Consider the following 57,671-nt stretch of genomic DNA (forward strand, 5'->3'; position numbering starts at 1 on the left):
CGTGGCAGTAAAACAAAATCTAATGTTATGATTATGGCAGAAAGTACAATTCTTGAAAATATAGAATCAGGGAAAGCAGAAAGACAATGTCGTTATTTTAAGGCTAAAGTTTTAGAAGACCATAAAGCGGGTGCAACGGATATAACCTTTCAAAATGCAATTGATAAAGAACAAACCATAGTATTTACTGATAAAAGCACATCTTATGTGAATATTGCTGATTATGTGGAGCTGCATATCAGTGAAAAATCTGATGAAACAACTACTACAGAAACCTTGAAATGGGTACATATTACCATTAGTAATGTAAAACGAAACTTTGTAGGAACTAACCATAAAATAAAGAAGAAATATTTGCAATTATATCTAAATGAATTTTTGTACAAACTGAATCGCAGATACTTTGGTGATAAAATATTTGATAGGCTTGTAATTGCTAATATTACTGGATTATGATGTTTTACGGATATACAGTACTTTTTTATATCATGCACAACGCAACAAATTTACAACTCAAAACTCAAAACTTTGCATCTTTACAACTTCACAACACACCTCTTCACAGCATCCCAAACACTTTTAAAATACTCTTAGCACCTAAAAACAGGGCTATTCCGAAGATAAGAACTCCAAAAATATTTTGAATTGCAGAGTTTTTATAAATCCCAAGAATAGATGTTTTATTCATTATCCAAAGTAAGAATCCAGCAATTAACGGTAATAATAGCCCATTTGCTATCTGAGCAAATTTGATAATCTCAATCGATTTAAAACCAATTGATGAAAATAAAACACCCAAACCTAAAATAAGCATCCAAACCAATCTAAAATTTAAAGATTTCATATTTGAACTCCAGCCTAGGCAACCTGTAGCCACATATGCTGCGGCCAAAGGTGCTGTAATAGCGCTTGTAATTCCTGCAGCGAATAGACCAATGGATAGAAAGTATTTAGCATAGTTACCAAATAAAGGCTCTAATCCTCTCGCCAAATCTGCGGCATTACTCACTTGACCATCTTTAATTGCAGCTGCCGAAATAATGATACACATAGACACAATACCTCCTAAAACAACAGCAATAATGGTATCTTTTCTCGCGTGTTTCAAATCTGATGTGTCTTTCCATTTTTCTTTCACCAAAGACGCATGCAAAAATAAATTATAAGGCACAACCGTAGTTCCTACTAATGCAATCACTGTTAGTATAGTATTATTAGAGAAATCTGGAGTAAACAAACCTTTAAATACTAATACTAGATCTGGCTTTGTCAATATCGCTGTAATTAGGAATGCCAAACTCATCAAAATAACCAATATGATCAATGCTTTTTCCAACACTTTGTAATTCCCTATAAACAACAAAACAAAGGCAACAAAACCTATTACAAGACTCCATAGGGAACTAGAACCACTTGCGTTTCCAGCTAAGCTCTCCAAACCCAAGACACCTCCACTAATGTTTCCTGCTTCATAGGCAGCATTGCCAATAACAATAGCAGACAGAATCAGTATAATAGACAAGGCTTTAAAAAACGGATTAGAAATTTCCGTTCTAATCACTTCAGATAACCCCTTTTGAGACACAATCCCTAGTCGCGCAGACATTTCTTGCAATACAGCGGTTGCCACAATAGACAATAACATAGCCCAAAGCAACGTAAAGCCATGAGTCACACCAGCAATAGTACACACCGTAACAGTTCCTGGACCTATAAAAGCTGCAGCAACAAGAGGACCTGGACCTATATTTTTAAACCCGTTTTTAATCAAAAAATTATAATTGTTTTAGTAAGGTCTCAACTGCTTTTTTCAATTGCGTATCATGACCTTTAGATTTATCATCTGGATTATTATTTACTAAGACATCTGGAACAGCAGGACCAAACTCCATATTCTTTTTATTCTCCTTAACATACCACCCTCTAAAAGGCATTCTCACAAACGAACCATCAATAAGCCTTACTCCTCCTGTAGAAATGACCGCTCCAAATGTTGGCTCACCAACTAATGTTCCTATTCCCAAAGCCTTGTAAGCGTGTGAAAATATTTCAGCATTAGAATAACTTGTGCTATTACAAAGTGCAACCGATGGCTTTGTCCAAGACGCCAGGGGTAAACGCTCGCTAAACGGATAATTATTTACGAATTTTAGTTTATCCTTTTCTAAATTTTCAGAGGCTCCTCGAGGAATAGTAAAAGCGTGTTGTTGGACATTTAAAACCGCCATTAAATAATCTGTCGTCCATCCACCTCCATTAAATCTCACATCGATAACTAAACCTTCTTTTCCCAAGCCAGCTGCAGTCAATTCTCTTTCAAAATTCTCAAAACTTTGCCAATTCATGCCTTGAATATGAATATACCCTAATCTTCCGCCGGAAAATTTTTCTGTTAAACGCTTACGCTCTTTAACCCAAGCTCTATAATTTTCATTACGATTATTTGCAACTGGTCTAATAACAACTTCAAGATCAGTGTTACCTCGTTTGACTTCCAAATATATTTTTTCATTTGAGGTCCCTTCTAATAAACTATAAAAATTAAGATTTTTTGTAAGTTCTGTGCCGCTAACAGCAGTAATAATGTCTCCAACTTCAATTCTACTGGTTCTTTTATCTGCTGGCATATTCGCTACGACAGTAACAACTTCAAGACTTCCAGAGCTAGTTGACTCTACCTCAATACCTAACAAACCCGTAAGATCTCGTTGTAGGTCATCCCGATATTCACCAACTCTAAAACCCATATGACTTGCATTAACTTGACCCAACATCCAATTGAATATGTCTTGGAAATCTATTCTTGTTGAAGCTTTCATTGCTAGTGGCTTATAGGTCTTTTTTAAAGCTCCCCAATCTTGACCATGAAAATTTGGATCATAAAACCCGTCATTAATAGCTGACCATGCTTCTTCAAAAATTTGATTAGACTCTTCAAAATAATCAACATCCATTTTAGCAGTAATGGATAAGGATTCTAATTTATCATCTGATAAGTTGAGCGTTGACAGACTTCCAGAACCCTTTGTCATTATAAATTTTATTCCATTTGTATCTGCAATAATATTTGAAGGCCTTGAATTATTTGTTGTTATCGCCTTGTTATCTTTTCCATCCCAAGATATTTTATATAAGTCAGAATCAACTTCAGCATCGCCTCTACTGCCATTACCTGTCGTATAATATATCTTTTCACCATCTTTAGATATAAACTGACCAAATTCACCACCTACAGAAGACGTCACCTGTACTTGCCTTTCATAAATATCTTCAAAGTCTATAACAATAACTTCTACAGCCTCTTTAGAGGTATTGTCCTTTTCGTCTTTCTCTGTATCATTCTTCTTATCCTTCTTCTCATCCTTGTGTTTTTCATCTTCCCAATCCTGAGGTGTTTTTTCCCAATCTTCTTTATTTAACCAGGTAAACCATACGTCATAATCACCATTATTTCGATTTGAACTGAACATTAATTTTTTACCATCACCACTCCAAATAGGACCTTCATCTTGCTTGGGGTGCATAGAAATATTTACGGGATCTTGAGTATTATCTGCTTTATGAATATATATTTCATTATTAAAGTCTAAATCTCTTAAACTATAGGCTAACCAATTTGAATCTGGGGACCAAGACACATCACTTGCACTAGCCCAACCATTTAACAATACGTTTTCGCTTGAAAGCTTTCCATTTTCATCAATTTTAGCGACAACCAATCCCCCTCTACCTCTGTTGTACGCTATAGATTGACCATCAGGAGACAGCACTGGGTCTTGTTCATTTTCTTTTGTTTCGGTTAACCGAAGTACCTTGTGTTTTAATGTATTTAATAAGCTAGACTCTTTAGCGTCATCAGACCTCAAAAGATATAAATCGTTTTGACCATCTCTATCTGAAACAAAAATGATTGTGCTATCGTTAAACCACACTGGCATCCTGTCTCTATAAGATGATTTAGAAATATTTACTGTTTTTTTATTATCCTTATCAGTAGATCTTATAAACAATTCACCTCTAATCACTAAGGCTGATTGGTTCCCGTTTGGAGATAGCGCAATACCGTCAATACCATCAGTGAAGGTTCTATGTTCGGTAGGATCAAATCTATAATCTGAACTTATATTCAGTTTCACTTCTTTTGGGGCACTTGACGCTGTATTTAGAACAAATAATTTATCGCCTTGCACCATGACTAAATCTTTACCATTTGCACTTAATCTGAACGAAAAAATACCCATGTCTTTAAAAAATGTGACCGACTCTATTTGACCTGTTTTTTTTCCTGAACCATCAATATTGAGCTTGTGTACATTATATTTCCCACTTCGTGAAGACTGAAAGTAAATGGTAGAATCATCACTCCATTGCGGGTAAAAATCATTCCCATCGTAAGTCGTGAGCTGTGTATACTCATCTTTATCAATGTTGTACAACCAAACATCTCTGTTTGCTGCCCCTTGATAAGATTCTCTAGCAATTCTACAAGCCCCTTTTACAAAAGCGATAAATTTTCCGTTAGGCGACAATGTAGCATTAAACCCAACAGACGTCATGAACCTTGAAGGCGTACCACCTATATCATTAACGGAATGTATTTCAAACTCTCTTTCTACTTGAGCGAAATCACGTCGTGTTTGAAATATAATCGTACCATTTTTAGTATAATCGCTTAGAAAATCGGTCGCTGAATGAAAAGTGATTCGTTTTGGTAATCCTCCTTGTGATGAAACGACATAAATATCATTATTACTATATCTATCACTTTCAAAAGCAATAGAAGCACCATCATGGCTCCACATCGGATTAGTGTCGTAAGCCTCGTGAACTGTTATGCGTTTCAAATTCTTTCCATCCATCGTGGAGGTCCAAATATCGCCTTGATAATTGAAGGCAATGTTTTGACCATCTGGACTTAGAGACGGCATATTGACGAGCGGATTTTGCGCGAAAACATTGAGTGAAAAAGCGATGACTAAAATTACTAAAAGCTTAGATACTGATTTCATTATAATGGCTGGTTTTAAATTTTGTTTTAAAAATAATGGTAAAAGTCAAGACCATGAACTTTGCCTTAACATTTAAAATGTTTTAACATCAAAAACTATTAGTTATCTATAGAGTTTAGTGCATAAATAGCAAAACTACCTAACCAATGGCCCCCTTCATAACTATCACCTACAATATTAGGTAATGAATAATTAATATGCTGATTTGCAATATTTTTAAGATGCTTATATTCTGGTAAATCTTTTGCGATTTCATTTAAACTCCATGCTCTAGAGAAGTTCACACCATCTAGATGTACGAGCTTCCCATCACTCCTATCACTTACTTTACCAGTTTCTAAAGTAAAATTTTTATCTTTTAACTGCGGAAGGAAATCGCTGAGCCACTTTTTAAAGTCGTCTATTGGCAACACGCGCTTCATCAATGCAGCTTCTTCAAAACAAGGTGATAGAAAATCAAATCCGCTAGGCTCCCAACTCAAGGGACAACCAGCATCAGTCATATAAAAATCTCTTGCGCGTTTCTCTATTAATAATTGTAACTGCTCATTCCCTAAAGTTTTTGCATAATCATAGGCAAATGAGAGTCCGAAAGCGGTATTAGGATGCTCTCCCACTCGTATTGGATAATTTAACTTTGGCAAAAACGCGATGTATTTCTCTACGATTAAATCTGTTAGCGGTTGTAAGTTAGATTCTAACTCTTTAGAAATAGGATCATTCCACTTATGGAGTTCTTCCGTTAATTTCAGTAACCAAGCCCAACCGTAAGTGCGCTCGTAGGTTGCGTTATATGTTCCGAAGAAATAATCGACTTCTGCCTTCATATGTTCTTGTGATAAGTTTTCAAGCAACATTCTTTTAATGTCTACCGCATTTTCAAGCTCTGGATATTGCCTCAATAAACGCACTAAACTCCAATGTCCATGAACCGCAGAATGCCAATCAAAGCATCCATAAAACGCAGGATGTAAGTCTTTAGGCGACTTTAAGTCATCTTCACTACCGATAGTTTGATTCAGTTTATTTGGATACTCAGTTTGAATACAATGAATAGGCAATTGCGCTAATCGGTTTGCTTCCTCTAAATTGATTGTAGGTATTTTAGCTTGTTCTACTTCAATTTTTTGTTGAACACTTGTTTTTTTATTTTCTTCGGAAGTATTGCAGGCTAAAAGACAAAGTGAAATTAAAAATAGTACGCTTTTTTTCATTTTTAGATGGTTGTGATATTTCAAGTTTTAGACAGATTATAGGCTTAAAAAAAACCTATGTTTATTATTTATTTTCATGTGTCGTGTAATTGCCTATCAATTGTAAGATTTCTGAGTTCTCAGAAATTGGTGATTAGCCCAACCAACCTTCACGATCCATACTTCGATACTGTATGGCTTCAGACAAATGAGAACCATTAATTACTTCTAAGCCTTCCAAATCAGCAATCGTTCTTGATACTTTCAAAATTCTATCATAAGCTCTAGCAGATAAATTTAAACGTTCCATTGCCGTTTTTAAAAGCTGCATTGATGCCTCGTCCAACTTACAGTGTTGTCGCAAGAATTTGGTATTCATTTGCGCATTATAATGTACTTTCTCAGATTCCTTAAAACGTTCTGTCTGTATCTCTCGTGCCGCTGTTACTCGTTTTCTTATTTCTACTGAGGTTTCTCCTTTACGCTCATCTGCCAATTTCTCAAAAGGCACAGGAGTGACTTCTATATGGATATCAATACGATCTAATAACGGTCCAGAGATTTTACTTAAATAGCGTTGCATTTCTGCTGGAGAAGAGGTCACAGGTGCATTAGGATCATTAAAATAACCACTAGGACTTGGATTCATACTTGCCACCAGCATAAATGACGATGGATACGTCACTGTGAACTTTGCTCTAGAAATCGTGACTTCGCGATCTTCTAATGGCTGCCGCATCACTTCTAAAACTTCACGTTTAAATTCTGGAAGTTCATCCAAGAATAAAACACCGTTGTGAGACAAGGAGATTTCTCCAGGTTGCGGATAACTTCCACCTCCAACTAAGGCGACGTTGCTTATCGTATGATGAGGACTCCTAAATGGCCTCTGAGCCATCAACCCTGTGTGTTCTTGAACTCTACCAACAACAGAATGTATCTTCGTCGTCTCTAAAGCTTCTTGTAAAGTCATTGGCGGCAAAATACTCGGTAATCGTTTTGCTAACATTGTTTTTCCTGCTCCTGGTGGACCAATCAATATAACATTATGACCTCCTGCAGCTGCTATTTCCATACAACGCTTGATACTTTCTTGACCTTTAACGTCACTAAAATCAAACTCTGGGAAATCTAGATTTTTATAAAATTCTTCTCTTGTATTTATGATCGTTTGCTCTAAAGGTTCTCCAACATCAAAAAATTTAATAACTTGTGATATATTATCGACACCAAAAACTTCTAACCCATCCACAATGGCTGCTTCTTTAGCATTTTGTTTTGGGAGGATAAAGCCTTTAAAACCTTCTTCTCTAGCTTTTACTGCAATGGGAAGAGCTCCTCTCATAGGCTGCAAATTTCCGTCGAGAGATAATTCACCCATTATGAGATACTTATCAATATCGTCTCCGTTAATCTGGTTGGTAGCAACTAAGATCCCAATCGCTAACGTGAGATCGTATGAGGATCCTTCTTTGCGTAAATCGGCTGGCGACATATTGATAATGATCTTCTTCCCTGGGATTTTATAACCGTTATTTTGAAGTGCTGCAGCGATGCGAAAATTACTCTCTTTTATCGCGTTATCTGGAAGACCCACGAGATGGTAACCAATTCCTGAATCTACGTTAACCTCAACAGTAATTGTTGTTGCCTCAACGCCAAAAACAGCACTTCCAAAAACTTTTTTGAGCATAATTAGTTGGTTTGCTTAAATATAGGCAATTTGAATGAGCATTATGTTTGTTTTAAATTCTTTTCTACCATGTTTCCTCTCCTACGAGTTTAGGACTAATTCTAATTCGCATCCAAGGTCTATTTTATATATCATCCTTAAATAACCACTGTAATCACCGTATTTAAAATTGTTTTAATAATTTTATTTTTCAAATGACCTAATCTTAATTTTGAAACTCCAGCTTGATTTAAAGCATTCATAATCTGTAGGCGTTAAACCTCCCGTTTGCAAGAGGTTTGTCCATCGTTCTAACTTGACCTTAGAGCGTGTTAAAAAAGATTCGATATCTTCTTTAGTTTCCGTTTTGTAATCTGCATAACTCTCACCCAAAACTTTGAGTAATTCCTTTTTAAGTGATTTTATAAGTGTTTCTATATCCATGGTTTCTAATTTAATTACTACCTAAAAAATTAAGTATCTTAGACTCATTAGCTCTACTTTTCTTAGCTTCATATTGAATTATTAAATCCAAGGCTTCAGCCACTTGAACTTTAGCTTCTCTTGTAAACCCTTCAGAAAGCTGCTTATCTTCCTGCCACCGCCTAAAAAATCCAGCTAGTAAATTTTTATCTTTATTGGCAATGAGATTCCACATTGCATAACTCACTTCGTTATTAGGTTTATTTTTTTCGTATTCTACCATTTTTTGAAGCTCTAGCAGCAACGCCTCGACCTCCATTTCATAAGTGTTATAAGATTGCGTTGCTTCATCCATTAAATTTAAACTCTCCACTTTTATAGATATTGCTTGCTGATATGAATATTGATCAAAAACGGCTGTTTTTAGACTTTGACAACCTAGCATCAAAAGCGAGAGAAGTGTGACTACAAGATATTTCCGGAGTAAAAAAAAAGAGACTATTTTTAAATTGGTTTTGAGTACATTTATCATAGGGCACAATTTAAGAAGTGAGTATTTTATCAATTGTGGCTTCTAAATTATGACTATCTGTCATTGTATTGAGCCTATTGAATACCTCTTCCACTAACCTACTGGTTTGTCTTCCCCAAATACCGTCGATGATAAGCGATTTTCCGTAGATATACTGTAACACTAATTGGACATACAGTGTTTCAGATTTTGCGTTTGTATTATAATCTACAGAGACACTGCTGTCTAAATGCCAATGATCGGCATGATTTGGGTAAAAATGATTGAGTACGATTCCAAAATACTTCCTAAGAAAAGATTCTATACCTAAATACAATAGGTTTTGATGCACAACATTGTTGGTTACCAAACTGTGATTATCCCAAAAAATAGCATCGAGGTCAAAGGCTTTCCCTTGACGATGCTGAACAGGTTTCCCAACCTCAATTCCTGCTGTAGTAATCACGTTTGGCTTGCCTAAAGGACAATGATCAAAAACGTCTTTTAGAGCCGCTTTTAGAATGATTAAAAACCCATCATCAATCTCAAAAGATCTTTGAACTCCAATGGCTCCATAAGGATGGTCGGTCGTTCTAGCATAATGCAGATCGATCCCGTAAATGGCATTAATAGTGTTCATATGTTTACATTTATTATTCTTGAACGGTCACATACTGTTCTCTTTTAATCATCTTTTAAATGACAAAACTGCTACCACGCTTGTTTCATAAAACTTAATTTAAAGTTTAATAGCGCTATTAATTCTATTAGGTAGTACTTAAATTTACGAAAAGTTTTACGAAAAGTTTTACAAAATCTAACTGAAATCATAACGCATCTCATAAATTTTATTTTGAAGTAATCTCAGTTCAAACTTCCTTAAATGTATATCTTAGTGCTACTAAATTTTTATGTATGACCCTCACTAAACGCATTGGTCTTGTTTTGGGACCAGCGCTTTTTATTTTAATTTTGTTGTTTTTTAAACCCGAAGGTTTATCAACTCAAGCCAATGCAATACTAGCTTCAACTGCTTGGATTGCCGTTTGGTGGATTACTGAGGCTGTTCCAATTGCAGTCACCGCTTTACTCCCAATTGTATTGTTTCCGTTATCTGGAGGATTAGATTTAGCAACAACCACGAGTTCATTTGGTCATAAATATGTATTTCTCTATTTGGGCGGATTCATCATTGCCATTGCCATAGAAAAGTGGAATCTCCACAAACGAATCGCCTTAAACATCATTACTGTTATTGGGAGTGATGTTAAAAAAATAATTCTGGGTTTTATGATTGCCACAGCCTTTTTATCAATGTGGATTTCAAATACCGCGACTTCTGTTATGATGCTTCCTATTGGGATCGCGATCATCAAACAACTCAAGGATAATCCCAATACCATTGAAAATGAAAATAATATCTTCGGAAAAGCACTCATGCTCGCCATCGCTTATAGCGCCTCCATTGGAGGTATCGGAACGTTAATTGGCACGCCACCAAATTTGGTTTTGGCTGGTGTCGTCTCAGATATTTATGGCTATGAGATTACGTTTTCACAGTGGTTTATATTTGGATTCCCGATAGCATTAGTTCTATTATTTATTTGTTGGCAATATCTCACACGTTTTGCGTTTACATTTAAACAAACCGAATTTCCTGGCGGAAAACAAGAAATCAAACGCCTCCTTAAAACTCTTGGACCTATCAGTTACGAAGAAAAAGTAGTTGCCCTCGTTTTTGCAATTACAGCATTCTGTTGGATTACGCGCTCCTTTTTATTAAAAGAGATCTTACCTGCATTAGATGATACCATAATTGCTGTGTTTTTTGCCATCCTATTATTTCTAATTCCAGCTAAAAACAAAAAAGAGCAACTTATCAATTGGGAAGAGGCTACTAAATTACCTTGGGGAATTATTCTCCTTTTTGGAGGCGGAATGGCTTTAGCACAAGGATTTCAAGTTAGCGGACTAGCAGAATGGATTGGTAGTCAGATGACACTTTTTGCAGGAGTCACCACCCTAATTCTTATAGTGCTACTGGTTGCCACTGTCAATTTTTTAACCGAAATCACGTCAAACCTTGCGACAACAGCGATGTTGTTGCCTGTTTTAGCGCCTATGGCTATAACCGTAGACATTCATCCGTTTGTTTTGATGGTTGGTGCTGCAGTTGCTGCGTCTTGCGCATTTATGCTTCCTGTGGCAACACCTCCTAACGCTGTGGTTTTTGGCTCTGGCTATTTACGAATCCCAGATATGGTAAGCAAAGGGATTGTAATGAATGTGATTTCTATAATTGTGGTGACGCTGTTTGTTTATTTTGTGCTTCCAGAAGTTTGGGGAATTGTGGTTGATGGGTTTCCTACGGAAATGAGAAATTAAGTCAAGCTCGTTATTACTGAGAAAGCAGACCTCTACTTTTTTGAATCTAAGTGGATTCCTGCCTTGTTAAGAATAACAAGATCTATTTTATTGCTAGCTAGTTTTTTTTTCATTTCAAGCACAAATGGTAATTCCGTCATTACGAAATACATCTTTCGGTCTTTTTCAGAGATTTGAATTCCCATTAATTGATATTTATCAGTATCCTTATTTTTCCATTTCTGAATAATTATTTCAGTTTTATCTGAATTCCATTTCCAATGAACGTTTTTCATCATTTCATCAAGTTCTTTCATAAAATCAATATTTAAATTGAATCTATTATTTTCTTTAAATTCAAATGTAGAGTTTATAAATGCAGATTTTAAATCGTCCATTATTTTCTACTGTTCATCAGGTATTTTCGGAAAGTCTCCAATTATCTTTTCTACTTTCCAAATTCCTATTAATTTTTCTTTATTTAATGTTTGCCCATAAGCAATAGAACTTAATAAAGTTAGAATTAAAATTATGTTTTTTTTCGTTTTTTATTCTTTTTGAGTTTTTTTTTGGTAATTAGCTTCAATGCTTAGCATACGTTTGGTTTCGGTAGTTCGATGCGTGGCCAAGCAACTAATTTAGAACATAAAACCCGAATAGAAAGTCTTCTAGGGTTTTTGTAAGTGGGCTAAAACTAGTAATAAATCATATATGATGTTGTGTATGTAAAATTACTTGATTGCGTAAGGAACCTTTCAAATAAAATTAGCGGTAGCGAACATTCAACGACCTTTAAATTTAACTTAAAATAGCAATTTTTTATATTCGGTATTGTGAGTATGTTTTATTGTTTTGTATAAGTAAATGTTGCATCTTCTAGAACTAAATCATAGCCACCAATATTAAAAATTATTGGAACTTGAAAACTGTTTTCCAAAAAAAACTGATAACTCATTACCACTTAGTAATAGCATATTAGTCTCACTTGCGGATATTACTGTAATAGTGTTTTCTTGCTGTGTCCAAGTGATGTCAAATGTTAATTCTGGACCTGACACACAATTTGTAATATATTCTAAATTACCAGATACCGATGGATCAATAAAGTCTGCATCTAATTCTATCAATTCTGAATCTGAAACGATCTGACCTGAGCCATCGGCATAAAAGATAAAACCATCGCCTCGAGAACAATTGGCTATTTCATTAAATATATTGTTTGAGGATTCTCCATCGCCATTAAAATCTCGTATACTTTCTACTTCTAACTTACTTACTAACCATGTACCCACTATACTTTGATTTAATGCACTATTACCATCATTATCAATATACTAACAAGTAGTACTAAACTCCTAAATCTTTTAATCACTTTAATTATTGTTTTTCTTAATTTTTAATTCTGTTTGAATACATAAAAGTATGGACGCAAAAATAATAAGTGACGATAAAATTAAAGACCAATACTCTTTTGGTTGCGAGATATTTGAAAAATTAATATTTAGGATACTCCAAACACAAGAGCATATTATAAATAGTAACACCCAATTTCTTTTTAGCATTTTTTTTTGAATTATTTATGCTAGGAGTTTCCTAAGCAGGCTAAAACTAGCCATGTTTGCTTCTCGACGATACCTTCGCTAGTTTTTTGCAAAAGATTCACTTAGGTAGTATACAATGTTGTAACCCGTTTATCTCTTATGACATTTAGTTTTGACTTTCTGCTAACATTTTAAAAAAGTCACCACTCATTTGATCAACATAGTCATTTGAAATTAAATGTCCAGCTTGGTTAATCCATACTTTTTTAGAGCCTTCAATTTTATCAGCATACTTTTTGGCCAATTCAAAACTTAATATTGGATCTTTCTTTCCGTGTACAATCAAGGCTGGAATTGTAATTGCTTATAAATAGGCTCAGAGGCGAGAATTGCTTTCACCTGATGTTCTCCAGCTTTTATGTTGAACCCTCGTCTATTGTGAAGTTCATAAAGCCCGCGTTCACCAATAGATGTAAGATTCATAGCATACGAATCATTACCGTTAGTATTTTGCATGGCCTTGAAATAATACTTGAGAAACGAGGTATCATCCTTAAGTAACATAGATCTCAAAAATAGTTTAACCATTGGTGCTGGTGTCCAATTAAATTCTGGATGGTCATCTTTTAAGTCTGCTGTGGATGATAATGAGGTTAATGATAGGACTCTATTAGGGTATTTAAGAGCTATTCTTTGTGCAATATAGCCACCCATAGAATATCCTAGGACATGAATTTTATCAATTCCATTCTTGTCAAGAACTGCAATGGCATCATCCATCATATCTTCTATAGTATAGGTTTTTGGATGTTCATTATCTGACCAATCTTACAACCCTACATCTCTTTGGTCAAACCTAAGGACTTGATACCCATTACCTGTTATAGCTTTTATTAAATATGGATTCCATAGTGTTGATGGCTCTGTAAATCCATTAACAAGTAAGACGGCACCTTTTGTGTCACTTGATGTATTCTTTAGTTCATACCATATTTTAGTCGATCCTGAATTGGCATAACCTGTATCACCATCTATTAATTCTGTAATTTTTTGCTGGTTATATCAGTAATCACTTCGTCTGTTTGATTAGGTAACTCTGGGTCTACAAAGAGGTATATGGTAGCCACACTAATTAGTCCCAAGAGTACAAACAAGAAAATTTTTAATATTTTTTTCATTAGTTTATTTTTAAAAATTGGCATTAACTTTTGTTATTTGGTTTATTGTGAATTAAAGCAACTAATTAAGTAAACAAATCACAGATAGAAAATTCCAGAAATCCCGAAAGCTATAGGTATTTGTAACCAGCTTTGATTAATCAAGTATATAAATAATTAAAATTGGTCTGACTTTCAGCTATGTAAACATATGAAATTCGATACTTTAATACGCCATTATCTAAAACATCTAGAAAAAACACGTATTGATAATTTATTATTCCAATAATATCAGAATTATATTCCAAAATATCATCAAATTCATTACTATCGGGATTATCATCTTCTTCAATGAATTGGCTTTGAGTTATTCCAAAACTTAAATTTGGTTCGATAAATTCAAATAATTGAGATGTGTTTTCCGATTGTAAGTTCGGCTAAGATTTTTAATTTAAAAGGTTCGCTGTAACGTCTAATTACTTTGTCATTTCTATACATAATGTTTAAAATTATGTAGCCTTATTTCAGGACGGGTCAGAATGTTTACCAACGTCTTATGTATGTTTAGTTGCATTGGTTAGCAACTAAATTAGTAAAAGAAACCGAACCATAGGGAAATCCGCTAGGATTTTCCGAGTACACACCAACCAAGCACTTAATTATACACGTTGTGCTTTAGTTATTGTTCTACAATTTCTTTATCAATTAAATCTAATATTTCATTCATCCTTTAAACCCCTTATAAATCAGCTTAAATAAGCAAAAAATCGCTTAAAGAGCAATATGATTAGTTAACGTCGACTTTATTATATTTAAACTACCTTTAACGTAAATTACTAAAGAATAAGCATGTTAAAATTATAAAACATTATGAAATTTAATAAAAAAATTCCAATCCTAGCGATGCTGTTTATTGGATTAATGTCAAGCTGTAGTTCAGAGACGGAATCCTTAGAATTTGAGGAAGCAAATTTAATTAGTAAGCAATCTAAATCTTTAATATTACCAGTTAATCTTCGTGTTGCTGGAAATTTTGCGATTCTTTCAAAATCAGGAATCACTAATGTGTCTCCATCTGTCATTACGGGTAATGTAGGAACAAGTCCAATAACGGGTGCTGCTCTTTTATTAACATGTCCCCAAGTTACTGGCAACATATATACAGTTGATGCAGCAGGTCCACTTCCTTGTAAAATAACTAATGCTACTGGACTTACGACAGCTGTGTTTGATATGCAAACTGCATATACAGATGCAGCAGGACGCTCTAACCCAGGTTATTTAAACGAAGGAGCTGGAATTATAGGAGGACTTATGCTAAAACCAGGGCTTCATAAATGGACAAGTACACTTTTAATACCGACAGACATAGAACTTGACGGTGGTGAGGATGATGTATGGATATTTCAAGTTGCAGGAACGCTTACGATGAGTTCTGCAGTTAGAATGAATTTATCTGGAGGGGCACAAGCAAAAAACATTTTTTGGCAAGTATCAGGCGCTGTTACACTAGGAACCACAAGTCATTTTGAAGGAAATATATTAGGTGCAACCTCAATAGCTGTACAAACAGGAGCCACAATAAACGGAAGGTTGTTAGCACAAACAGCGGTAACTTTACAAATGAATACGGTTACGGTACCAGTGAAAATTCCGGAGGAAGCATTTAGATAAGTACTAGCGAAAGCAATTAATTATAAACCGTATTGTAAGCAGTTTTTTACGTTTAATTCAAATACGCAACAACTTTAAAGACAGCCTCATTAAACACATAAAGATATTAGTATCCAATATTCAGACACGAATCAAGATGTTCTCTGTCCAGAATTTCTTGACCTATAACTCTGTTTCACAATTATCAATTTTTGCTAATTGAAATAAAGGATATCACACAAATTAATAAAAAAGATATAATTTTCATATTGTTTTTTTTTGACAAAAAAAATTGATGACTCAATTCTAAAACCTCCTTACTACATTAAATTATTGAATTCGGATTGTTTTTATTATATTTCTTACAACTCGCTATATAACTATAAAAATATCATCACCTCTTTTTTACAGACAGGATAACACCACAACGCTACTCTTTTTAAACCCTACAATGTTAATCAACACAGCGCATATATCTATACGTAGTTCTACGTATATTTTAATTTATACCTGTTAAGTAGGAACCTTACAAAATTAGAAATTGTTTATTAGAAATTATTAGGAAAACCCGCAATCAACACTAAATAGATTCTATTTAGAAGCTATAAATTAGACATTATAATATGGAGTAGCAGACTTAGTTAAGAGCATTTACAAGGTTTTATGAGACTAGCTCTTATTATGAATATTCACAAACTCCAAAGCCCTCATTTCGTTATAATACACACCGCCTTTTTGAATAAACCCAACATGACCACCATAATCTGGCATTTCTAAGTATAAGTTTTCATTCTGCTTGGCTTCTTTTACAGAATAGCATTTTGCAGATAAAAAGGTATCGTTTAAAGCGTTGATGATTTACAAACTCCCTTGTCACATGATAATGTCAAAAACGCAAAATAATATCTAAGCATACTAATTAGTTCTTAATGAACTTTAAAGTCTGCTCTGTGTTTGCTGCTTTAATCTTTAAAAAATAAATACCATTAGCAAAATCTTCTACGTTAATAAACATATTTAATTCTCTATTCTTATTTGAAACCATATTTAAAATTCTACCATTGATATCTATAATTGTCAAACTATCAAAACCATATGTACTGTTTACAGTCAATTCTGAATTTGTTGGATTAGGATACACAGAAAACAAATTACTCTCAAAATCATCTACAGAAAGCGTTTCTACAATTTCAGTAGTCACCGTATTTGTAATTATTGGCGGGTTGAAATCAAAATAAATAGCTGCTGTACTTGAAAACACATCACCCAAAACCACATCATCTTTTGGTTTTATCTTGTAAGCAATAAAACCGTGAGAATTTGGTTCGTCGCTTGTGCTATCTGCCAAATTGATATTATTAAAGATAAAACTCACATCTGTTTGATCTATAATTTCTACACGACCATCATGACTCAAGCTTTCTAATTGCATCGTTGTCCAATCTAGTTTATCATCTAAAACATTTTCAACTCTTACATTTATAGCACTTGCTGTTCCTGTATTTTGAAAACGGATTAAATAGTGTAGGTGTTTATCTGCATCTTCTAGTAAGATTTGGTCGCCTTCTAAAACTGTGATGTCGTTTGGGTCGTAAGAACCGATTAAGGTTTGGTCTAAAGTAAACACATTATCCTCTTCTGTTTCATCACCTGATACTGGATTTATTGTTGCTGTTGCACTAAGCTCATCACCATTATTGTTTGTTGGTGGTGGGAGTACGTTGAATTTTAAAAATATGGTTCTTGTTTCAAAGGGGATTAAGTCTACAAAATCAAAAACCAAAGTGTTAGAAGTTTGACTAGCGATAGTTTGATTAGTTTGTAACAACTGCAATTTACTTTCGTCAAATTCAAAAATCACATCACCTGATAAATTAGTTGTTCCTATATTTCGATAGACCACTAAATACCAGGTATTAAATCCTGGTCTAGGGTCTATAATTGCGGGATAAATTGCAATTTCAAGATCGGTTACAGTCGCTATTGGTTCGATACAAAAATCTATTGAATTTAGACCTCCAACATTATCAAAGGTTGAAGAAAAAGAATTTGGATTTGACACATAATAATTAGGAATTGAAGAACTAATACTCGTTGTAAACTCACCAGAACCAACAAAAATTTGATAAAACCCTGTAAACTCATTGTCCAAAGTGTAGGTTGAATATGAAACATCTTCCATTACAGTAGTGACCATAAGATTAGAAACACCTAGATTAACTGAACTACATTCATCATTTGTAGTATTTAATCGCACATATCCAGAAATTTCATTGGAAACAATTCCAATATTATCATGCCAAAATATTTTATCACTTCCTCTAGAAGACGAAAGAATATCTTTATCACCATCATTATCCATATCTGTTATAAATATACTGAGAGGCCAATAATTCTCTATGGAAATAATTTTTGGTGGATCAAATGTTGCTAATCCGTTTATATTTTCAATCCATAAAATTTCGTCGGGTTCTGAACCTCCAAAAGCTGATCTCGATGAAGTTACTATATCTTGATCTCCATCATTATCTAAATCTTCTGATGATATTGCAGTACTTCCATTGACGCCAATTTCAGAAGATATTAAAATTCGATCTCCAAAATTTCCTAAACCGTTAAGGTTTTCATGCCAAAAAATGGAATCATCATTTTCATTAGACATATACATGACATCGATATCACCATCACTATCTAGATCTGTTGCATGCGCTTCATTAACTGACAGCGCATTATTGCTAATTATAATTGGCGAACTAAAATTACCGTTGCCATCAACATGTTCTAACCAACTCACACTATCATCTAATCGAGAATATGACAAAATATCTTGATCACCATCACCATCTAAATCAAAATTTTTGATTTCACTTTGCTCACCAATGTTTAATTGAATTGATTGTTTACTACCAAAATCACCAGAGCCATTCGTGTTTTCATACCAATAGAGTTCATCACCATCGAAAGCTGTTATATAGAGCACACATACATCTTGATCTCCATCATTATCCATATCAAATACAGCTAAACTATAAGGCTCGTCAAATGGGTCAAATTCAATATAATCTGGAGATGCAAAATTTCCTAACCCATCTAGATTTTCAATCCACATTACCTTACCTTCTTGACCTTGATACTGTGTACCAGGAGTAATTGCTACTAAATCTTGATCACCATCATTATCTATATCAGCTGTTATAATATTTTTTGGTATTCCTGGTTCAGTAAAGATAATTTGTTGTGGTCCAAATAATTGGTCTCCTCCAAGATTCTCGTACCATCCAATAACATTTTCACTTAGTGAAGAAAATATGACGTCCTTATTTCCATCACCATTTAAATCAGCTGCAATAACATACTCCGAGAAACCTACATCAGATGTGATTATTGAACGATCACTAAAATTTTGATTTCCTATGTTTTCCAGTAAAGATAAAGTTCTTGATCTTGAAAGAATAATTACATCTTGATTTCCATTATTTGTAAGATCAGTTGATTTTACGTTATTTAAAACAATAAAATCCTCAGCAATAAGATTTATATTTGAAAAACTATTTGAGTTGTTTATATTTTCTGAAAAATATAAATCTTCATTTATAGTTAACAAAATATCCAAATCCATATCATTATCAATATCAGATAATTCTATTGATTTATTTTCTGTAGAATTTGCTGTAGTTGAAACTGTTGCTGTCATACTCAGATTACCACTGCCATCATTAGTATAAATACGTAAACTACCAGAAGATAATTCACTATAAAATACAATATCATAGTCTCCATCATTATCAATATCATCAAAATCTAAATCACGGACATTTGCATTACTAATCAAAAATATTCTTGAATTAAATACGCCTGCACCAATATTTTCATACCAGTAAAACCCACTATATGAAAAACCCACAAGATCAGAGTCTCCATCATTATCTAAATCTAAACTAGAGCCAAATTCATTAACATTAGGTAAATCCTGCTCATTGGTGAAATTTCCAACTGAAGATTGTGTATTCTCTAGCCAAATTGTTGTGCTTCCACTTTGATGTATTAAATCTAAATCATTATCGTTGTCAACATCTACAGCATAAACAAATCCAATTGAACTAGTTGAAATAGTTATTAATTGCTGTGGTCCAAATGTGCCTAAACCATTTGTGTTCTCATACCAAGCTAATTTGTTATCAAATTGAGACGCAGAAACGATGTCATCATCTCCATCATTATCAAAATCTAAAATTGCAATAGAATAGGTTCCATAAACCTCTTCGGTTATTACCTTTTTTCTTAAAAATACTACATTAATTCCAGAATTCTCATACCAATCTATTGAGTAAATTCCATAAGTAACAATATCCACTTGACCATCAAAATTTATATCTGCAAACAAATATGAATTCATAGAATCTGTAAAGTCAGTAACTTCTAGATCCTCAAACCCAATCTGTCCAAAACAAAACTGCAAACCAAAAACTAAAACAAGCGTTGCGTATAAATTCTTTATATGTTATTTTTCTTACGTGAATTAACTACTTTTCAACGACTTCACAAACTCCAAAGCCCTCATTTCGTTATAATACACACCGCCTTTTTGAATAAACCCAACGTGACCCCCATAATCGGGCATTTCTAAATATAAATTGGCATTCTGTTTGGCTTCCTTTACAGGATAGCATTTTGCAGATAAAAAGGTATCGTTTAAGGCGTTGATCACTAAGGTTGGGACTTTGATATCTTTTGCAAATTGCAGACTGCTGCATTGGGTGTAATAGTCCATCGCATCCTTAAAACCGTGGGCTTTTGAGGTATAGAAATCATCAAATTCTCTTAGGGTTTTAATATCACTTAGTTTTTTATCGCTGAGGAGTTCTGGGAATTGCTGTTGTTTGATGCGCAATTTATCGAGCAGGTGTTTTCTAAACCGAATAGCAAAGGGTCTATTGATGAGTTTCTGTAACTCGGTAGAGGAGCCATCTAAATAGGCAGGCACCGAAATACCAATCGCTGCTTTAACCTCATCAGGCACCTGTCGCTCTTCACCGACATATTTAAGCACCACATTACCACCTAAACTAATGCCTTGTAAATAGATTTTAGAATACTTTTTGTTATGAATACAGTGCTGGATCACATCGTCTAAGTCATTGGTAGCTCCAGAATGATAACTCCTATAAAACCGATTATCGGTACCGCTACACCCTCTAAAATTCATGCACAGGGCATCCATTCCGTTTTCGTTAAACAGTTTAGCGGTTCCGGTGACATAAGGGCGTTGCGCGTGGCCTTCTAAGCCATGAAGCAAAATAATAACGGCGTCTGATTTCGCTTTGGCATAACTCCAATCTAAGTCTAAAAAATCACCGTCTCGCGTGTCCATACGTTCACGCGTTTGTTGGAGTTTTACGGTTCTAATTATCCCTGAATACACAGTGGCTATAAATCCGTTTTTGAATTGAAATCGGGGTTTGAAGGTGGATTGTAGGATGGGCATCTTATCAGTTTGCAGTTGGCAGTTGGCAGTATTGTGGGGTCTAAAGGTATTGTTTTTAATTGTGCTTACTCGGTTATTTTTTTCTCACAGAGGCGCAAAGACGCAAGGCTCAATGTGATCACTCTTGTGGTCCTCCCTTAATCCCTCCTAAGGAGGGAAACGAATGTGTGATTACTCTTGCAGATTCTCATGTTTTAATTTTTTGAAATATGTCTCTGTGAAACTTTGGGTAAACGTCGTGCATCTCTTGTGTAATAGCCTTCTAAAATCTCACTTAATTATCAAGTCTGTAAATTTAAAGTCTTTTCCGTTAAACAAGCCTTTATCGCTCAATTTTAACGACGGTATAACCAACAGTGCCATAAACGACAAGGTCATATAAGGTGCATTTAGTGGACTTCCCATTTGCTTTGCCATATTATCAAGCGCTGCATACGCTTTACCAATAGTGTCGCCATCTTGATCACTCATGATTCCTGCCACAGGAAGCGGAACGATTTTGTCTTCAAAAGCTGTTACTGCACAAATACCCCCTTTATTTTCAATGATGAGATTTACGGCTTTGCAAATCATCGCGTCACTCACGCCTACGGCAATGATATTATGAGAATCATGACCTACAGAAGAGGCTATGGCGCCTTCTTGGAGTCCGAAATTTTTAATAAATGCCAGTGCTGGCTGGTCATTATTATAGCGATTTACGACGGTCATTTTAAGCGTATCAGTTTCGGTATTTGAGACTAGGTTTCCATTATCTATCGTCGCTTCTTCTATGATTTGGTTCGTCACTAACTGCCCTTCTAAGGCTTCTATCACTCGGATTTGCTTTTTTAACGAGGCGCTTTCCGAAGAACGTTCCGAAGCAATTCTAAAATCGGATACGTTTTTCTTTGACGTATTAAAATTATTTAAATTTTTGAACGCAACGGTTTGGAGTTTAGAAGTTCCGCAGTCACTCACCAACTCCCCATTAATATAAGTTTGACGGACTTTAAAATCTTTCAAATCTTCAACAATAATACAATCGGCAGCATCCCCTTTTTGCAATACGCCAACATCCAAATTATAATGCACTACAGGGTTTATACAAGCCACTTGCAATACTTTGAAGACATCCATGCCTTTAGCCACTGCCCTAGCGCATAATTTATTAATGTGATCCACGATTAAATCATCGGGATGTTTGTCATCACTGCAAAACATCATATTATTATAATGTTCTGGTAGTAAATCAATCAAGGCCTCAAAATTTTTGGCTGCACTCCCCTCTCTAATCAGAATTTTCATGCCTTTTTGGAGTTTTTCTAAGCCTTCTTCATAGGTGAAACACTCGTGATCTGTAGAAATTCCTGCATTGATATATTTTGTAATGTCATCGCCAACAACGCCTGGAGCGTGACCATCAATAGGTTTCTTATAGTGTTTTGCCCATTCTAATTTTTGGAGCACCTCTGGATCATCAAACAACACGCCTGGATAATTCATCATCTCAGCCAAATACTTGATCTCTGGATTTGCCATGAGCTCTTTAATCCCATCAGCATCGATAACCGCTCCAGCAGATTCAAAACTCGTTGCAGGCACGCAAGATGGTGCACCAAAATTGAACTTAAAAGGGGTTTGCTTCCCATTGTCTATCATGAAGTTCACACCTTCAATCCCGAGTACATTAGCGATTTCATGAGGATCAGAAACGGTTGCCACTGTACCATGAGTCACCGCTATTTTTGCAAACTCTGTGGGCACGAGCATGGAGCTTTCTATGTGAATGTGTGCATCTACAAATCCAGGAAGGATGTACTGATTGACATTATGTTCCTTCTCCTCTATGTTGAGAATTTTCCCTTCGGAAATGGTAACTTCTCCATTGAAAATGCGTTTATTTTTGATGTCTACTATTTGACCTTGTAGTGTTTTCATTCTTGTCTATACTTGAGACTTCTCTCCAAAGGAAAGACGTTAGTCCGTTTAATTAATTAGTGTCACTATTTGATTTGTTAGCTACATGTACTCGACTTTGCTCGAACTGACAGAAAGCGTAATCTTTAAAATATGAGTTGTGCTTTCAGTAACTTTAAAACGCTCATCTGCTCGCCTATCAATAACCCAAACCATTTTTTCTTCGGAAATGAGCAACCACACATGTTCTTTATCTACCAGTGATAATTTCTCGTCTTTAAAGTATTTACTGAGTTTCTTTTTACCTTTCATACCCAATGGATAAAAGACATCACCTTCTTGCCATTGTCGCAGTGACAAAGGAAATTTCAATTTAGATTTATCCACAAAAACCACACGGCTTTGGTTTCCGACAACAGCATCTACTTCATCAAAAGATAAGGTTCCTGCTGGTGTTTGGGTTTTATCTTCTAATGTATGTATTATAAAGGTGTCTTTTAAAGCACTTCGACTGCACTCAGTGTGAGCCTCGTCTTCTTGAGTATTTCGATGTGTTAAAATTAGATGCGCTCTGTCTTTTACAAGTCGATACCTGTCTGACAGTATTTGCTTTCCAGACTGTGCCTCTAATAAACCAACCATATCATCCCATGCTGTGAATCCATAATCTTTAAACATCTCATAAAGGTATGCCTTGGGATTGTTCGCCTTTTTAAATGGCAGTACATCCAATACCATCTTATGTTCATCTATATCGATTATGGCGCGTTTAGCGACTGCTCTCAAACTTTCTTCTACAATGTCTGAGGTATCGTTTAAATGATCTAAAGTCGTTTTAAAGTTTTGAAGCAGGTTTACATTCGTCTCTTTTAAAACGGGAATAACATGATGACGTAATTTATTCCTGAGGTATTTATCTGAGGCATTGCTGCTATCTTCCCGCCATTTAATATTGTGCTTAGTTGCATAAAATTCTAGTTCTTGTCTAGAAAAAGACAATAAGGGTCTCACGATGTTGTCATTAATTTCAGGAATTCCCGTCAACCCGCTTAATCCTGTACCTCTGGTGAGATTTATTAAAAACGTTTCTAGATTATCATCTGCATGATGTGCGGTTAAAATATAATCGAAGTGTAAACTTTCGGCTAACTCAGAAAACCAATTGTAGCGTAAGTCTCTGGCTGCCATTTGCGTTGATAGCTTTTGGTCTTTCGCAAATTCTTCAGTTGAAAAGCGTTCTATGAATACTTCTAAATCTAAGTTTTCTGCTAATTCTAAAACAAAATCCTCATCATCGTCACTTTCTTTTCCACGTAAATTGAAGTTGCAATGTGCGAGGGAGATATCAAGCTTCAATTCGTGGCATAAATGCGTTAGAATAACGCTGTCTAATCCTCCAGAAATAGCAATAAGGAGTTTACTTTCTTTTAGGAACGATAGATTACTGGTAATATGGTAGTCGAATGTATTAAACAAGGTTTGAGGGATTAGGGATTAGAGATTGGCTGATTAGAACATTGCGCATTTTTTTAACTTCAACAGATAAACTTTTTATTGTGGTCAAATCACTCTCATAGCGAAAATTTAAATTTAATGCGATTTGTAATTGAGTTTGCATTTCAAATAAAGCACCTCTTACTATCTTTGAAAATAGCGCATAATCCTTAGTGTAATGTCTACCATAACCTTCGGCACTATTAGTCGAAATTGAAATCGAACTTCTTTTTATCTGCGATGCTAATCCAAGTTTCTCATCACTAGGTGATTTTTTTACCTCGATATGAACTAGAGCCACCATTTTAAATGATTTTTGCCAAACGATTACATCTCTAGAACTGTCCATACTGCAAATTTAGAGTTTTTTATTCAGACCTTTTTCTAATTACATATGCCTTTTAATGCATCACTGCGTTTTCCAAAACCTCACGCATCGCCTTAGCCTTAACCAAACACTCCTCATATTCTCTCAACGGATCACTTTTAGCAGTAATGGCACCACCTACAGAATACGACACGTATTTATTAGTCTCATTGTAAAGAATACTTCGTATCACCACGTTAAAATCAAAATCATTATCTGGCGTAAAATAACCGACAGCACCTGAGTAGAGTCCGCGTTTTGTCTCCTCCAGCACTTCGATAATTTTCATTGCCGAAATTTTTGGAGCACCTGTCATGCTCCCCATTGGGAACGTTGTTCTAATAATTTCTATGGGATGTGTTGCATCACTAACTTGTGACGTTACCGTAGAAATCATATGGTGGACTTGATCAAACGTATAGACTTTACAGAGTTCTTCTACGATTACGCTACCTTTAATAGCTGTTTTTGAAAGATCATTTCTTACCAGATCTACAATCATCACATTTTCACTGCGTTCTTTAATGTCTTCGGAAAGGTTCTTAATCAAAGCCTCGTCTTCTGTTTTATTTTTAGAGCGTTTAGCAGTTCCTTTTATAGGCTGGGAGGTTATTTTCAAACCTTCTTTTTTAATATAGCGTTCTGGTGAAGCCGATAACAAGTATTTGTCGTAGATCTTTAAAAACGTAGCGAAAGGCGGTTTTGAAATCGCATTGAGCTGCTGGTAGGTCTCTAGCGGATTAATTATAGTGTCTTCTGCATAAAACTCCTGACAAAAATTAGCTTCATAAATATCGCCTCTGTAAATGCGTGACAATAAATTATTGAGTTTCTTAAAATACTCGTCTTTATGGATTCTCAGTTTTATTTTAATGTTGTTTTCATGAGTCTCGACTCCACTCGAAGTGACCGTTGATTTAATGTCACTTAAATCCTCTTCTAACTCATCATCAACGAGATTCAAATAGTGCGTTTCTAGCACATTTCCTTTTAATAAAAATATTTTTTTGGGCTGAAAAAATAAAAGATCTGGAAATTCTAATTCGTCATGATTTTTTGATGACAAGCGTTCCACGTCATTTTTAAGGTCATAAGATAGATACCCAAAAAGCCAATCTTTGGTAGTCGTTTGATATTCTTTGAGCTGGTTAAAAGCATCAAAAGAATCGGTTTGAAAAACGGTAAAGGCCTCAACCGCTAAAACCGCATCATAAGAAGACTCTTTTTGTGCATAGTCATTACTATCTAACCAAATGACTTCATCAAATTGTTGGCTCCAATTAAGGAGTTGTTTTTTAAACGCTTCGGGATTAGAAATGTGTTGGGTTTTTACCTGTCTCAATATCGATTTTTATAAAAAACAAATTTCCGAATTAATGTGGTCACTGACAAGTATATTATTCCGAAGTAAAAAATTATCTTTGCACCATGGATCAAAGAACGACTTTTACAGATTTAAATTTAAATACACCTTTATATAATGCCTTAGGCGATTTAGGTTTTGAGTACCCAACACCTATTCAAGAACAAGCATTTAACATTGTATCTTCTGGAAAGGATGTGGTTGGTATTGCTCAAACCGGTACTGGCAAGACGTTTGCTTATATGCTGCCAATTTTGCGTCATTTAAAATTTTCTACTCAGGAGAATCCTAGAGTTTTAGTTTTAGTGCCTACTCGGGAACTGGTTGTGCAGGTTGTTGACGAAATAGAAAAATTAGCGGCGTACACTAATGTTAGAGTTTTAGGGGTTTATGGAGGTACGAATATCAACACCCAAAAACAAGCAGTCGCCGCAGGTCAGGATATTATTGTTGCGACTCCAGGTCGTCTTTTTGATTTAGCGGTTAGTCATGTGCTCCACTTAAAATCCATACAAAAATTAGTGATTGATGAAGTTGATGTGATGCTAGATTTAGGGTTTAGACATCAACTATTAAACATTTTTGATATTTTACCACCGCGTCGTCAAAATATCATGTTTTCTGCAACAATGACTCAGGATGTTGACGATTTAATTGTAGATTTTTTCACCAAACCAGAAAAAGTAACGATTGCTGTTTCTGGAACTCCTTTAGATAATATTGAGCAAGAACGCTATGACGTTGCTAATTTTTATACGAAAGTAAATTTATTAGAACAGTTGCTTAATGACAAACAAACGTATCACAAAGTGCTCATTTTTGTTGCTTTTAAACGTATGGCAGATTTATTATTTGAACAACTAGAAGAACTGTTCCCTGAACAATCTTGTGTGATTCATTCTAATAAAACTCAGAATTACAGGTTGCGTAGTATTGAGCAATTTAGAGCTGGTGAGAATAGAATTTTAATTGCTACAGATGTCATGGCTCGTGGATTGGATATCGAGAATATAAGTCAGGTGATTAATTTTGACACGCCTAAATATGCTGAAAATTACATGCATAGAATTGGTAGAACAGGTCGTGCAGAGCAACCAGGTCATGCCATTTCTTTTTCTACGGAAAAAGAGCAAGAGTCCATTGTAGACATTGAAGCTTACATGGATATGAAAATAACATTGCTTGATTTCCCTGAAGATGTAACACGTTCTCAAGAGTTAATTGAAGAGGAAAGACCACAAATAAGAGAACATAACAATCCAATCAAACAAAGAGACTTAGATGCTCCTGGACCTGCTTTTCACGAAAAGAAAGACAAGAACAAAAAGGAAAATCTGGGTGGTTCTTATAAATTCAAAATTGCTGCAAAATATAAAAAGCCTAAAACTAGAGGTGATAAGAATTATAATAAACGGAATAAGAAATAAGTTGACAGTCGTCAGTTTGCAGTGCTTACTCTAATGGTGAAAAAAGTTCGCAACACTTACTGTTGCTGTGAAAAAAGTTTTCAGTATCCGTTTTTAATTATGACTCTAATAACAACTTCAATTTTCAATATTCACCCTTTTAAAAATCATATTAAATCTTTCAACTTACTATCATGAAGTATTCTTTTTTATTCCTATTACTCTTGTTATCCACTTTCAGTTTAAATGCAGAAACGCCTCCTATTTGGGGACAAACTGGTCATCGCGTGGTTGGAGCTATCGCAGATAATTATTTAAAGAGTAGCACCAAGCGTAAAATTAAAAAGCTCTTAAACTATGAATCACTTGCTCTAGCTTCTACATTTGCTGATGAAATTAAATCAGATGCTCGATATAACAAATTTAAAACTTGGCACTATCTCAACATGCCTTTGGATGAGACTTATGAAACGTCTGAGAAAAACCCTGAAGGTGATTTAGTTACAGGAATCGCTTACTGTAAAACCCTGATTATCAAAGACAACACAACTGATGACGACAAAGCGTTTTACCTAAAAATGCTTATTCATCTTATTGGGGACTTACACCAACCTATGCATTTGGGATTACAAGAAGATCGTGGCGGTAATGACTTTAAATTACAATGGAATTACAAAGACACTAATATGCATAGAGTTTGGGATACACAAATGATTGAATCTTTTGGGATGAGTTTTTCTGAGCTAGCAGACAATGCTGCTTTCCTATCTAAAGAAGAGGTAAAGACCATTAAAGAAGGAACTGTTGTAGATTGGATTACAGAAACTCATATCTTGACAAATGACATCTACAAATCGGCAGAACAAGGAGAGAACTTACGTGGTAGATATTCTTATAAATATCTAAATATTGCTAGATCACAAATGCAAAAAGCTGGGATTAGATTGGCTACCGTTTTAAATGATATCTTATAAATAGCAGACACTGTGTGTCAAGTTATAATATTTCCGTAGAAAAATCCCTTCTCAAATTAATGAGAAGGGCTTATAAGAAACCTCGGAGTGAACTAAGTCGTTATACTTAATAATCTATGTCCTTAGAATTACTTCTAGGCCACCACTTTAATATGGCTTTCGACTATATCCTTAATTGGTATGATGAGTTTTGCTTCTGTATTTTTTAATACCTTAGAGATATTATTAATCGCCTCTACTTCATACGCTTTGCCAGCAAACTCTATTTTCTTTCCTACTTCAAATATTTTTCTTTTATAAAACGTTTTCAATAAATCTCCAACGAGCTCTATAGTTCCTAACCCAAAAGGGAGCTAATATTATAGTTATATTACTGGTGATAATATCTGTATTTACTCCAGTTTGATTTAATACTGTAATAGTAATAAATATGATTAATTAGAAAAACACGATTTGTCTTAACATTTTACCTCCAGACAAATCCATAGTATTTATTATATACAAATTAGGAAAAACGATTATACAATACTTCAAAAAGTATTGCATTGTTATCTTTTACAATAGCACTCAACGGATCTCCATCTGATAATTTTAAAAGGTCACCAGAGGGTTGCAAATAATAAAAGTTTGTTTAATTGTTTATTAGGACACTCAAATTATGGGTAAGTCACATTAATTACATATCAAAAAGTTAAAATTATAAAATTGAATAATTGCTAGAAATATAAATTGATAAAAAAAGCAAACTCATCTGAGTTCACTTGACTTAAATATGTGATTTTTTTTATTCTGAAACATCTTCTGCTGGCAACATAAGCCTTAAAATAAAAATTCCTATTCTAGCGACAACAAATGTAAATAGCCCGAAAGTAGCTGTAAGCAATGAAATTTTAAGTCCGCCAGCAAAAACTGCGGGATCAACATTACCTATAGCTTCTAAAGAATCAAATGCAGAAATCAATCCAAGAATAGAGGCTAAAAAACCCATAACTAAGCCAAGCAAACTAAAATCTGTTGCTAATTTTAAAGATTTGTTTGCTATAGCAACCGATTTTTTTACATTTATAAAACCTCTAATAATAAAAAACAAAGCGGCTAATAAACACATTAAAATAAGAGACATGAATAGTGTTCCGCCATCTGTAAAAATGTTTGCGACTATGGTTTGACTGTAAAAACCATTTAATGTAATTGTTACTGTATTCATAGTTATAAATTTAGTTAAACATGCTCAAACTTAAAAATTAAGAACATTAGTTTTCTTTTATTGCGACTAACAACCGTTTTTATCTGGGATATGACCTCCTTGTCAAAACCCTCACTAAATTGGTAGTTCGTCTCTATTTCACGTTTATCAGTAAAAAAAAATATTATCATTGTATTGAGAATACCTAATATGTTTACAAAGTCATTTTTTATAAAAAAAATAAGTCAAATAATTTCACACCTTCTCTTTTGGAGTGCTGTACTGGCTTTCTTTACCTATTTTTTTGGTGTAAATAGCGCTCGGTTTAATGATACCTTTCTCTTTTCTCTTTGTTTAATGCCTACAACTATTGCGACCACTTATGTATCAACCTATAAATTAATTCCAGATTATTTAATCACCAAACAGTATTGGCGATTTGTACTTTACAGCTTATATACACTTATCGTGTCTGTCTATCTATTAATGGTTTCCATTTTTTTTAGCCTCATTTATATTTCGAATTTCGAATATGACGCCATGAATCCTGCGACCAAGAATATTATATTTATAAGTACCGCTGTTTATTTAGTTGTTATCATTGTTAGTGCTTTTAAACTACTAAAACTAAATTTAGAGCAAGCTTCAAAAACAAAGTTATTAGAAACTAAAATACTAGATGCTCAACTAAAACTTAAAGAGCAGGAGCTTAATTATTTGAAGATGCAAATACATCCTCATTTTTTATTTAATACGCTTAATACCATGTATGGATTTGCTTTAAAAAAGGCAAATGAAACACCCGATATGATATTAAAACTATCTAACTTATTGGACTATCTTTTATATCAAGTTGAAAAACCTTTTGTTTTACTATCTGAAGAAATCGAGCATGTCAACGATTATATAGCGCTTGAAAAAATGCGATTTAATAACACACTCAAGGTTCAAATAAACATTTCTAAAACTTCAGAAGCTATTACGATTGCTCCAATGCTATTGATTCCTTTTATTGAAAATAGCTTCAAACATGGCAGTATTCAAAAGGGTACTCTAAAAATTGACGTTCAACTGACGGCTAGTTTGGATCATATCCATTTCCGAATAAAAAATTCAAATTCTGAAAGCACATCCACCCAACATGGAATTGGTCTTGAAAACATTAAAAAGCGACTAGAGTTGTTGTATCCTAATAAACATGAATTAGCAATAGATGACAAAACAGATACTTTTGAAGTAGAATTAAAACTAAATACGACTGGCAATGCATAAAACAAAGACAATATCTTGCTTAATTATAGATGATGAAGCCATTGCGCGAGAAATTATTGAAACACATTTATCTAAAATTGAAAACATTCATGTTATAGCGAGTTGTAGTAATGCCATTGAAGCTTTTCATTACATTAGCAATCACGATATTGACTTGGTGTTTTTGGATATTAATATGCCTGAGATTTCTGGAATATCATTCGCAAAGTCTATAAACGATAGCGTCAAAGTTATTTTTACAACAGCCTATAGAGATTACGCTGTAGAAGGTTTTGAGCTTAAAGCTGTAGATTACCTACTCAAACCTATTTCATTTGAAAGGTTACAAAAAGCATTAGACACCTATTTTGATATCTACGGAAATGTAACAGAAACAGATACTTCAGTCCATAAGGTTTCAGACTTTATGTTTGTACGTTCAGAACGTAAAATGATAAAAATAGATTATAGTGCTATACACTATATCGAAAGTTATAGCGATTATCTCAAAATACATACAGAGAACGACACTATCGTAACCAGAGAGACTATAACTGCAATTGAAGCAAAAATGCCTAAACAACAATTTTTAAGAATTCATCGATCATATATTATTTCAATACATTTCATTCAATCCTTTACAAACGAGTATATCACAATAAACAGGCAGGCTTTACCAATGAGTAGGTCTTATAAAAAAGAGGTGCTAAAACAACTTGAAAAATTTTGAGGATTATTCAATAAAAATACATTTAATTCGTTGTTTTATTAATCACTATTTTTGTAAAAAAATCCTGCTTATCGATGGAAGAATACCTAAACGACGCTATTCCTAATTTAAAACCTTTTAACCATACGCTTCATTATGACACATTATTCATAAATAAAGACTGGGTTTTGGTAAATGATATCTCTAAAAAAAAATCAACATACACATTTAAAGATGATAATATTTTAGAAATCTCAAGGAAAGATCATACTATTAAAACCACTTGGTCAATAGACATTCAAAACATATTCTCTATTGAAACAGAAGATGGCATGATTACCGTAAAAGTCTATTTTAAAGACGATGATGTCCTAGTCCTTAATCATCAAAACAAAGAGAAATTCGCTCTTTTTATCAATACTACAAATTATACGCAAGACTTAGAAACTGTAGAGGATATAAAGCTATTTCTAAAAGAAAAGTACAAGCAAAAGGTCACAAACTTAATTTACGATCATGAGTTTTACTACATTGAAAAATCAAAAGAGTTTGGACCATTTACAGTAGAAGAATTGTCTAATAAAGTAAAGAAAGAACACATCAGTGCATATTGCTTTGTAAGGGATGTTAATGCCTATGATTATAGTAATCGTTTAAGAATTTTTGATTTGATTAAGGAGTTATGAACCACTATTTATTTCTTCAAAGGCTTTTTTATATCATCAAGATGTAAAATCAATGCTCTCGCATAAACCTGTGTTTCTCTAATTAATAATACTCATGACACCATTAATAAAATAAGCGTTGCACCAAACACCTATTGGTATAGGCCAACATAGTTAAAGAAATAGCAGAAAACAAAAGTACTGGTGTTGTAAGTGTAAATTGCTCCACCGAGAAAAACATCATTTAGCCTTTAAGGTCATTACAAAGTTATAACTTTCATTAAAAAAATCTATTAAAAGCTATGCTTTAGTATAGGCATTGTTTGAAGTATTTACCTGTTTTGTTCCAGAAAGTTTTTTGTAATATGTCTGAATAATTTCATCATTTAAATTAGAATTTGATTGATTAAGGCCACAATAAAAATACTTAATAAAAACCAACCTAAGAAACCTTGAAAAATACAAATATATTTAGCAAGTCCTTTCGTGGGTATCGTTCCAAACCCTAGTGTTACAAAACTATTGACACTTAAAGTAATGGCATTAAAAAAGCTGTAAAGCACCCCCTTAACAAGGGATAAAAATGGTCTAAAATAACCTTTATCATTTTTTTCGGTAAACGCTTTAAAATTTTTAATAAGCTTCGATTTTGAAGAGGCATCCCAATCGGATGGAAAAAAGAAATAAATAAGGCTAAAAAATATTATTATCCAAAGGGAGGCAGTCATAGCCTGAGCAGGATCTGTCCCGTGACGTGTATAGATCTTTAATAGCTTATTTAAATACAACTGAAAGAAATTTGTCGTTCCTCCCTCTGTTCGGTACAGATATTCATAACGTTTTAAATGTAGTGCTTTCATATCTAGAAATACGTCATTGGCATCGTCTAGATTGCCATACCCTTTGTAGACTTCTAATAGTCTACTATAACCTGCTACCAATTTAAAAAACTGTTGAGAATTAGCGAGATCCTCATCAGTTTCCCCGTAATAAGCAGGTAATTCTTCATGCTTTTGATAATACAGTTTTCCTTTAATGTCCTGCCAATCTATACTTACCTCGTTTTGAGGTGTCGCTGGTATTGCTGCATCCATACTAATAGAATGAAAATTATTATCCTCGATAATAAATTTTCCAGAAACTGAAGGCGCCATGATTACAGGTGTTTCAAAAGTATTGCCAGAAACCTCCATGCTTATCGAATTCTGACTAAAAATAACAAGATTAGAATGTGTTGGATCTAAAAAAGAGTTCCCAATAATTTCTAATTCTGAAACCACCCGATTTAAACTATTCATTTGAAATAGAACCTTACCACTAATATCATTATATGAATATAAAGAATCTTCTGAAAGTTTATCGAGTGCAACTAAGCGCTGAGCCCTACGTGAATTAATATAAGATTTCCAATATTTCCTCCCAATTATTTCTTCTTGAGAATAGTTAGCAGTGCCTATACCAGAAATTCTATTTTTTAGAAGTTTTAAGTTTCTAAAAGAGGATAGGTCAATTTCCACATAGCCTATTTGATTTTTAGCAATGGTTACGATACCTGGTGTTGCCGTCCAAAAATGGAAATACCCTATCGTATTATTTTCAATAACGACACTAGGGGATGTCACCGTTTCATTAATAATACTAAGCTCGTTGAAGCTGTTGTCTCTAAAATCAAGATTAAAATTACTAAACCACGTAAGAAATAAATCATCAAACACACAATGTCTAATTCTCAAAACGGATGCGTTAAAAATTTCACTTTCAAGCTCTCCATAAAGCGATAAATTTAAGAGTACATTTTTTTTAAAATGAAAATTTTCAATTATAATACGACTATCTAGTTTCGATAGGTCTTCTATAAAACCCTGAATTACTACGCCAGAATTAATGGTCATTATAGAATCATTTAGCATGTACTTCTTAGTATCTGGATAGCGTTCTATAAGCACTCTGGGGTTTATTATTTCTCCCTCATAATTTACTAAGCTAATTTCTGTAAATTTACTAGCATCGTCATTTCTAGTGTCATCTTCTTTAATTATTGCCTGATAAAACAAGTCTATTAGCTGTGTTTTTTCTTGACCTTGAACAACAGTACTAAAGGATGTCACAAAACATAAGCCAATGACACAGGATTTAATGGTATTCATTTTAGTAAGAATTTGGTATTGATTTAGTAAAAAATTAATCATATTCTATTGTCTTTTAAGCTACTTAATTATAGTTTTAGATGCACGCTCTACTTCTAAACATTCGTAAATACTTCCTGTGGTCTGAATCTTAGAAGTTACCATATGGCTAAAAGAAATATTATTTTTTAGAAATTATTCTATATCGTATGCCTTAAAATTAGATTCTGTATTATCAAAAGTTACGTTTTATAAAATTTTGGATGAAAGCTGAAATTATAAAACTCTAAATTGGACATCAAATAAATAGAAGCCAAGAAGGGTAAAACCACCATTTATGAATAGTTTAATGCTACATGTCTTCATCTTTGAGGTTATTTACAACATCTAACCAAACAGTACTTAAATTTCGTTATTCAGAATTTAAAATCAAACTCAGGTTTCCATCAAACTCTACTTCCAAACCAATCAAAATAGCCTTCTCTTTTTTTTTTATCCAAACGATTTAAGTTCCAATTATTAATTTGCATCACAATTAGAATACTTGTACCCAAAAAGATAATTTCGCCAATGATATATTTAAAGGACCTGCCTCACAGCAAGGCAAGTTTACTTTTTTTGTTTTCTATAATTAGGTTTTAGCAGGTTTTAGAAAATACTTAATCAAAACTATTCAACATTTTTTTCATTTTTTTGTTCTTTCAAATAACGTGCTGTAAACTTAATAACGACTCTCAATATTAAAACTGCTGCAACTAAATAAATAATGGTTGTTGTTTCCATAAAACTTAATAATATAAGAGCTTTTAAAAGTTAGTTTTTAATTGCTTTTACGTCATAAAGACCTTTGGAGGCTTTTTCATATTTGTCGCCAGAGTTCCAAACAGGAGTTACAGGATCATTAGCAATCTTGCGACCTGCTAGTACATAAGATTTAAAAAATTTTAATAAATAATCATAATCTAACGTGTGCGCTTCATCTCCTGGTCTGTGGTAATATTTAGTAACATCACCATCAAATGATGTAAAGCCTAAAGAGAATGTTGGAGCAGGAATTCCTTTTTTAGCAAAGTTTACGTTATCACTTCGGTCAAATAAACCTTGTTCTTTAGCTGGATCTTCAATAGCTTTTAACCCAAACGTTTCGGCTGCACTAAAAATATTATTTTCAGCAGTCGTTCTAGTCAACCCTATAATTGAGATCAAAGAGGTATCATTATAACCTGCATTATCACTATTAAAACAATACACCATTTGGTTTAAAGGTAATACCGGATTTTCAACATAATAACTACTTCCTAACAAACCTTTTTCTTCTCCAGTAAAGAGAATAAATAATGCAGAACGTTTTGTTGGATATTTTGCTAAGTTTTCAGCCATACTCAATACCGTAGTTGTGCCAACGGCATTGTCTCTTGCTCCATTATAAATGGTATCTCCTGTCTCGTCTGGTTCACCAATACCAACATGGTCGTAATGTGCAGAATAAATAATATATTCATTTTTAAGCGTTTCGTCTGTGCCTTCAACAACACCAATAACATTTTGTGAAATCACAGCTTCTTCTTGTTTATCTCCAATAGCTATTTTAGAACTTATCGTTGTGACAGCACTTAGTTGCTCTGCCATTTTTCCTTCTCTATCTAAAACCCAAACATAGGCTATGTCGCTACCGTCACTTTTGTCGTCCTCACCTAAGTCCACCGTTAGGCTTGGTTCATTAAAATTATGATCAATAAAACCCCACATTTTATCGTCTGTTTTTAATAACTCAATAATAGCCATTACACCATTGTCTTTGGCTAATTTTTCCTTAGAACCTCGCAATTCAAATACAGCCCTTGTATCACTAGTTTCTGGACTTCCCGCTTTTACAATAATAACTTTACCTTTTACATCCTTACCCATATAATCGTCAGCTAACCCATAATTTAAAAAGATAGCGTCTTGATTTGATGTCACTGCAGCAGCGTTAAGAAATGCATAATCTGTAATAACTTGGCTATTTATTTCAATAGATACATGCTTAGGAGGAGATACACTTTTAAGCGTTACCGCTTGATAGTAGGTTCCTGTTTTTGGATTTGGTTTTACACCATAACGACGAAAGGTATTGGCTAAATAAGACGCTGCAATTTTAAGTTCAGGAGAACCTGTTGCTCGTCCTTTTAAAACATCGTCAGCCAAAAAATAGATATGACCTTCAATATCTGATTTACTTATTGTCTCTTTTACTTTTTCAATTTCGGTTTGCGCTGTTACTGTAAAAACACTAGCAAGCGTTAACAATAATAGTCGTTTTTTCATTTTAATAGTCTTAATGTTATGTGTTAATTCAATTAGGTTTATCCCATTTTACCATCGCCATCGATATCTTTCACCAAATGGGTTTCAAGCGCAACTAATGTTTTGTTAAGTAATATTCGTGTTGCTGCTAATTCAGATTCAAGTCGTTCAACCCTCTCTTCTAAACTATTGGCTTTCTCTTCTTGCTTTTGTAATTCGTCTTGTTGGATTAAATCCCAAAATATCCCCATGGTTTCTATCTGTTTTAGTTTGTATTAAATGTACTGTATTGATTGTAATTTATAACTTATTATCATTGTGAACTAATTTACTTTATTTTATAAATTACATGGTGCTTCTATTTATGCTTCCATAATTTGTAATGCTATACGACCACCGTTTCTAATACTATTCTTTTAGAACAAGGCCATAACAGCAGTATTACTAATTCTTATGGTATTCTAGTTACTCCTCTGCAACACAATAAAAGGCGCATACCCTCAAGAACAGTTTGACCAATGGCATATCGCAAGTTTTTGACAATTTCTAGAGCCATTCTGAGCTTTTGCAGAAATTGTATTTTACATTGGATATGATTTAGGGATGTGACAAAAATATTTAATCATTCATTGCCTGAGAGTTATTAATGATAGCCGTAATAGTGTAGATAAGGTATTTCGGAAATATATTTTCCAAAAGGAATCGATGCCTAAATCGGCGAAAAAGTGTAAACATTTACTTTCTAATGAAAGCAAATCAAATTAGTGGTTGTAGTTGAGGCTAGTTAACTATATGCGTTTAAAGATATTAAATTGTTACATATAAAATACTACAACATAAAAATAGAATACTTCGACAGCATTTTTACTGCATTCAATATCACAGCAAGCGTCTATGATTTAAAGGAGTATTAATGCTATATATTAATTCTGAAATACATACATTTTATAGGTTCTTGTCTGCATGGAAATTACAAAACTAAAAAAGCGAACCTATTCACTGAGTATATTCAAAGTGTGGTTCGCTTTTTAATTATTATGAGATTAACTTCGCTGAATCTTCGATTTTCTGACAACACAGGAGTCTATTTACACATGTAAAGCTCGATCTTCAGTCGCTGCCAATGCCGCTTCTTTCATCGCTTCAGCATATGTTGGGTGTGCGTGAGACATGCGAGAGATATCTTCGGCAGATGCTCTATATTCCATGGCAACCACTGCTTCAGCAATTAAATCGGCACAACGTGCTCCAATCATATGAATTCCTAAAACTTCATCTGTTTTTTTATCTGCTAGGATTTTTACAAATCCGTCCAAATCTCCTCCTGCTCTTGCACGACCTAATGCTCTAAACGGAAATTGTCCAGCTTTATACTCGACTCCTGCTTCTTTTAATTCTTCTTCCGTTTTTCCTACAGCAGCAACTTCTGGCCAGGTGTAAACAACGCCTGGAATTAAATTATAATTAATATGCGGTTTCTGACCTGCTAACGTTTCAGCAACAAAAACACCTTCTTCTTCAGCTTTATGAGCCAACATAGCACCTCTTACAACATCACCAATCGCATAAATATTCTTTACGTTTGTTTGTAAATGCTCATTGACTTCAACTTGTCCTCTATCGCTTATTTTCACACCTGCTGCATCCGCATTTAAGCCTGCTGTATTCGGTTTTCTTCCTACCGAAACTAAACAGTAATCCCCTTTAAATTCTACAATCTCACCTTTCTTGTTTTCGGCTTTTACGATGACTTCGTCACCTTTGCGCTCAACCGCTTGTACTTTGTGGGACATCATCATTTTAAACTTAGCTTTCTTAAATACCTTGTTTAGTTCTTTAGATAGGCCAGCATCCATAGTTGGCAAAATGCGATCCATATATTCAATAACCGTCACCTCAGCACCTAAACGTTTGTACACTTGACCGAGTTCTAAACCAATAACACCACCTCCAATCACAATCATGTGCTTTGGGATTTCTTTAAGTTTTAAGGCTTCTGTAGACGTAATAACGCGTTCTTTGTCTAAGATAATGAAAGGTAAGTTTCCAGGTTTTGAACCAGTAGCAATAATGATGTTTTTTGCTTCAATTTCTTGAGCATCTTTTCCTTCAATTTTAATATGTGTGGCATCTTTGAAACTTCCAAGACCCTCAAAAACATCAATATTATTTTTTTTCATTAAGAAGTCAATTCCACCAGTTGTTTGATCAACAACGGATTGCTTGCGACCAATCATCTTTTCTAGATTTACTCTGATTTCACCAGGAATTTCGATTCCGTGGTCTTCAAAGTGCTTCGTTGCTTCTTCATAGTGATGTGAAGAGGCTAATAAGGCTTTACTTGGTATGCAACCTACATTTAAGCAGGTCCCTCCAAGTGTAGCATATTTTTCAATAATTGCGGTTTTCATACCTAACTGTGAACAACGAATTGCTGCTACATATCCTCCAGGACCAGACCCTATTATTGCTACGTCGTATGATTTCATAAGAAACTATTTATCTATTTTTTAATACTAAGATTCCCATTGTCATGGAAACCGTTGCACAAAAATACGACTTTGATTAAAGATTTACGAATTTTTAAAACCTATAATTAGCAACAATACAGTTTACTTTTGGGTTTCAATATCTTTTAAAATCCAGTCTAATTCCGGATCAATATTATTGAGTCGATCTTGATACGTTGGTAAAATTTCAACGTCTGGTTTAATGCCATAACCGTCTATATCTGTTTTTTGTTTGGTATCTAATTGCAGTAACCCTATTCTTACTTGTACTTTTGTGTGAGGTAATTGATAAATTTTGAATAGTCCAGCTACTGTACCATTATAAGCACCTCCAGTTTCTTCGCCTACAAACGTAGCGCGGCTTGTACCGTGTAATTGCGATGACAACACCGATGATGCCGAGAATGAATTACCATTAATTAAGACATAAACTTTTCCTTTAAAATTCAATAGTTTAGGCTCCTGCTCTTTTGAAGAATTAAAACTACGATATAGCTTTCCATCTTTTTTACTCACTCTAAGAATATCTGCAATTGCTAATCCAGGTGATAATAAACCTACAAATACTTTAGTACCCAAAGAGTTTGAATTGCTCATCAAACTTTTTAAAATAGGAAATCTAGTATTACTTTCACTTTTATTTATAAAGGTGTAGTTCTCATCTGTGAGATACGAGTACAGATAATCAATCTCTTCTAAACGCCCACCAAAATTATTTCTTAAATCAATTATTAATGTTTGGGTTTTTAATGAATCTACGATTGTAAAAGTATCATCATAAAAATCTTCAAATTTACCATTCTGAAATCCTTTAATCTTAACAATTGCAACGGTACTATCCTTACCAATAAAATTCAAACTCCTCGTATAGTTTTTTACTTCTGGCATGTGCTGTGTTGGTACAAAGCCGTATTTACTATTTCGTTTACGTTTGGCTTTTTGCTCTATTTTTTTTGCTTTACGTTCTGCCTTGGTTCGTTTTACTTTTGTTTTCTGTACCACTTTTAATGAATCTCTTTTAATAGAATCCATTTGTATTTGAAGGCTATCTCTCAAAGGTCGTCGCACATATTTTTTAATAAAAGTAGAATCCGCATTTTTTAATGTTAACGAAATACTATCAAAACGCCCCTTATCATAAGTATAGTATCTCATAAAACGCGTACCAACAACACGATTATGAAATGTGGTATTATACCCATCTGCAGTAATTAAATTTTTATACTTCTTAATTAAGTCTTGAGGTATTTCGTTTTCAATTTTTAAAACTTCTGCATTAATTAAAACAGAATCTTTACCCACAGCATCAGTAACTATAAGGGTATCATCTAAATACTCGAAACTTAGATAATTAATATCAAACCGCCACACGACTTGCTCATTACGGTCTTCTTTATTTAATTTTACACTTGGTGGTGAAATTGACAAATGACCTTGACCGACATGTTTTGTAACTGTTGCTAACTGTTTATAAAAGGTACGACTATCCATAGGTTTGTTGATTGCCTTTTTAAGACTATCAAACTTAAAGTCTAGAACCCCCTTAGAAGTGAACTGATATAAACGTGGATGATGACGCTGCAACTGCTTATAGGCTTTATCGATATCTTCATGTAAATTTTCTACAGAGTGAAGTTGCGTAACCTGTAGGTTATGTTTTTCTATGCTAGCACAAGACACTAACAAGATTGTAATCCCGAACGTTAATATTAATTTTTTACTCATATAAAATGTATGTAATTTATTGCATTCATAAAGCGTCGATGTCGTGTAATTATAATTTTTAAATAAAGGCTTACACCTAATAGACGCAAAAAAACATAAAATGGTTGCTTTTACCCTAATTTTTTTTCCTTCGGAAATGTCTACGATAGAAAACCAAGCCACTTCCCCGTCACAACTGTGAATACCCAATAACCATAAATAGCGTGGTCAGCAGTAACTAATGGCTCTACCTTTGTCTTTTAGGATGTTGAAGCAAAACATAATCATCCAACGAACGTTAAGATCATGACTCGCTCATTTCCGAAGAACAAATGTACCAAAGAAAACAATAGTGTATGGTTAATAACGCGTAAGGGTTTGTTTTTAAACAACGACTGATACCATTGAAAAAAAGATCTGCACCTCCATTTTTGAATGACTATTGAAAACATACTTTAGAAAATTAAAATAATTAAACAACATCTAAAACAACTAAACATTGCTTGCAGGGTCTAAAAAGGACATATAAAAAGCGACAATCACAACTATTTGAATATAGGTTTTTTAAACAAAGACCAATTCACGTAATATAAGTACACACTCGTTGTTTTCTATTTGTAACACCACCAATAGACTATAACGAAAACTGAAAACACAAATTAGAATTTTGACTCCACTGAAAGAATCTATTACAAAACCCATTGGGTAATTCTGTATATAAGAAAAGTGCCTACTCGAATCGATAAGAATTCTTCTGTAGACACTTTATCTTAATTCCCTACGAATTAATTAATAGCATAAAACAAAGGTCTTATAAAAAGAAATGCGCCGCAATACTCAAATTGAGTAATTTGAATTGTTTGTATTTAAATCAAATATTGATTCATTTTCAGCATACCAATAAGTTCGCCTGTAGAAGATATATTCAATTTTTTTAATATATTTCTACGATGCGTATCTACCGTATGAGGGCTTATATTGAGCTTTTGAGAAATCTCTTTACTACTAAAATCTAAAACTAATAATCTAATGACATCTCTTTCTCTGTTACTAATCCCTTCACTTAATAATTTTTTCCCGTAATTATTAAAATAAAGCGTCTCATATTCATTCTGATTATTTAATAATTTAGCAGATGCAGTTATGTCCATTTTTATTTTAGAATGAAGAACCGTGTAATGCGCAAGCCCAATAATAGGTTTTCCTTGGCTATCAAAAGCTAAAGGTGTTGTATTTTGAATTAAATTCACATAAACATTTTCAGCATTTTTAAACCTATAATTCCATGTATAGTTTACTTTGTAACGGTCTTCTTCATTAATATTTCCCAAAGTAAATGTCATTAATTCATTTAGTGCTTTAAGCCATTTCTCAAGATCACTAGGATGAATTCTACTCCAAAAATAACGCATACCTTGAGTTTTTAATTCATTAGAATCCAATCCAAGGCAAGCTTTAAAATTTTTGCTTATATACTCAAATTCTAAGCTTTGTGTATTCGTGATACAGAAAAATGTGGAGCTATAAGGCAAATAGCTATCCAAGTCCATAATTTTTTTGATGTGTGTTTCTAAGGAAGGTTTCTCGTAAGACTTAAAAATAGACGTATACAAATCCTTAATCTGGTAGTATTTCATAGAATAACAATCTTCTTTATGCTAAATTAAAAAAAAATACTAATGTGGAAATCCTAACATTTCTCCCATTCCAACTGTAAACAACCAACAGCCATAAATAGCATGCTCAATGGTTACTAATAATGTTGATTTTGTATTTCTATAGGTTAGAGCAAAAAGAATTCCTCCAAAGAACGTTAGAATCATGACAAGCCCATTTCTGAAGAAAATATGAGCTAATGAAAATAAGGCTGCATTGACAATAATAAAAAGTGTTTTGTTTTTAAACAGCGATTGATAACGCTGAAAAAAAAAGGTTCTATAAATCAACTCTTGAGGATATACAGAGAAAAAACTGTAAAGAAATAAAATCGTCAACCAAAGTAATGGCTTATTCAAAACGACAACATAGAGGTTAGATGAATCTACAAACCATACATAGCTGGTTGTGAGAATAGCAATACCAATCAATTGCAGAGATGTTCGTTTAATAAAAGATGACCAATCTAGATTTTGAGCAATTCTGAACTTATTTTTCTCAACTCGTAAAAGCACAAAAAGGATGTATAAAAATCCCAATAGTCCAATAATTATTTTAATCCAAATAGGATACTCAATTGCGAAACTGACTGGAACTAAAATAAAGGCGATAAAGAATTCTGATAATTTATAAGCGGATGATTGCATAAGTTAAAGGTAGCCAATTAATGCTAAACACTAATCGCAGTGGTATGTTTTACTTCGCTAATCATAAAAGCACTATGGGTACTTGCAATATGACTGATTGAAGTTAATTTTTTAACCATAAATTCTCTAAACTCGTCCATATCTGCAACAATAACTTTAAGCAGATAATCATAATCTCCACTTATATTGTAACATTCTAAAACCTCTTCTATCTCCTTCACCTCCTTTTCAAATTGGACCACATAATCATTGGTGTGCTGCATTAATTTAATACTACAAAACGTCACGAAAGATCTATCTACAGATTTCTTATCAACTAGAGCGACATACTTTGAAATAATACCTTCACGTTCTAATTTTTTAATACGCTCATAAACTGCTGTCACAGAAAGATTTAATTTACCAGAGAGTTCTTTATTTGTTTGCTTACTATCTATTTGGAGAAAATGAAGTAACTTTTTATCTATGGCATCTAGTTGAATCATGAGTTTGAAAGATTTTCAGTTTATGATATTGAATACTAATATTTTAAACAAATATAACTAGAAATTCATTCTTATATAGTTTTATTTTCTAAATAAACTACAAATGTTTGTTTTATAATCTAAATAAGCTGAAATTTGAAGCATGACAGACTTTATAATTATTGGAGCTGGACAGGCAGGGTTATCAATGGCTTACCAACTTACTAAATTAAAAAAAGATTTCTTAATTCTTGATGCTAACAGTGAAACTGGAGCACCATGGCTAAAACGTTGGGATTCATTAAAATTATTTACACCAACAGAGTTTAACCATTTACCGGGAATGGACTTCCCTACAAAAAAAGGCTATTATCCAGATAAATATGAGGTTGCAGCTTATTTGAAATCCTATGTTACGAAATTCAAAATACCAATTACTTTTAATCAAAAGATTAAAGGTTTAAAAAAGGAAGATGATCATTTTGTTTTAAAAAGTGAATCAGAAACCTTTAAAGCGAAAAATGTTGTAGTGGCAACAGGTCCGTTTCACAAACCGTTTACGCCACCTTTCCACTCTAAAATTTCAAAAGACATTATCCAAATACATAGTGAGCATTATAAAAACCCCGACCAGCTTCAAAAAGGAGACACATTAGTCGTTGGTGCAGGGGATTCTGGAGTTCAAATTCTTAATGAAATTTCGAACACTGATCGCAATGTCTATTTTTCTGGAGATACTAATATTACCTCAATTCCTCAAGAAATATTGGGAAAAACAATATGGTGGTGGTTTAAGAAGATTGGATTTCTATCGGTTAGCAAGTTTTCTTATATAGGAAAAAAACTAAGTAAAGGTGGTCAACCTGTTATTGGAACAGATGTAAAATCACTCTTAAAAAAAGACAATGTAATTTGTGTTGGGCGGACTTTAGATGCCAATGAAACCGAATTATATTTTGAAGAAGGACATTACCAAAACATAAAAAACATTGTTTGGGCAACGGGTTTTAAACCCAATTTTGAATGGATTGAAGGGGTCACTCTAAACGATTATAAATACCCAAAAAACTATAGAGGTGTTAGTGCTTTAGAAGGGCTCTACTTTTTAGGGCTTCCCTGGTTATTCACTAGAGGCTCTGCAACCTTGGGTGGTGTAAAAAAAGATGCTAAATTTTTAAGTGATTATATTGAAAAATCAAAAGAAGAACCTGCTTACTCTAATATGGTTTTAAAAAAACAATTTGCATAATCCATGCCAAATGAATTTTAAGTTTATTTGGTCTTAATCCTTTAATAAATGAAAAAAAGTTATCAAGGTATTGAACAAAAAAGAGCCCATGGTGATGTTTGGTTTAATGATCTTAAACGCAAACGATCTCAAGGTCCTACATTGAGCACCAATAGATACGAAAATTACAAGGAGTCCACTAAATCCATTCACGCTGGACAATATGACGATCCAACAACTGGAGCACTGGGAACTCCAATTTTTCAATGTTCAACGTTTTACCTCAATGAATCTTCTTATGAAGCTATTGAAGAAGGACGTGGACGCGATGAAATGATTTATACGCGCTACGGAAATCCGTCGCAATGGAGCGTTCAAGAAAAATTATCTGCTTTAGAAAATGCGGAGAGTTCTATTGTATTTTCTTCTGGAATGGCAGCCATCTCCACAGCAATTCTTGGCATGCTAGATAAAGGAAGTCATGTGGTGTCTTCTAGAGATATTTATGGTGGTACTTATAATTTTCTATATGAAGATTTAGATAAATATGGCATGTCTGTAACCTTCACATCCCCTACAGATATTGAAGAGATTGAAGCAGCAATTCAAGATAATACCAAAATATTATATTTTGAATCCCTGACGAATCCCTTATTAAAAATCGTACCAATTGAAGCGATTGTCGCCCTAAGTAAAAAATATGGTTTGAGAGTTATTATTGACAATACATTCTTAACGCCTTACAATGTTAAACCTTTAGATTTAGGTGTGGATTTGGTTGTAAATTCTGCCACAAAATACTTGAATGGTCATTCAGATTTAATTGGAGGAACAGTTTCTGGGTCTAGAAAATTAGTAGACCGTTTATGGCCCCAAATGCTAAAAAATGGTGGCTCAATGGATCCACATGCTTGTTTTTTATTAGAACGCAGTCTAAAAACGTTTGCTTTACGCATGCGCACACATAATAGCAATGCTCTAGAATTAGCTACTTATCTAGAAAATCATCCCAATATCAAAAAAGTATACTATCCTGGATTAGCATCCCATGATCAGCATGCATTAGCTAAAACTCAATTAAAAGGAAAAAATTCTGGGATGATAAGTTTTGAAATTAAAGGTGGTGACAAAAATGCGCATTCCCTTTTAAAGCTATTAAAATTGCCTAAAGAAGCGACAAGTCTTGGTGGTGTAGAAAGTCTTATTTCTTTACCATACAATACATCACAAGCATCACTAACCAAAGAACAACAAAAAGCCATTGGTATTAATGACGGGCTTATACGTCTTTCTGTTGGTGTAGAAGATATTGAAGATTTAACATCAGATTTTGAACAAGCATTACATTACATTTTTAAAAAACAACCTAACTATGCTTAATAATATAAATATTGCAGGCTTAAGCGAATATGCAAACGAGGTAAAAGAACAAAACATCGAAGGCAAAGCATCTTATGGTGTAAAACTCAACTGGGAAAGCGGTACAAAAACAACAGTATCAACAAAAAACATGGTACTTGGAGAACATAAACTTATTCGTGATTTTAAGTTCACTATTGATGAGCCTAATGAATTATTGGGAGTTAACTGTGCACCAAATCCAGCGGAATACATGCTTGGTGGTATGGCTGGTTGTATGGCTGTGACATTTATGGCTGGTGCAACAGCTATGAATATTGAAATTAATCAATTACAACTTGAAATTGATGGCGAATTAGATTTACGAGGGTTCTTAGGTCTAAATCCTGATGTTAATCCTGGTTTTCCGGAGCTAAAATTTATTTTCTACGTCGAAGGAAACGGTACACAAGAACAATATGAGAAATTAATGGAGCGTGTGACTATGCATTCACCAAACTACAATACCATCAAAAATGAAGTAAAGCTCATTGGTAAACTACAATCTTGATATTAGAGATTAATTAATGCTTCCAGTCAAAAGTCCAAAGCCATGCAATGTAAACTTAAAAACATTTATTTCTAGGGCACATGCTGTCATATCCAAACGATTATTTGATTTATAGCGTTAGCTATTAAAAAGGACGTTGTAACGGTCTCACATTTCTACTAGAGGGTAACGTTACTCTTTACAAAAAAACACCCATACTACTTAATATCAGCCGCATAATACTCATTTCGAAGTCATAATAAATCGTTTGTGTATTAATAATCAATAGATTTAAACCTCTTTTATTTGGAAATTTCTGCCATCCAAAAAACCGTTCTGATCTATTCAATACGGAATACTAACCAACCCAGTCATGTACTCTCGGTTTCTGCGATACGATACCACAATAGGTATTCAGAATAGAAGGTTGTGAGCAAAATATGTTGTAATTAATGCGTTTTAACTACATGATCACTAGGAAGCTTCTTAAAATAAAAAACATTAAATATACTGAGTTTGCACCGACCCCAATTTTTTAAACATACGGAACAATTGCTGTTTTATAGGTAGCACCATAGCGCCTAACCATGCTCGTCAAAAAAGAAACTGTATACTAGGGGGTTTACAACTGCGCTGTTATTAAAAGCGACCCGATAATTTTAGAATGGTGCTAAATAACTGTGTGCTGTACAGTGTAATGCAGTCTAAAAAGAAGATGCTCAAGAAGACATTAGGAAAACAGCTGAACCTAGTCTCATTAATCGAATGATTGTAAACACCTTACGCTGTTGTACAATTTATAAACCCGCCAACCGAGTACAAATGCTACCAAAACAGAAAACAAAATAGCGTATATACTCCCTCAATGAAATAGCGTGATGTGAATTTCATAAGCCTAAAATAATCATCCGAAGAAGACATCTAAATCAGGAATCGTTCCTCCAATAGCTCCAAATAATAACGCTTTATTACCTATTTTACTACCTAGAACAGCTTCACCACAAGCAGCACCTAAAATAATTTGAGTTAAGGAATCCATTACTATTTTTAAAATTGAAATGTAAAAGTACGCAACAATTTTGATTTGCAAAATAGCCAACATTATTGTAACATTACCATAGAAAACCGTCAAAATAATCACATGAGCGAAGACAATAACATTTCAGAATTTAAAGCTAAAGATCAAAACATCGTTGATAATAAGGAACTTAATTTCTTTGAAGCGTTAATTCCTGTCATTATTTTAATGGGAATGTTAGCTTATAATATCTTTTTTGTTGACGATCAAGAGTGGTTTGGAGGTTATACTAATCAAATCATACTATTACTTGGAGGTATCGTAGCTGCTATTGTAGGCTTTTTTAATAAAGTCTCTTTGGGATTAATGCTCAGAGAGATTTGGGAGAATATTAGAAGTGTTTTTGTGCCTATAATGATTTTATTTTTGGTTGGTGCGCTTGCTGGCACTTGGTTGATTAGTGGCGTGATTCCTGCTATGGTTTATTACGGTTTACAAGTTTTGAGTCCAGAGATATTTTTACCAGCGTCTGTGATTATTGCCGCAGTTATTTCTATTGCTACGGGAAGCTCGTGGACCACCTCGGCAACCGTAGGGATTGCGTTGGTTGGTATTGGTACAGCTTTAGGCATCAATCCTGGAATGATTGCTGGCGCCGTAATTTCGGGAGCTTATTTTGGAGATAAAATGTCACCTTTAAGCGATACCACAAACCTTGCTCCTGCAATGGCTGGAACCGATTTATTTACCCATATCAAATATATGGCATATACAACCGTACCAACCATCATTGTAACATTGATTGTCTTTGCTATCATAAGTGCCTCAATAGACACCACAGGAAATGCAGATATTTCTCAAATACTCGAAACTATTGATGCTACTTTTAATATCACCCCTTGGTTATTTGCAGTACCTGTCGCCGTTGTTGGTTTAATTTTATTAAAAACAAAACCATTAGTCGCCTTAGGGACTGGAGTTATTTTGGCTATTATTTTCGCAGTTGTTTTCCAACCTAATGTCTTAGAAAACGTCACCGGGTCAAAAACTAAAACTATAGTAAATTCAATATTTACAGATACTAATATCCCTATTGATGATTCGACTTACATGGCAAACCTCAACACGCAGGATGTAAAAGCCATAAATAATAACGAAAATCTAGAACCTCTGTTTACTGATGGCGGAATTGAGAAAAACTTTTCAAATGAAGAATTACAACACATTTTTGACAATGCAAACTATGATAAAAACACATTAGACCTAAAAACAGAAAGCCTAAGCAGACTCTTAACTATTGATAAACTCAAACAACTTTTTGGTGCTGGAGGAATGAACGGAATGCTATGGACTATTTATCTCATAATGTGTGCTATGGTTTTTGGAGGTATTATGGATGCTATAGGTGCCTTATCTAGAATTACCAAAGCACTACTCTCTATTGCCACGACAGTTTTTGGATTGTTTGCGAGTACAGTTGTAAGTTGCTTAGGACTAAATATTATTGCCTCAGACCAATATCTCGCCTTAGTAATCCCAGGAAAGATGTTCAAGAAAGCTTACCAAGATAGAGGCCTTGCTCCAGAAAACTTATCTAGAACTTTAGAGGACTCTGGTACTGTTACATCTGTGTTAATTCCTTGGAATACTTGTGGAGCATACCAATCTGGTGTGTTAGGTGTTGGTGTTAGCGAGTATTTTATATATGCTATTTTTAATTGGCTAAGTCCTTTTACAACCCTAGTATTCGCTGCTTTCTCAATAAAAATTCGAGAGTTAAAAAATAAGTAAAAATAATATTTTATTATTATGAGCTCATAATTGCATACTTGACAGTTTTAACACTCATTATTTATCAAATTAATACATTTTTACCTGCTTTAACTAAGCCATAACCAAATACTATCATTTCATAGTTTCTTATAATTAATATCTATATTAATTACCTATTCTATTCTTTAGTTTTGCACTAAAATATAACAACAAAATAAAAATATAGATATGGCTTTAGTAGGGAAAAAATTTCCAGATTTAAACGTAAATGCAATGAATGATATGGGTGACACTTTCAAACTCAACGTTCTTGAAGAAGCAAAAAACAACAACAAAAAAGTAGTTTTATTTTGGTACCCTAAAGATTTTACTTTTGTGTGTCCAACTGAATTACATGCATTTCAAGCTGCACAAGCAGAATTTGAAAAAAGAAACACAATCGTGATCGGAGCGTCTTGTGATACTGCAGAAGTGCATTTTGCTTGGTTGAGCACAGCTAAAGACAACGGAGGGATTGAAGGTGTAACGTATCCAATATTAGCAGATTCGAATAGAAACTTAGCAACTGCTCTTGATATTTTAGATATTTCTGAAGCTAATTTTAACGAAGAAACTGGGTTATATACCGTTGAAGGTGATAATGTAACATATAGAGCGACTTACATCATTGACGAAGAAGGAACCATCCAACACGAAAGCGTTAACAACATGCCATTAGGTAGAAACGTAAATGAATATTTAAGAATCATTGATGCTTTAACGCACGTTCAAGAAAAAGGAGAAGTTTGTCCTGCAAACTGGGAAGAAGGAAAAGATGCCATGCAGGCGAATGCTAAAGGTACTGCAGCGTATTTAAAAGCACAGATGAACTAAACATAACATTCAAATTCTAAATTCCAATGTTTAAATCGTTTGGTTTAGATATTGGAATTTTAATATTAATCAAAATTATGGTCAAAGAATTAGAACACGATAATTTATCTGAATTAATTTCAGAAAACGAAACGGTAATTGTACAATATTCTGCTACTTGGTGTGGCAACTGTAGAATCATGAAGCCAAAATTCAAAAAGTTAGCTTCGGAAAATGAAAACATCACATTCGTAATGGCTGATGCAGAACAATTTCCAGAATCTAGAAAATTAGCGACTGTTGATAATTTACCAACATTTGCGACATTTAAAAACGGAACTTTTGTCAATCAAACGCAAACCAACAAGTTTGATGTTTTGAAGGAATTGGTTGAAGGCGTAAAGTAAATTGTATAATCTTTAAGAGTTTTCCGCTATCGCGGACATTAAAAATAAATTTCCCATGAAGTTACCTGTAATTAAACATTTATCTCAATTTATTGAAGACAACGACGAAGATTATGTTGTTGAAACCATTGAAACACTTGAGAATCTTACTGAAGTGCCTTCTTTGAAAGATGAAGAACTAGATGTTATTGGAGAACTAATCTCTAACATGTATGGTGCTTTAGAAGTCCAAAAGATGATCAAGTCGGGAACACCTAAAAAAGAAGCGTTGAATACTTTTATGAAACGTGTTATGGGTTCTATTGATACCTAGAAAGAAGAAAAATTAGTAGTATTTAAAAGTCACTTTGCGAAAGCAAGGTGATTTTTTTGTTTAAATCAAAACTTAACGTTGTACAAATTTCCTACTACCTTCGTTTAACAACTGATAAAATTCATTGAAACGGAACTTTATCTTTGCATGGCAAACAATTTAAAATCAAAAATGAGAAAATACATTATTATAATAATTACAATATTAACTTTTTCAACCAGCTTTGCTCAATATGACTGGACTCGTGGTAAACTATATTTAAAAAATGGAGAAGTTTTAAAAGGGTATATCAAAATCCCAACAACTTCAATTCCTATAACACCTATTTCCTTTGGAAAATCTAAACTAAAATATAGACCTGAATTAAGAAGTAGGACGAAAAAATTTGACCAAACACAAGTTGACAAGGTGTATTTTGGAACTTCTAATCCAAATCTTGGCTATTATGAATATATACCAATAACTAGAAATAAAATGTTAATATTTAAATTAATAAGAAATGGAAAAGTAAAACTTTAAACCAGAACAATTAAAAGACATGTACGTAGAGATTTTTCAAATCAAAATAGATTATATAGTACAAAGGAAATAAAAGTAAAACAATACTTTTTAATACGTGAAAACGAACTTATTGCAACTCAAGTCCTATACAACGCTGGTCTTCGATTCTTTAAAAACTCCATGAAAAATTATTTCTCTGACTGTGAAGATGTTGTTTCTTTTATTCAAGATGGTATTTATGAAAAATATGATATTACTCAAATAATTGAAGATTATAATCTTATCTGTGAATAAAAACTATTTACAACAACAACAACAACAACAACAACAACAACAACAACAACAACAACAACAACAACAACAACAACAACAACAACAACAACAACAACAACAACATGCATAGTCAATTGCTTGTTATGTGTGTACTCGAAAATCCTGCGGATTTTATTCTGGTTCGTTTCCCTTTACTAATTTAGTTGCTAGCCAAGACGCAACAATTTAAACGAACATATAAAAACTACTTCAAGAGGTCAACAATTGATTGGAAGCCTTTTTCCGAAGCATAATTTAATGCTATTTTACTTTCGTTATCCTGAATGGTTTTATCTGCACCTTTTTCCAAAAGTAGTCTCACACAACTTTCTTTATTATACATTGTTGCAAAAATTAAAGGTGTTGTCCCTAAATTATTATGAGCATTTATATGTGCTCCATTCTCAATTAATAGCCTTGCTAACTTTTCGTTGCCTTTAAAACAAACTCCAATCAAAGCTGTATTTCCAGTTCCATCTTTGGCATCAATAGCTGCTTTGTGTTCAATTACAACTTTGGCTGCAACTTCATTATCAAAATAAGTTGCAAAAATCAAGGGTGTAAAACCTCTAGAATCTTTGTTGTTTACTAATTTTGGATTAGCAACTAAAAGTCTTTTTAGGGTATCATGGTCTTTTATACGAATAGCTTCGAAGAATAATTCAACATCTTTCATAAACATATTATTTTCATAAACATATTATTATTTTGATTGGATGTTCAACGAATCATCCTTTGTAAATCTCCCAATTTAAAGCAGAAAGAAGCGAGTTTAATACACTCGCTCCTTCTCTCTTTTCTATTTTCTTCTGAAAATTACTTCAAATCAAAACGATCTAAGTTCATTACTTTAGTCCATGCTTTAACGAAGTGATTAATAAACATGTCCTCACCATCATTGGCACCATAGACTTCACAAATAGCACGTAATTCAGAATTTGAACCAAAAATCAAATCAGCTCGCGTTCCATAAAATTTAACGTCACCTGTTTTGCGATTACTCCCTTCAAAGTATTTGTCATCATCCGAAGTTGCTTTCCAAGTATAATTTAAATCTAAAATAGCTTTAAAAAAGTCGTTGCTTAATGCCCCAACACTTTCAGTAAAAACACCATGATTAGAACCATCATAATTAGCTCCTAAAACTTTTAAACCACCAGCTAAAACTGTCATTTCAGGAATAGTTAATGTCAATAAATTAGCACGATCAATTAATAGATCTTCCGCAGCTAATTTGACATTAGGTTTGATGTAATTTCTAAAACCGTCTGCCAAAGGCTCTAAATAACAAAATGAATCGATATCTGTTTGCTCTTGAGTAGCATCTCCTCTACCCTGATTAAAATCTACTACAACTGTATGTCCCGCCTTTTTAGCAGCTAATTCAACACCTATATTTCCTGCTAAAACAATTAAATCTGCCATGGAAATATCGCCATTGAATTGAGTTTGGATGTCTTCCAATTTATGGAGAACAATTTGCAGAGCCATAGGGTTATTAACCTCCCAATTTTTTTGGGGTTCTAATCGTATACGTGCACCATTTGCTCCACCACGTTTATCTGAACCTCTGTAAGTAGAAGCAGACGCCCAAGCAGTCGTTACCATTTGTGATATTGAAAGACCTGAATCTCTTATGATTTGTTTTAGTGAACTCATATCTCCATCACTTAAAGTATAGTCAACTTTTGGTACTGGGTCTTGCCATAATAATTCTTCTTTAGGAACTTCTGGACCTAAGTAACGGTCAATTGGTCCCATGTCACGATGCGTTAATTTGTACCACGCACGTGCAAAAGCATCTTCAAAAGCTTTGTGATCTTTATGAAAATGCTTAGAAATTTTCAAATAGTCTGGATCTATCTTTAGTGCTATATCTGCGGTTGTCATCATCAATGCTTGCTTGCCATTAGCATCTCCAGCTCTTGGGGCCATTCTCGCATTTGATGCTGCTGTTGGAGTCCATTGGTGTGCACCTGCTGGACTTTTCGTTAATTCCCAATCATAATTCAATAACACTTCAAAATAATCATGATCCCATTGGGTTGGGTTAGGCGTCCATGCACCTTCAATACCACTTGTAATTGTATCCTCTAAAACTCCGGTACCAAAACTGTTTTTCCAACCCGTACTCATCTCTTGTAGTGTTGCACCAGCTGGTTCTGTACTGACATACTTATCGGGTTCTGCGGCACCGTGAGCTTTCCCAAAAGTATGACCGCCAGCGACCAAGGCAACGGTTTCTTCATCATTCATGGCCATACGACCAAAGGTCTCTCTAACATTCTTAGCAGAACCCATTGGGTCTGGATTACCATTTGGCCCTTCTGGATTGACATAAATCCATCCCATCATTACTGCTCCTAATGGATCTTCTAATTCTCCATTTTCATAGCGTTCATCATTTGCACCCCATTCCGTCTCACTTCCCCAATATGCATCTTGTTCTGGCTCAAAGATATCTTCTCGACCTCCAGCAAATCCAAAGGTTTTAAAACCCATAGATTCTAAAGCACAATTACCTGCAAGTATCATTAAATCTGCCCAAGAAATACTTTGTCCGTATTTTTGCTTAATAGGCCATAATAATAATCGCGCTTTATCAAGGTTTCCATTATCTGGCCAACTGTTTATTGGTGCAAACCTTTGGTTTCCTCCACCTGCTCCTCCTCGACCATCACCAATTCTATAAGTTCCTGCGCTATGCCATGCTAAACGAATCATAAGGCCACCATAGTGACCGTAATCTGCAGGCCACCAATCTTGAGAATCTGTCATCAAATTTAAAACTTCTCTTTTCAACGCACTAAAATCTAACTTTTGAAATGCTTTTGAATAATCAAAATCTTTATCCATTGGACTAGATTCTGGAGCGTGTTGTCTCAAAATATTAAGGCGAAGTTCATTTGGCCACCAATCGCGATTTGTAGTTCCACCTCCTGAGGTCTTATTATTTGTTCCACTTAAAAAAGGGCAATTTGCAGCGGAAGAATTATTAATTCCGAAGGCTTCAGTGTTTTTATTATCCATGGTAAATGTTTTATTTTATTGATCGCTTAAAGTTAGAAAAATTAAACACTTTAATACTATAGATATTTATTATTATAAATTATATTAAGATTGAAGAAACCTATAGAGGTGTAATTATTACAGACAGAATAGTTAATTATTAGCGCTTATTCGTTAAAAACTAGATATAACAGTAAAAAGCCATATCCTTGCGAATATGGCTTTTCAACAACCTAACTAAATCAATCAAAATATTACCCATGACAGATAATTACTGAATTTGTTTAACAAAAATACAAAATGATTAAACATTATTTTAGTTTATTATAGAAATTTTAACGTTCGTACAGATTTTATGAAACAACAAATAAAGTGGTACATTTTTTGTAACTTAGGGTTCATGTAATATTACATGCTCATTACATATTAATCCTAAATTTAAAACTATGTCAGATAGCTTATACACTAAAATATTCTCAGGAAGTTTCATCATTGTTCAATTGGCTTTAGATAGACTTAAAGGCGCAGGAATAAACGCTATTATCAAAGACGAATCTGAATCAGGAAGACTTGCAGGTTTTGGAGCCTCTATACAAGGATACCAAGAGCTTTACGTTAGTAATGAAGAACTATTAGAAGCTAAAACAATTATAGCAAGTGTTCAGGATGAGTTAGAGTCTTAGAGTTTTTCTATTTCCGAAGAAAAAAAATATAGGAGACTATACTGTTACTGCATACATTTTTTCTCTCATCTCTTTAATATTTTTATCGCTCATATAGTCATCAAATGTCATGTAACGATCTATAACGCCACTTGGTGTTAATTCGATAACACGATTAGCCACTGTCTGAGCAAATTCGTGATCATGAGTTGTAAACATGATTGTCCCTTTGAAATTTTTAAGCGAATTATTGAATGCGGTAATACTCTCTAAATCTAAATGATTTGTTGGTTCATCAAGCATTAATACATTTGCTCTTACCATCATCATACGACTTAACATACAACGTACTTTTTCTCCTCCAGAAAGCACATTTGAGGTTTTTAAAGCTTCTTCTCCACTAAAAATCATTTTACCAAGAAATCCTCTAATAAAAACTTCTTCTCGTTCCTCTTCTGTTGTTGCCCATTGACGCAACCAGTCTACAAGTGAAAGGTTATTATCAAAATACTCGCTATTATCTAAAGGCAAATAGGACTGTGTCGTAGTAACTCCCCAAGCAAACTTACCTGAATCTGCCACTTCCTTACCATTTATAATTTGATAGAAAGCTGATGTTGCTCTAGAATCTTTAGAGAATAGTACTACTTTTTCTCCTTTATTAAGATTAATATCTATATTACTAAATAAAACTTGGCCTTCTAATGATTTTGATAATCCTTCAATATTTAAAATCTGATCTCCCGCCTCACGGTCACGATCAAAAATAATAGCAGGATAGCGACGACTAGAGCGTCTAATATCTCCTATATTTAATTTTTCAATCATTTTCTTTCTACTTGTTGCTTGCTTTGATTTTGCAACATTAGCAGAGAAACGTCTAATAAATTCTTCTAGTTCTTTTTTCTTGTCTTCTGCTTTTTTATTTTGTTGTGCATGTTGTCTTGCGGCTAATTGTGAAGACTCATACCAAAACGTATAGTTTCCAGAAAAATGGTTGATTTTACTAAAATCAATATCCGAAATATGTGTACAAACGGCATCTAAAAAGTGTCTATCGTGAGATACCACAATAACACAATTATCATAGTTAGCTAAAAAGTTTTCTAACCAAGAAATCGTTTCGTAATCTAAATCATTTGTAGGCTCATCCATAATTAATAAATCTGGACTTCCAAAAAGGGCTTGTGCTAATAAGACACGTACTTTTTGTTTACCATCTAAATCTCTCATTAATGTATAATGATATTCTTCTTTAATACCAAGGTTTGAAAGCATAGCTGCTGCATCACTATCTGCATTCCAGCCATTCATTTCTTCAAACTGCACTTGAAGTTCTCCTATTTTTTCAGCATTTTCATCTGTATAATCAGCGTAAAGTGCATCAATTTCAGACTTCAACTTAAATAAAGGTTTGTTACCCATAATGATGGTTTCTAAAACAGTGTGCTCATCATATAAGTTATGATTTTGTTCTAAAACCGACATACGTTTACCTGGCTCTAAATGGACATGTCCCGAAGTAGGATCTTGTTTTCCTGCAATAATATTTAGAAATGTAGATTTCCCTGCGCCATTTGCCCCAATGATTCCATAAATATTTCCATTATTAAAGGTTGTATTTACTTCGTCAAAAAGGATTCTTTTTCCGAATTGTACCGAAAGATTTGATACTGATAACATACTGTATTTATTTAAGTTACAACTTTTACCGCTTTAGAATTTCCGAAGAAACATAAGCACCTAAAGTTTCAGGGTGCAAAAGTAAAAAATTCTAACGATTGTATGAAACTAAACGGGCTTATTTTTAGCTCCGGTACAACCTCTTATCTTAGTAAAATCAACATTTAACAACCTATTAACATCAGTTAGAGTTCGCAACCTTTATTTTTGTTTGGAATAATTACCCACGACTTAAATTTTCTATGAAACTAATTATAGCTAGCATATTAACAAGTTTCTTATTTACATGTTGCAATTCTAAACCCAAAAC

The 57,671-nt window shown here is 33.8% G+C and carries 49 protein-coding genes and 1 pseudogene (1 of these 50 running past the window's edge); 19 read left to right on the top strand and 31 right to left on the bottom strand.

The genetic code is table 11. The features are described from left to right. A partial coding sequence (locus H593_RS0106730; protein ID WP_028871747.1) for an IS1595 family transposase occupies positions 1 to 456 on the top strand: 456 nt, incomplete at its 5' end. 103 nt (positions 457 to 559) lie between these two features. On the opposite strand, the gene H593_RS0106735 is transcribed toward H593_RS0106730, so the two are convergent. The 7 genes from H593_RS0106735 to H593_RS0106765 all read right to left on the bottom strand — a co-directional run bounded on the left by H593_RS0106735 (position 560) and on the right by H593_RS0106765 (position 9,448). Further along, complete coding sequence (locus tag H593_RS0106735) at positions 560 to 1,771, bottom strand: Nramp family divalent metal transporter (RefSeq protein ID WP_028871748.1); 1,212 nt, start codon at positions 1,769 to 1,771, stop codon at positions 560 to 562. A gap of 4 nt (positions 1,772 to 1,775) precedes the next feature. Beyond that, complete coding sequence (locus H593_RS0106740; protein ID WP_028871749.1) at positions 1,776 to 5,009, bottom strand: S41 family peptidase; 3,234 nt, start codon at positions 5,007 to 5,009, stop codon at positions 1,776 to 1,778. 98 nt (positions 5,010 to 5,107) lie between these two features. Next, positions 5,108 to 6,223, bottom strand: coding sequence for a DUF2891 domain-containing protein (locus H593_RS0106745; RefSeq protein ID WP_028871750.1), 1,116 nt, complete (start codon positions 6,221 to 6,223; stop codon positions 5,108 to 5,110). Positions 6,224 to 6,356: 133 nt separating this feature from the next. Next, positions 6,357 to 7,895 (bottom strand): YifB family Mg chelatase-like AAA ATPase, encoded by a 1,539-nt coding sequence (locus tag H593_RS0106750; RefSeq protein WP_028871751.1) that lies wholly within the window; start codon positions 7,893 to 7,895, stop codon positions 6,357 to 6,359. Between the two features lie 183 nt (positions 7,896 to 8,078). Further along, a complete protein-coding gene (locus tag H593_RS0106755) occupies positions 8,079 to 8,318 on the bottom strand; it encodes a hypothetical protein (RefSeq protein WP_028871752.1) in 240 nt (79 codons plus the stop codon). Between the two features lie 10 nt (positions 8,319 to 8,328). Beyond that, entirely contained in the window at positions 8,329 to 8,829 is a 501-nt protein-coding gene (locus H593_RS0106760; protein ID WP_157588788.1) for a hypothetical protein, read from the bottom strand. A 10-nt stretch (positions 8,830 to 8,839) separates the two neighbouring features. Continuing rightward, positions 8,840 to 9,448 (bottom strand): hypothetical protein, encoded by a 609-nt coding sequence (locus tag H593_RS0106765; RefSeq protein WP_028871754.1) that lies wholly within the window; start codon positions 9,446 to 9,448, stop codon positions 8,840 to 8,842. 275 nt (positions 9,449 to 9,723) lie between these two features. Between H593_RS0106765 and H593_RS0106770 the strand changes: the two genes are divergently transcribed. Continuing rightward, positions 9,724 to 11,193: an SLC13 family permease gene (locus tag H593_RS0106770; RefSeq protein ID WP_028871755.1), complete on the top strand. Its 1,470-nt coding sequence runs from the start codon at positions 9,724 to 9,726 to the stop codon at positions 11,191 to 11,193. A gap of 32 nt (positions 11,194 to 11,225) precedes the next feature. Here H593_RS0106770 and H593_RS0106775 read toward each other — a convergent pair whose 3' ends face one another. From H593_RS0106775 to H593_RS19920, 4 genes and pseudogenes are all read right to left on the bottom strand, one after another. Continuing rightward, entirely contained in the window at positions 11,226 to 11,570 is a 345-nt protein-coding gene (locus tag H593_RS0106775; RefSeq protein ID WP_028871756.1) for a hypothetical protein, read from the bottom strand. Positions 11,571 to 12,074: 504 nt separating this feature from the next. After that, entirely contained in the window at positions 12,075 to 12,464 is a 390-nt protein-coding gene (locus H593_RS0106780) for a hypothetical protein (RefSeq protein WP_028871757.1), read from the bottom strand. 415 nt (positions 12,465 to 12,879) lie between these two features. Next, on the bottom strand, positions 12,880 to 13,059 hold the full coding sequence (locus H593_RS0106790) for an alpha/beta fold hydrolase (protein WP_028871758.1): 180 nt from the start codon (positions 13,057 to 13,059) through the stop codon (positions 12,880 to 12,882). Further along, positions 13,056 to 13,526 (bottom strand): annotated as a pseudogene (locus H593_RS19920) (alpha/beta fold hydrolase); the annotation flags it as partial. The gene H593_RS0106790 and the pseudogene H593_RS19920, both read right to left, overlap by 4 nt. 1,214 nt (positions 13,527 to 14,740) lie before the next feature. On the opposite strand from H593_RS19920, the gene H593_RS0106805 reads away from it, so the two are divergent. Next, positions 14,741 to 15,544 carry an ice-binding protein gene (locus H593_RS0106805; RefSeq protein ID WP_028871760.1) on the top strand — a complete coding sequence of 268 codons (804 nt, stop codon included), beginning with the start codon at positions 14,741 to 14,743 and terminating at the stop codon, positions 15,542 to 15,544. A gap of 898 nt (positions 15,545 to 16,442) precedes the next feature. On the opposite strand, the gene H593_RS19925 is transcribed toward H593_RS0106805, so the two are convergent. The 6 genes from H593_RS19925 to H593_RS0106835 form a co-directional block, all read right to left on the bottom strand. Further along, positions 16,443 to 19,982, bottom strand: coding sequence for an FG-GAP repeat domain-containing protein (locus H593_RS19925; RefSeq protein WP_051229643.1), 3,540 nt, complete (start codon positions 19,980 to 19,982; stop codon positions 16,443 to 16,445). Between the two features lie 60 nt (positions 19,983 to 20,042). Then, positions 20,043 to 21,008, bottom strand: a complete 966-nt coding sequence (locus tag H593_RS0106815; RefSeq protein WP_028871761.1) for a YheT family hydrolase — start codon at positions 21,006 to 21,008, stop codon at positions 20,043 to 20,045. Positions 21,009 to 21,278: 270 nt separating this feature from the next. Next, positions 21,279 to 22,928, bottom strand: coding sequence for an adenine deaminase (gene ade / locus H593_RS0106820; protein ID WP_028871762.1), 1,650 nt, complete (start codon positions 22,926 to 22,928; stop codon positions 21,279 to 21,281). Between the two features lie 81 nt (positions 22,929 to 23,009). Continuing rightward, positions 23,010 to 24,383: a tRNA lysidine(34) synthetase TilS gene (gene tilS, locus H593_RS0106825; RefSeq protein ID WP_028871763.1), complete on the bottom strand. Its 1,374-nt coding sequence runs from the start codon at positions 24,381 to 24,383 to the stop codon at positions 23,010 to 23,012. After that, positions 24,376 to 24,750, bottom strand: coding sequence for a four helix bundle protein (locus tag H593_RS0106830; protein WP_028871764.1), 375 nt, complete (start codon positions 24,748 to 24,750; stop codon positions 24,376 to 24,378). The genes tilS and H593_RS0106830 overlap by 8 nt, the downstream gene beginning before the upstream one ends. Positions 24,751 to 24,802: 52 nt before the next feature. Next, positions 24,803 to 26,110, bottom strand: a complete 1,308-nt coding sequence (locus tag H593_RS0106835; protein WP_390620532.1) for an anthranilate synthase component I family protein — start codon at positions 26,108 to 26,110, stop codon at positions 24,803 to 24,805. Between the two features lie 86 nt (positions 26,111 to 26,196). Here H593_RS0106835 and H593_RS0106840 point away from each other — a divergent pair, with 86 nt between their 5' ends. Both H593_RS0106840 and H593_RS0106845 read left to right on the top strand, forming a co-directional pair. Continuing rightward, complete coding sequence (locus H593_RS0106840; protein ID WP_028871766.1) at positions 26,197 to 27,558, top strand: DEAD/DEAH box helicase; 1,362 nt, start codon at positions 26,197 to 26,199, stop codon at positions 27,556 to 27,558. Positions 27,559 to 27,731: 173 nt separating this feature from the next. After that, positions 27,732 to 28,511, top strand: coding sequence for a S1/P1 nuclease (locus H593_RS0106845; protein ID WP_028871767.1), 780 nt, complete (start codon positions 27,732 to 27,734; stop codon positions 28,509 to 28,511). Positions 28,512 to 29,295: 784 nt separating this feature from the next. Here the strand turns inward: H593_RS0106845 and H593_RS0106855 are convergent. Continuing rightward, positions 29,296 to 29,718: a MotA/TolQ/ExbB proton channel family protein gene (locus H593_RS0106855; protein WP_037051693.1), complete on the bottom strand. Its 423-nt coding sequence runs from the start codon at positions 29,716 to 29,718 to the stop codon at positions 29,296 to 29,298. A gap of 336 nt (positions 29,719 to 30,054) precedes the next feature. Between H593_RS0106855 and H593_RS0106865 the strand changes: the two genes are divergently transcribed. The 3 genes from H593_RS0106865 to H593_RS0106875 all read left to right on the top strand — a co-directional run bounded on the left by H593_RS0106865 (position 30,055) and on the right by H593_RS0106875 (position 32,343). Then, entirely contained in the window at positions 30,055 to 30,969 is a 915-nt protein-coding gene (locus H593_RS0106865) for a sensor histidine kinase (protein ID WP_245585020.1), read from the top strand. Further along, positions 30,962 to 31,678 (top strand): LytR/AlgR family response regulator transcription factor, encoded by a 717-nt coding sequence (locus tag H593_RS0106870; protein WP_028871770.1) that lies wholly within the window; start codon positions 30,962 to 30,964, stop codon positions 31,676 to 31,678. The genes H593_RS0106865 and H593_RS0106870 overlap by 8 nt, the downstream gene beginning before the upstream one ends. A gap of 74 nt (positions 31,679 to 31,752) precedes the next feature. Beyond that, positions 31,753 to 32,343 (top strand): hypothetical protein, encoded by a 591-nt coding sequence (locus H593_RS0106875; RefSeq protein ID WP_028871771.1) that lies wholly within the window; start codon positions 31,753 to 31,755, stop codon positions 32,341 to 32,343. 103 nt (positions 32,344 to 32,446) lie between these two features. Here H593_RS0106875 and H593_RS21585 read toward each other — a convergent pair whose 3' ends face one another. From H593_RS21585 to H593_RS0106925, 9 genes are all read right to left on the bottom strand, one after another. Then, on the bottom strand, positions 32,447 to 32,566 hold the full coding sequence (locus tag H593_RS21585; protein ID WP_425414347.1) for a DUF2721 domain-containing protein: 120 nt from the start codon (positions 32,564 to 32,566) through the stop codon (positions 32,447 to 32,449). A 142-nt stretch (positions 32,567 to 32,708) separates the two neighbouring features. After that, entirely contained in the window at positions 32,709 to 34,469 is a 1,761-nt protein-coding gene (locus H593_RS0106880) for a two pore domain potassium channel family protein (RefSeq protein WP_028871772.1), read from the bottom strand. Between the two features lie 792 nt (positions 34,470 to 35,261). Next, on the bottom strand, positions 35,262 to 36,755 hold the full coding sequence (locus H593_RS0106895; protein ID WP_028871773.1) for a M28 family peptidase: 1,494 nt from the start codon (positions 36,753 to 36,755) through the stop codon (positions 35,262 to 35,264). Between the two features lie 38 nt (positions 36,756 to 36,793). Further along, positions 36,794 to 36,985 carry a hypothetical protein gene (locus H593_RS0106900; protein WP_028871774.1) on the bottom strand — a complete coding sequence of 64 codons (192 nt, stop codon included), beginning with the start codon at positions 36,983 to 36,985 and terminating at the stop codon, positions 36,794 to 36,796. A gap of 837 nt (positions 36,986 to 37,822) precedes the next feature. Further along, positions 37,823 to 39,223, bottom strand: coding sequence for a dihydrolipoyl dehydrogenase (gene lpdA / locus H593_RS0106905; protein WP_028871775.1), 1,401 nt, complete (start codon positions 39,221 to 39,223; stop codon positions 37,823 to 37,825). 123 nt (positions 39,224 to 39,346) lie between these two features. Beyond that, a complete protein-coding gene (locus H593_RS0106910; protein WP_028871776.1) occupies positions 39,347 to 40,969 on the bottom strand; it encodes a S41 family peptidase in 1,623 nt (540 codons plus the stop codon). An 845-nt stretch (positions 40,970 to 41,814) separates the two neighbouring features. Continuing rightward, positions 41,815 to 42,585, bottom strand: a complete 771-nt coding sequence (locus tag H593_RS0106915; protein ID WP_028871777.1) for a LuxR C-terminal-related transcriptional regulator — start codon at positions 42,583 to 42,585, stop codon at positions 41,815 to 41,817. 39 nt (positions 42,586 to 42,624) lie between these two features. Continuing rightward, on the bottom strand, positions 42,625 to 43,251 hold the full coding sequence (locus H593_RS0106920; RefSeq protein WP_028871778.1) for a CPBP family intramembrane glutamic endopeptidase: 627 nt from the start codon (positions 43,249 to 43,251) through the stop codon (positions 42,625 to 42,627). A 23-nt stretch (positions 43,252 to 43,274) separates the two neighbouring features. Continuing rightward, positions 43,275 to 43,733 (bottom strand): Lrp/AsnC family transcriptional regulator, encoded by a 459-nt coding sequence (locus H593_RS0106925; protein WP_028871779.1) that lies wholly within the window; start codon positions 43,731 to 43,733, stop codon positions 43,275 to 43,277. Positions 43,734 to 43,878: 145 nt separating this feature from the next. Between H593_RS0106925 and H593_RS0106930 the strand changes: the two genes are divergently transcribed. From H593_RS0106930 to H593_RS0106940, 3 genes are read left to right on the top strand one after another with little or no spacing between them, the layout of a single operon-like run. After that, positions 43,879 to 44,964: a flavin-containing monooxygenase gene (locus H593_RS0106930; RefSeq protein ID WP_028871780.1), complete on the top strand. Its 1,086-nt coding sequence runs from the start codon at positions 43,879 to 43,881 to the stop codon at positions 44,962 to 44,964. Between the two features lie 48 nt (positions 44,965 to 45,012). Next, positions 45,013 to 46,323, top strand: coding sequence for a trans-sulfuration enzyme family protein (locus tag H593_RS18640; protein ID WP_084142287.1), 1,311 nt, complete (start codon positions 45,013 to 45,015; stop codon positions 46,321 to 46,323). Further along, positions 46,316 to 46,852, top strand: a complete 537-nt coding sequence (locus H593_RS0106940; RefSeq protein WP_028871781.1) for an OsmC family protein — start codon at positions 46,316 to 46,318, stop codon at positions 46,850 to 46,852. The genes H593_RS18640 and H593_RS0106940 overlap by 8 nt, the downstream gene beginning before the upstream one ends. Before the next feature lie 883 nt (positions 46,853 to 47,735). On the opposite strand, the gene H593_RS20760 is transcribed toward H593_RS0106940, so the two are convergent. Beyond that, the gene (locus tag H593_RS20760) at positions 47,736 to 47,870 is read right to left on the bottom strand and encodes a metal-dependent hydrolase (protein WP_245585021.1); all 135 of its coding nucleotides are present in this window, start codon (positions 47,868 to 47,870) and stop codon (positions 47,736 to 47,738) included. 102 nt (positions 47,871 to 47,972) lie between these two features. Here H593_RS20760 and H593_RS0106950 point away from each other — a divergent pair, with 102 nt between their 5' ends. The 6 genes from H593_RS0106950 to H593_RS20765 all read left to right on the top strand — a co-directional run bounded on the left by H593_RS0106950 (position 47,973) and on the right by H593_RS20765 (position 52,098). Continuing rightward, on the top strand, positions 47,973 to 49,640 hold the full coding sequence (locus H593_RS0106950) for a Na+/H+ antiporter NhaC family protein (protein ID WP_028871783.1): 1,668 nt from the start codon (positions 47,973 to 47,975) through the stop codon (positions 49,638 to 49,640). Positions 49,641 to 49,850: 210 nt separating this feature from the next. Then, a complete protein-coding gene (locus H593_RS0106955; protein ID WP_028871784.1) occupies positions 49,851 to 50,495 on the top strand; it encodes a peroxiredoxin in 645 nt (214 codons plus the stop codon). Between the two features lie 77 nt (positions 50,496 to 50,572). Then, complete coding sequence (locus H593_RS0106960; protein WP_028871785.1) at positions 50,573 to 50,881, top strand: thioredoxin family protein; 309 nt, start codon at positions 50,573 to 50,575, stop codon at positions 50,879 to 50,881. A 55-nt stretch (positions 50,882 to 50,936) separates the two neighbouring features. After that, entirely contained in the window at positions 50,937 to 51,194 is a 258-nt protein-coding gene (locus tag H593_RS0106965; protein ID WP_028871786.1) for a DUF6952 family protein, read from the top strand. A 147-nt stretch (positions 51,195 to 51,341) separates the two neighbouring features. Then, the gene (locus H593_RS0106970) at positions 51,342 to 51,713 is read left to right on the top strand and encodes a hypothetical protein (protein WP_147231650.1); all 372 of its coding nucleotides are present in this window, start codon (positions 51,342 to 51,344) and stop codon (positions 51,711 to 51,713) included. 247 nt (positions 51,714 to 51,960) lie between these two features. Next, positions 51,961 to 52,098: a hypothetical protein gene (locus H593_RS20765; RefSeq protein ID WP_157588792.1), complete on the top strand. Its 138-nt coding sequence runs from the start codon at positions 51,961 to 51,963 to the stop codon at positions 52,096 to 52,098. Positions 52,099 to 52,212: 114 nt separating this feature from the next. Here H593_RS20765 and H593_RS0106985 read toward each other — a convergent pair whose 3' ends face one another. Both H593_RS0106985 and katG read right to left on the bottom strand, forming a co-directional pair. Next, on the bottom strand, positions 52,213 to 52,683 hold the full coding sequence (locus tag H593_RS0106985; protein ID WP_028871788.1) for an ankyrin repeat domain-containing protein: 471 nt from the start codon (positions 52,681 to 52,683) through the stop codon (positions 52,213 to 52,215). A gap of 140 nt (positions 52,684 to 52,823) precedes the next feature. After that, on the bottom strand, positions 52,824 to 55,037 hold the full coding sequence (gene katG, locus H593_RS0106990) for a catalase/peroxidase HPI (protein ID WP_028871789.1): 2,214 nt from the start codon (positions 55,035 to 55,037) through the stop codon (positions 52,824 to 52,826). A 425-nt stretch (positions 55,038 to 55,462) separates the two neighbouring features. On the opposite strand from katG, the gene H593_RS0106995 reads away from it, so the two are divergent. After that, positions 55,463 to 55,699 carry a putative signal transducing protein gene (locus tag H593_RS0106995; protein ID WP_028871790.1) on the top strand — a complete coding sequence of 79 codons (237 nt, stop codon included), beginning with the start codon at positions 55,463 to 55,465 and terminating at the stop codon, positions 55,697 to 55,699. 36 nt (positions 55,700 to 55,735) lie between these two features. Here the strand turns inward: H593_RS0106995 and H593_RS0107000 are convergent, their stop codons facing one another. Beyond that, on the bottom strand, positions 55,736 to 57,361 hold the full coding sequence (locus H593_RS0107000) for an ABC-F family ATP-binding cassette domain-containing protein (RefSeq protein ID WP_028871791.1): 1,626 nt from the start codon (positions 57,359 to 57,361) through the stop codon (positions 55,736 to 55,738). Positions 57,362 to 57,603: 242 nt separating this feature from the next. Between H593_RS0107000 and H593_RS18650 the strand changes: the two genes are divergently transcribed. Then, positions 57,604 to 57,671: the 5' end (the start) of a TlpA family protein disulfide reductase gene (locus H593_RS18650; RefSeq protein WP_051229644.1), read on the top strand. The gene runs 1,354 nt beyond the window's last position; the window shows 68 of its 1,422 coding nt (coding positions 1–68); it begins with the start codon at positions 57,604 to 57,606; its stop codon lies off the right edge, out of view.

Origin of the sequence: Psychroserpens burtonensis DSM 12212 (genome assembly GCF_000425305.1) — a bacterium.
GTDB classification, from domain to species: domain Bacteria; phylum Bacteroidota; class Bacteroidia; order Flavobacteriales; family Flavobacteriaceae; genus Psychroserpens; species Psychroserpens burtonensis.

What these genes read in the sequence shown, in the direction of transcription:
- H593_RS0106740 (WP_028871749.1), bottom strand. Translation starts at nt 5,009, where the DNA reads ATGAAATCAGTATCTAAGCTTTTAGTAATTTTAGTCATCGCTTTTTCA.
- H593_RS0106745 (WP_028871750.1), bottom strand. Translation starts at nt 6,223, where the DNA reads ATGAAAAAAAGCGTACTATTTTTAATTTCACTTTGTCTTTTAGCCTGC.
- H593_RS0106750 (WP_028871751.1), bottom strand. Translation starts at nt 7,895, where the DNA reads ATGCTCAAAAAAGTTTTTGGAAGTGCTGTTTTTGGCGTTGAGGCAACA.
- H593_RS0106755 (WP_028871752.1), bottom strand. Translation starts at nt 8,318, where the DNA reads ATGGATATAGAAACACTTATAAAATCACTTAAAAAGGAATTACTCAAA.
- H593_RS0106760 (WP_157588788.1), bottom strand. Translation starts at nt 8,829, where the DNA reads ATGATAAATGTACTCAAAACCAATTTAAAAATAGTCTCTTTTTTTTTA.
- H593_RS0106765 (WP_028871754.1), bottom strand. Translation starts at nt 9,448, where the DNA reads ATGAACACTATTAATGCCATTTACGGGATCGATCTGCATTATGCTAGA.
- H593_RS0106770 (WP_028871755.1), top strand. Translation starts at nt 9,724, where the DNA reads ATGACCCTCACTAAACGCATTGGTCTTGTTTTGGGACCAGCGCTTTTT.
- H593_RS0106775 (WP_028871756.1), bottom strand. Translation starts at nt 11,570, where the DNA reads ATGGACGATTTAAAATCTGCATTTATAAACTCTACATTTGAATTTAAA.
- H593_RS0106805 (WP_028871760.1), top strand. Translation starts at nt 14,741, where the DNA reads ATGAAATTTAATAAAAAAATTCCAATCCTAGCGATGCTGTTTATTGGA.
- H593_RS0106815 (WP_028871761.1), bottom strand. Translation starts at nt 21,008, where the DNA reads ATGCCCATCCTACAATCCACCTTCAAACCCCGATTTCAATTCAAAAAC.
- ade (WP_028871762.1), bottom strand. Translation starts at nt 22,928, where the DNA reads ATGAAAACACTACAAGGTCAAATAGTAGACATCAAAAATAAACGCATT.
- H593_RS0106830 (WP_028871764.1), bottom strand. Translation starts at nt 24,750, where the DNA reads ATGGACAGTTCTAGAGATGTAATCGTTTGGCAAAAATCATTTAAAATG.
- H593_RS0106840 (WP_028871766.1), top strand. Translation starts at nt 26,197, where the DNA reads ATGGATCAAAGAACGACTTTTACAGATTTAAATTTAAATACACCTTTA.
- H593_RS0106845 (WP_028871767.1), top strand. Translation starts at nt 27,732, where the DNA reads ATGAAGTATTCTTTTTTATTCCTATTACTCTTGTTATCCACTTTCAGT.
- H593_RS0106855 (WP_037051693.1), bottom strand. Translation starts at nt 29,718, where the DNA reads ATGAATACAGTAACAATTACATTAAATGGTTTTTACAGTCAAACCATA.
- H593_RS0106865 (WP_245585020.1), top strand. Translation starts at nt 30,055, where the DNA reads ATGCCTACAACTATTGCGACCACTTATGTATCAACCTATAAATTAATT.
- H593_RS0106870 (WP_028871770.1), top strand. Translation starts at nt 30,962, where the DNA reads ATGCATAAAACAAAGACAATATCTTGCTTAATTATAGATGATGAAGCC.
- H593_RS0106875 (WP_028871771.1), top strand. Translation starts at nt 31,753, where the DNA reads ATGGAAGAATACCTAAACGACGCTATTCCTAATTTAAAACCTTTTAAC.
- H593_RS21585 (WP_425414347.1), bottom strand. Translation starts at nt 32,566, where the DNA reads ATGATGTTTTTCTCGGTGGAGCAATTTACACTTACAACACCAGTACTT.
- H593_RS0106880 (WP_028871772.1), bottom strand. Translation starts at nt 34,469, where the DNA reads ATGAATACCATTAAATCCTGTGTCATTGGCTTATGTTTTGTGACATCC.
- H593_RS0106895 (WP_028871773.1), bottom strand. Translation starts at nt 36,755, where the DNA reads ATGAAAAAACGACTATTATTGTTAACGCTTGCTAGTGTTTTTACAGTA.
- H593_RS0106900 (WP_028871774.1), bottom strand. Translation starts at nt 36,985, where the DNA reads ATGGGGATATTTTGGGATTTAATCCAACAAGACGAATTACAAAAGCAA.
- lpdA (WP_028871775.1), bottom strand. Translation starts at nt 39,223, where the DNA reads ATGAAATCATACGACGTAGCAATAATAGGGTCTGGTCCTGGAGGATAT.
- H593_RS0106910 (WP_028871776.1), bottom strand. Translation starts at nt 40,969, where the DNA reads ATGAGTAAAAAATTAATATTAACGTTCGGGATTACAATCTTGTTAGTG.
- H593_RS0106915 (WP_028871777.1), bottom strand. Translation starts at nt 42,585, where the DNA reads ATGAAATACTACCAGATTAAGGATTTGTATACGTCTATTTTTAAGTCT.
- H593_RS0106920 (WP_028871778.1), bottom strand. Translation starts at nt 43,251, where the DNA reads ATGCAATCATCCGCTTATAAATTATCAGAATTCTTTATCGCCTTTATT.
- H593_RS0106930 (WP_028871780.1), top strand. Translation starts at nt 43,879, where the DNA reads ATGACAGACTTTATAATTATTGGAGCTGGACAGGCAGGGTTATCAATG.
- H593_RS18640 (WP_084142287.1), top strand. Translation starts at nt 45,013, where the DNA reads ATGAAAAAAAGTTATCAAGGTATTGAACAAAAAAGAGCCCATGGTGAT.
- H593_RS0106940 (WP_028871781.1), top strand. Translation starts at nt 46,316, where the DNA reads ATGCTTAATAATATAAATATTGCAGGCTTAAGCGAATATGCAAACGAG.
- H593_RS20760 (WP_245585021.1), bottom strand. Translation starts at nt 47,870, where the DNA reads ATGGATTCCTTAACTCAAATTATTTTAGGTGCTGCTTGTGGTGAAGCT.
- H593_RS0106950 (WP_028871783.1), top strand. Translation starts at nt 47,973, where the DNA reads ATGAGCGAAGACAATAACATTTCAGAATTTAAAGCTAAAGATCAAAAC.
- H593_RS0106955 (WP_028871784.1), top strand. Translation starts at nt 49,851, where the DNA reads ATGGCTTTAGTAGGGAAAAAATTTCCAGATTTAAACGTAAATGCAATG.
- H593_RS0106960 (WP_028871785.1), top strand. Translation starts at nt 50,573, where the DNA reads ATGGTCAAAGAATTAGAACACGATAATTTATCTGAATTAATTTCAGAA.
- H593_RS0106965 (WP_028871786.1), top strand. Translation starts at nt 50,937, where the DNA reads ATGAAGTTACCTGTAATTAAACATTTATCTCAATTTATTGAAGACAAC.
- H593_RS0106970 (WP_147231650.1), top strand. Translation starts at nt 51,342, where the DNA reads ATGGCAAACAATTTAAAATCAAAAATGAGAAAATACATTATTATAATA.
- H593_RS0106985 (WP_028871788.1), bottom strand. Translation starts at nt 52,683, where the DNA reads ATGAAAGATGTTGAATTATTCTTCGAAGCTATTCGTATAAAAGACCAT.
- katG (WP_028871789.1), bottom strand. Translation starts at nt 55,037, where the DNA reads ATGGATAATAAAAACACTGAAGCCTTCGGAATTAATAATTCTTCCGCT.
- H593_RS0106995 (WP_028871790.1), top strand. Translation starts at nt 55,463, where the DNA reads ATGTCAGATAGCTTATACACTAAAATATTCTCAGGAAGTTTCATCATT.
- H593_RS0107000 (WP_028871791.1), bottom strand. Translation starts at nt 57,361, where the DNA reads ATGTTATCAGTATCAAATCTTTCGGTACAATTCGGAAAAAGAATCCTT.